General features: G+C 70.9%; 53 protein-coding genes and 1 pseudogene (2 of these 54 only partly in view). 23 read left to right on the top strand and 31 right to left on the bottom strand.

Going from position 1 to position 55,986, the window contains the following annotated elements; all coding sequences use genetic code 11:
- Positions 1-286: the 5' portion of an MMPL family transporter gene (locus tag BFN33_RS11065; protein WP_069760222.1), read on the bottom strand. Its footprint begins 1,952 nt before the window's first position; only the first 286 of its 2,238 coding nucleotides appear in the window; its start codon is at positions 284-286; the stop codon falls past the left edge of the window.
- Between the two features lie 216 nt (positions 287-502).
- Between BFN33_RS11065 and BFN33_RS11060 the strand changes: the two genes are divergently transcribed.
- Positions 503-709: a hypothetical protein gene (locus BFN33_RS11060; protein ID WP_069759779.1), complete on the top strand. Its 207-nt coding sequence runs from the start codon at positions 503-505 to the stop codon at positions 707-709.
- A gap of 74 nt (positions 710-783) precedes the next feature.
- On the opposite strand, the gene BFN33_RS11055 is transcribed toward BFN33_RS11060, so the two are convergent.
- Positions 784-1,914, bottom strand: coding sequence for a sulfite oxidase (locus BFN33_RS11055; RefSeq protein WP_069759778.1), 1,131 nt, complete (start codon positions 1,912-1,914; stop codon positions 784-786).
- Between the two features lie 136 nt (positions 1,915-2,050).
- Here BFN33_RS11055 and sthA point away from each other — a divergent pair, with 136 nt between their 5' ends.
- Positions 2,051-3,454, top strand: a complete 1,404-nt coding sequence (gene sthA, locus BFN33_RS11050) for a Si-specific NAD(P)(+) transhydrogenase (RefSeq protein ID WP_069759777.1) — start codon at positions 2,051-2,053, stop codon at positions 3,452-3,454.
- A gap of 7 nt (positions 3,455-3,461) precedes the next feature.
- On the opposite strand, the gene BFN33_RS11045 is transcribed toward sthA, so the two are convergent.
- Entirely contained in the window at positions 3,462-3,947 is a 486-nt protein-coding gene (locus BFN33_RS11045) for a DUF5709 domain-containing protein (protein ID WP_069759776.1), read from the bottom strand.
- Positions 3,948-4,306: 359 nt separating this feature from the next.
- On the opposite strand from BFN33_RS11045, the gene BFN33_RS11040 reads away from it, so the two are divergent.
- Both BFN33_RS11040 and BFN33_RS11035 read left to right on the top strand, forming a co-directional pair.
- Positions 4,307-5,779: an APC family permease gene (locus BFN33_RS11040; protein ID WP_069759775.1), complete on the top strand. Its 1,473-nt coding sequence runs from the start codon at positions 4,307-4,309 to the stop codon at positions 5,777-5,779.
- 11 nt (positions 5,780-5,790) lie between these two features.
- Entirely contained in the window at positions 5,791-6,750 is a 960-nt protein-coding gene (locus tag BFN33_RS11035) for a hypothetical protein (protein WP_069759774.1), read from the top strand.
- Positions 6,751-6,765: 15 nt separating this feature from the next.
- On the opposite strand, the gene BFN33_RS11030 is transcribed toward BFN33_RS11035, so the two are convergent.
- The 6 genes from BFN33_RS11030 to BFN33_RS11005 form a co-directional block, all read right to left on the bottom strand.
- Positions 6,766-7,923 (bottom strand): HoxN/HupN/NixA family nickel/cobalt transporter, encoded by a 1,158-nt coding sequence (locus BFN33_RS11030; protein ID WP_079140758.1) that lies wholly within the window; start codon positions 7,921-7,923, stop codon positions 6,766-6,768.
- A 125-nt stretch (positions 7,924-8,048) separates the two neighbouring features.
- A complete protein-coding gene (gene prcB, locus BFN33_RS11025; protein ID WP_069759773.1) occupies positions 8,049-8,903 on the bottom strand; it encodes a proteasome subunit beta in 855 nt (284 codons plus the stop codon).
- 108 nt (positions 8,904-9,011) lie between these two features.
- On the bottom strand, positions 9,012-10,499 hold the full coding sequence (locus BFN33_RS11020; RefSeq protein ID WP_256122718.1) for a hypothetical protein: 1,488 nt from the start codon (positions 10,497-10,499) through the stop codon (positions 9,012-9,014).
- A gap of 130 nt (positions 10,500-10,629) precedes the next feature.
- On the bottom strand, positions 10,630-12,984 hold the full coding sequence (locus tag BFN33_RS11015) for a glycoside hydrolase family 65 protein (RefSeq protein ID WP_069759772.1): 2,355 nt from the start codon (positions 12,982-12,984) through the stop codon (positions 10,630-10,632).
- The gene (locus BFN33_RS11010) at positions 12,981-13,718 is read right to left on the bottom strand and encodes a beta-phosphoglucomutase family hydrolase (protein WP_069759771.1); all 738 of its coding nucleotides are present in this window, start codon (positions 13,716-13,718) and stop codon (positions 12,981-12,983) included. The genes BFN33_RS11015 and BFN33_RS11010 overlap by 4 nt, the downstream gene beginning before the upstream one ends.
- 43 nt (positions 13,719-13,761) lie before the next feature.
- Positions 13,762-14,202, bottom strand: coding sequence for an SgcJ/EcaC family oxidoreductase (locus BFN33_RS11005; RefSeq protein WP_069759770.1), 441 nt, complete (start codon positions 14,200-14,202; stop codon positions 13,762-13,764).
- 77 nt (positions 14,203-14,279) lie between these two features.
- Here BFN33_RS11005 and BFN33_RS11000 point away from each other — a divergent pair, with 77 nt between their 5' ends.
- Positions 14,280-14,942: a nucleoside/nucleotide kinase family protein gene (locus BFN33_RS11000; protein ID WP_069759769.1), complete on the top strand. Its 663-nt coding sequence runs from the start codon at positions 14,280-14,282 to the stop codon at positions 14,940-14,942.
- 5 nt (positions 14,943-14,947) lie between these two features.
- On the opposite strand, the pseudogene BFN33_RS10995 reads toward BFN33_RS11000, so the two are convergent.
- From BFN33_RS10995 to BFN33_RS10970, 6 genes and pseudogenes are all read right to left on the bottom strand, one after another.
- Positions 14,948-15,565, bottom strand: a pseudogene (locus BFN33_RS10995) (hypothetical protein); the annotation flags it as partial.
- Positions 15,566-15,571: 6 nt separating this feature from the next.
- Entirely contained in the window at positions 15,572-17,290 is a 1,719-nt protein-coding gene (locus BFN33_RS10990; RefSeq protein ID WP_069759768.1) for a hypothetical protein, read from the bottom strand.
- A 2-nt stretch (positions 17,291-17,292) separates the two neighbouring features.
- Complete coding sequence (locus tag BFN33_RS10985) at positions 17,293-18,195, bottom strand: carbohydrate ABC transporter permease (RefSeq protein WP_069759767.1); 903 nt, start codon at positions 18,193-18,195, stop codon at positions 17,293-17,295.
- Positions 18,192-19,112, bottom strand: coding sequence for a carbohydrate ABC transporter permease (locus BFN33_RS10980; RefSeq protein WP_069759766.1), 921 nt, complete (start codon positions 19,110-19,112; stop codon positions 18,192-18,194). Before BFN33_RS10980 ends, BFN33_RS10985 begins: the two co-directional genes overlap by 4 nt.
- Before the next feature lie 125 nt (positions 19,113-19,237).
- Positions 19,238-20,560 (bottom strand): extracellular solute-binding protein, encoded by a 1,323-nt coding sequence (locus BFN33_RS10975; RefSeq protein ID WP_069759765.1) that lies wholly within the window; start codon positions 20,558-20,560, stop codon positions 19,238-19,240.
- A 277-nt stretch (positions 20,561-20,837) separates the two neighbouring features.
- The gene (locus BFN33_RS10970) at positions 20,838-21,968 is read right to left on the bottom strand and encodes an ROK family protein (RefSeq protein ID WP_256122717.1); all 1,131 of its coding nucleotides are present in this window, start codon (positions 21,966-21,968) and stop codon (positions 20,838-20,840) included.
- Between the two features lie 319 nt (positions 21,969-22,287).
- Between BFN33_RS10970 and BFN33_RS10965 the strand changes: the two genes are divergently transcribed.
- The 3 genes from BFN33_RS10965 to BFN33_RS10955 all read left to right on the top strand — a co-directional run bounded on the left by BFN33_RS10965 (position 22,288) and on the right by BFN33_RS10955 (position 27,059).
- Positions 22,288-23,187, top strand: a complete 900-nt coding sequence (locus BFN33_RS10965; protein WP_069759763.1) for an N-acetylglucosamine kinase — start codon at positions 22,288-22,290, stop codon at positions 23,185-23,187.
- Positions 23,188-23,352: 165 nt separating this feature from the next.
- On the top strand, positions 23,353-25,284 hold the full coding sequence (locus BFN33_RS10960; RefSeq protein WP_069759762.1) for a phosphatase PAP2 family protein: 1,932 nt from the start codon (positions 23,353-23,355) through the stop codon (positions 25,282-25,284).
- A gap of 95 nt (positions 25,285-25,379) precedes the next feature.
- The gene (locus BFN33_RS10955; RefSeq protein ID WP_256122716.1) at positions 25,380-27,059 is read left to right on the top strand and encodes a glycosyltransferase family 39 protein; all 1,680 of its coding nucleotides are present in this window, start codon (positions 25,380-25,382) and stop codon (positions 27,057-27,059) included.
- A gap of 29 nt (positions 27,060-27,088) precedes the next feature.
- Here the strand turns inward: BFN33_RS10955 and BFN33_RS10950 are convergent, their stop codons facing one another.
- Together BFN33_RS10950 and BFN33_RS53115 are read right to left on the bottom strand one after the other, a co-directional pair.
- A complete protein-coding gene (locus tag BFN33_RS10950; protein WP_069759760.1) occupies positions 27,089-27,490 on the bottom strand; it encodes a DUF3662 domain-containing protein in 402 nt (133 codons plus the stop codon).
- Between the two features lie 40 nt (positions 27,491-27,530).
- Complete coding sequence (locus BFN33_RS53115; protein ID WP_176742360.1) at positions 27,531-27,695, bottom strand: hypothetical protein; 165 nt, start codon at positions 27,693-27,695, stop codon at positions 27,531-27,533.
- A 169-nt stretch (positions 27,696-27,864) separates the two neighbouring features.
- On the opposite strand from BFN33_RS53115, the gene BFN33_RS10945 reads away from it, so the two are divergent.
- From BFN33_RS10945 to BFN33_RS10930, 4 genes are all read left to right on the top strand, one after another.
- Positions 27,865-28,788: a MurR/RpiR family transcriptional regulator gene (locus BFN33_RS10945; protein ID WP_069759759.1), complete on the top strand. Its 924-nt coding sequence runs from the start codon at positions 27,865-27,867 to the stop codon at positions 28,786-28,788.
- 354 nt (positions 28,789-29,142) lie between these two features.
- Positions 29,143-29,529 carry a hypothetical protein gene (locus tag BFN33_RS10940; RefSeq protein WP_069759758.1) on the top strand — a complete coding sequence of 129 codons (387 nt, stop codon included), beginning with the start codon at positions 29,143-29,145 and terminating at the stop codon, positions 29,527-29,529.
- Between the two features lie 48 nt (positions 29,530-29,577).
- Complete coding sequence (locus BFN33_RS10935) at positions 29,578-30,144, top strand: antibiotic biosynthesis monooxygenase (RefSeq protein WP_069760219.1); 567 nt, start codon at positions 29,578-29,580, stop codon at positions 30,142-30,144.
- Between the two features lie 206 nt (positions 30,145-30,350).
- Positions 30,351-32,699 (top strand): SpoIIE family protein phosphatase, encoded by a 2,349-nt coding sequence (locus tag BFN33_RS10930; protein WP_256122744.1) that lies wholly within the window; start codon positions 30,351-30,353, stop codon positions 32,697-32,699.
- Positions 32,700-32,733: 34 nt separating this feature from the next.
- Here BFN33_RS10930 and BFN33_RS10925 read toward each other — a convergent pair whose 3' ends face one another.
- The 3 genes from BFN33_RS10925 to BFN33_RS10915 all read right to left on the bottom strand — a co-directional run bounded on the left by BFN33_RS10925 (position 32,734) and on the right by BFN33_RS10915 (position 34,834).
- Positions 32,734-33,225: a flavin reductase family protein gene (locus BFN33_RS10925; RefSeq protein ID WP_069759756.1), complete on the bottom strand. Its 492-nt coding sequence runs from the start codon at positions 33,223-33,225 to the stop codon at positions 32,734-32,736.
- 9 nt (positions 33,226-33,234) lie between these two features.
- Entirely contained in the window at positions 33,235-33,903 is a 669-nt protein-coding gene (locus tag BFN33_RS10920; protein ID WP_069759755.1) for a peptidoglycan-binding protein, read from the bottom strand.
- A gap of 100 nt (positions 33,904-34,003) precedes the next feature.
- The gene (locus BFN33_RS10915) at positions 34,004-34,834 is read right to left on the bottom strand and encodes a hypothetical protein (protein ID WP_069759754.1); all 831 of its coding nucleotides are present in this window, start codon (positions 34,832-34,834) and stop codon (positions 34,004-34,006) included.
- Between the two features lie 135 nt (positions 34,835-34,969).
- On the opposite strand from BFN33_RS10915, the gene BFN33_RS10910 reads away from it, so the two are divergent.
- A complete protein-coding gene (locus BFN33_RS10910) occupies positions 34,970-35,659 on the top strand; it encodes a TetR family transcriptional regulator (RefSeq protein WP_256122715.1) in 690 nt (229 codons plus the stop codon).
- Between the two features lie 55 nt (positions 35,660-35,714).
- Here the strand turns inward: BFN33_RS10910 and BFN33_RS10905 are convergent, their stop codons facing one another.
- Entirely contained in the window at positions 35,715-36,167 is a 453-nt protein-coding gene (locus BFN33_RS10905; protein WP_069759753.1) for a hypothetical protein, read from the bottom strand.
- Positions 36,168-36,403: 236 nt separating this feature from the next.
- Between BFN33_RS10905 and BFN33_RS10900 the strand changes: the two genes are divergently transcribed.
- Positions 36,404-36,817, top strand: coding sequence for a Zn-ribbon domain-containing OB-fold protein (locus BFN33_RS10900; RefSeq protein WP_069759752.1), 414 nt, complete (start codon positions 36,404-36,406; stop codon positions 36,815-36,817).
- A gap of 40 nt (positions 36,818-36,857) precedes the next feature.
- Here BFN33_RS10900 and BFN33_RS10895 read toward each other — a convergent pair whose 3' ends face one another.
- Positions 36,858-38,210 (bottom strand): Gfo/Idh/MocA family protein, encoded by a 1,353-nt coding sequence (locus BFN33_RS10895; RefSeq protein WP_069759751.1) that lies wholly within the window; start codon positions 38,208-38,210, stop codon positions 36,858-36,860.
- Positions 38,211-38,420: 210 nt separating this feature from the next.
- Between BFN33_RS10895 and BFN33_RS10890 the strand changes: the two genes are divergently transcribed.
- Positions 38,421-41,165 (top strand): hypothetical protein, encoded by a 2,745-nt coding sequence (locus BFN33_RS10890; protein ID WP_176742358.1) that lies wholly within the window; start codon positions 38,421-38,423, stop codon positions 41,163-41,165.
- A gap of 65 nt (positions 41,166-41,230) precedes the next feature.
- On the opposite strand, the gene BFN33_RS10885 is transcribed toward BFN33_RS10890, so the two are convergent.
- Positions 41,231-41,611: a PPOX class F420-dependent oxidoreductase gene (locus BFN33_RS10885; RefSeq protein ID WP_069759749.1), complete on the bottom strand. Its 381-nt coding sequence runs from the start codon at positions 41,609-41,611 to the stop codon at positions 41,231-41,233.
- Between the two features lie 57 nt (positions 41,612-41,668).
- On the opposite strand from BFN33_RS10885, the gene BFN33_RS52615 reads away from it, so the two are divergent.
- The 3 genes from BFN33_RS52615 (at position 41,669) to BFN33_RS10875 (ending at position 43,557) form a co-directional block, all read left to right on the top strand.
- Positions 41,669-41,854 carry a hypothetical protein gene (locus BFN33_RS52615; RefSeq protein WP_141757961.1) on the top strand — a complete coding sequence of 62 codons (186 nt, stop codon included), beginning with the start codon at positions 41,669-41,671 and terminating at the stop codon, positions 41,852-41,854.
- Positions 41,851-42,045: a hypothetical protein gene (locus tag BFN33_RS10880; RefSeq protein ID WP_069759748.1), complete on the top strand. Its 195-nt coding sequence runs from the start codon at positions 41,851-41,853 to the stop codon at positions 42,043-42,045. The genes BFN33_RS52615 and BFN33_RS10880 overlap by 4 nt, the downstream gene beginning before the upstream one ends.
- Positions 42,046-42,186: 141 nt before the next feature.
- Positions 42,187-43,557 carry a S1 family peptidase gene (locus BFN33_RS10875; protein WP_069759747.1) on the top strand — a complete coding sequence of 457 codons (1,371 nt, stop codon included), beginning with the start codon at positions 42,187-42,189 and terminating at the stop codon, positions 43,555-43,557.
- Between the two features lie 14 nt (positions 43,558-43,571).
- Here BFN33_RS10875 and BFN33_RS10870 read toward each other — a convergent pair whose 3' ends face one another.
- The 3 genes from BFN33_RS10870 to BFN33_RS10860 all read right to left on the bottom strand — a co-directional run bounded on the left by BFN33_RS10870 (position 43,572) and on the right by BFN33_RS10860 (position 45,909).
- Positions 43,572-44,393 carry an EamA family transporter gene (locus tag BFN33_RS10870; RefSeq protein ID WP_069759746.1) on the bottom strand — a complete coding sequence of 274 codons (822 nt, stop codon included), beginning with the start codon at positions 44,391-44,393 and terminating at the stop codon, positions 43,572-43,574.
- Positions 44,394-44,447: 54 nt separating this feature from the next.
- Positions 44,448-44,633, bottom strand: coding sequence for a hypothetical protein (locus tag BFN33_RS10865; protein WP_007386663.1), 186 nt, complete (start codon positions 44,631-44,633; stop codon positions 44,448-44,450).
- Between the two features lie 115 nt (positions 44,634-44,748).
- On the bottom strand, positions 44,749-45,909 hold the full coding sequence (locus BFN33_RS10860; protein ID WP_069759745.1) for an ROK family transcriptional regulator: 1,161 nt from the start codon (positions 45,907-45,909) through the stop codon (positions 44,749-44,751).
- Positions 45,910-46,077: 168 nt separating this feature from the next.
- Between BFN33_RS10860 and BFN33_RS10855 the strand changes: the two genes are divergently transcribed.
- Genes BFN33_RS10855 through BFN33_RS10840 form a run of 4 tightly spaced genes read left to right on the top strand, consistent with a single transcriptional unit; the run spans position 46,078 to position 50,569 of the window.
- Complete coding sequence (locus tag BFN33_RS10855) at positions 46,078-47,043, top strand: carbohydrate ABC transporter permease (RefSeq protein WP_069759744.1); 966 nt, start codon at positions 46,078-46,080, stop codon at positions 47,041-47,043.
- 16 nt (positions 47,044-47,059) lie between these two features.
- The gene (locus tag BFN33_RS10850; protein ID WP_059204194.1) at positions 47,060-47,986 is read left to right on the top strand and encodes a carbohydrate ABC transporter permease; all 927 of its coding nucleotides are present in this window, start codon (positions 47,060-47,062) and stop codon (positions 47,984-47,986) included.
- A 10-nt stretch (positions 47,987-47,996) separates the two neighbouring features.
- A complete protein-coding gene (locus BFN33_RS10845) occupies positions 47,997-49,337 on the top strand; it encodes a sugar ABC transporter substrate-binding protein (protein ID WP_069759743.1) in 1,341 nt (446 codons plus the stop codon).
- A 29-nt stretch (positions 49,338-49,366) separates the two neighbouring features.
- Positions 49,367-50,569: a Gfo/Idh/MocA family protein gene (locus tag BFN33_RS10840; protein WP_069760217.1), complete on the top strand. Its 1,203-nt coding sequence runs from the start codon at positions 49,367-49,369 to the stop codon at positions 50,567-50,569.
- A 29-nt stretch (positions 50,570-50,598) separates the two neighbouring features.
- Here BFN33_RS10840 and BFN33_RS10835 read toward each other — a convergent pair whose 3' ends face one another.
- From BFN33_RS10835 to BFN33_RS10815, 5 genes are all read right to left on the bottom strand, one after another.
- On the bottom strand, positions 50,599-51,294 hold the full coding sequence (locus BFN33_RS10835; RefSeq protein WP_069760216.1) for a L,D-transpeptidase family protein: 696 nt from the start codon (positions 51,292-51,294) through the stop codon (positions 50,599-50,601).
- A 108-nt stretch (positions 51,295-51,402) separates the two neighbouring features.
- On the bottom strand, positions 51,403-52,203 hold the full coding sequence (locus BFN33_RS10830; RefSeq protein ID WP_069759742.1) for an SDR family NAD(P)-dependent oxidoreductase: 801 nt from the start codon (positions 52,201-52,203) through the stop codon (positions 51,403-51,405).
- A 57-nt stretch (positions 52,204-52,260) separates the two neighbouring features.
- Positions 52,261-53,175, bottom strand: coding sequence for an SDR family oxidoreductase (locus tag BFN33_RS10825; RefSeq protein WP_069759741.1), 915 nt, complete (start codon positions 53,173-53,175; stop codon positions 52,261-52,263).
- 94 nt (positions 53,176-53,269) lie between these two features.
- Positions 53,270-53,899, bottom strand: coding sequence for an MBL fold metallo-hydrolase (locus BFN33_RS10820; RefSeq protein ID WP_069759740.1), 630 nt, complete (start codon positions 53,897-53,899; stop codon positions 53,270-53,272).
- On the bottom strand, positions 53,899-54,984 hold the full coding sequence (locus BFN33_RS10815; RefSeq protein ID WP_069759739.1) for an S-(hydroxymethyl)mycothiol dehydrogenase: 1,086 nt from the start codon (positions 54,982-54,984) through the stop codon (positions 53,899-53,901). The genes BFN33_RS10820 and BFN33_RS10815 overlap by 1 nt, the downstream gene beginning before the upstream one ends.
- A gap of 174 nt (positions 54,985-55,158) precedes the next feature.
- Between BFN33_RS10815 and BFN33_RS10810 the strand changes: the two genes are divergently transcribed.
- On the top strand, positions 55,159-55,986 hold the 5' end (the start) of the coding sequence (locus tag BFN33_RS10810; protein ID WP_079140757.1) for an MBL fold metallo-hydrolase. It continues 948 nt past the right edge of the window; 828 of the gene's 1,776 nt are visible here — the first part of the coding sequence; the start codon lies at positions 55,159-55,161; its stop codon lies beyond the right edge, outside the window.

The following is a 55,986-nucleotide window of genomic DNA, read 5'->3' as shown; positions in this document are numbered from 1 at the left end:
CCTGCGAGCCGAACGAGGTGAGCGCCTTGTCACCGTCGTGGAGCACGATCTGGCTGCCGTAACCCCCGGCCGCCGGGTCGTGCTTCTTCAGGACGTCCAGGCCCTCCTGCGACTGGACGCCGGGCAGGGAGAAGTTGTCGGAGTAGTCCCCGCCGAAGGACCGGTTCAGGGTCTGCAGGGCGACCAGGGCCACGAGCCAGGCCACCAGGACGATCACGAAGTGCCGGGCGCACCACTCCCCCAGCCTGCGCAGGGCGCCCTTGGGCCTGTTACGGGTAGTGGACATGTTGCCGTCTTCCCTGCCGCCCCGAGCGATCAGTACTCCCATTACACGCCTGCGGGATCATCCGGGCATCCCGGCGTCCGTCCGGCCGACGGCCCGCGGACGGGGCCCGCTCCGGACGCTTCAGGATGCAAGGTCGGCCCGGGCGTTGAATGGTGATAGCGGACCCGTTGACACCACCGGGACCGCACAGCGATCCGGATCCGAGGAGCAGAGATCATGCCGACGTCACAGCCCGACGCGTCCCGGTCGTCCGAGGACCGCACCACCCCGGACCACCTGCTCCACACCCGTACCGGCACCGAGGTGTCGCCGGAGGACCTCGTCCTTGCCTCGGGCAAGGACATCACCCCGCACAGTCTCGAATGGGCCCGGCGCAAGCTGGCGGCGGAGGGCCCGGCAGCGCTCGACAAGCTGCTGCCCTGACTCGAACCCGGTTCCCGGAGGGCCGCGTGGATCCACGGCGACGGCGGCGTCGTGGATCCGGACGCGGCTGTACGTCAGCCCCCGGACTCCTCGTCCAGGCACAGCACTTGGACCCGCTGCACGAGGTTGTTGGCGAACCCGCCCCGGTTCCAGGGCTGTTCCAGCGGCTGGGTGTGCCCCTCGGCGTCGGTGGCCCGTGCGCTGAGCACGTACTCCCCGGGCTCCGCACGCCAGTTGAAGCGCCAGCGCCGCCACGCCCAGCGGTGACCGGCGTCCGGTTCGAGTTGCGCCTCGTGCCAGGACTGTCCCGCGTCGGTGCTGACCTCGGCCCGGGTCACCGGCGCCCGCCCCGACCAGGCGCGTCCCTCCAGCGTCACGGTCCCGGGCCGGACCACGCGGGCCCGGGACATGAAGTCCGGGAATCCGGGCGGGACGAGCAGGGCGCGCGGCGCGATCCGGGTGACGGGCTCGCCGTCGTCCCCGGGGTGCTGCCGGAGCCGGTAGGCGACGGTCTGCTGGAAACCGGTGAACGCCGTGTCGGTGACGGTGATCTCGCGCAGCCACTTCACATGGGCCATGCCGTACCAGCCGGGCACCACGAGCCGGAGCGGGTGGCCGTGCTGCGGGGGCAGCGGGGTGCCGTTCATCTCGTAGGCGACCAGAACTTCGGGCTCCGTTCCGGTGGCCACGCCGAGGGGCAGGGCCCGCTGGTAGTCCTGTTCGACGCCGCGCTCCACGCCGTGGTCGGCGCCGGTGCACACCACGTCGACGGCGTCGGCCTCCACTCCGGCCTCGGCAAGCAGCAGCCGCAGCGGTACGCCGGTCCACTCGGCGGTGCCGACGGCCTCGACCAGCCAGGGCTGGCTGACCGGGCGGGGCGTGAGCACGGCCCGGCCGTTGCCCGCGCACTCCATCGTCACCCTGGTGGTAACCCTCGGCAGGGAACGCAGCTCGGCCGGGGTGAGGGCGAGCGGGCGGCGGACCCTGCCTCCGATCCCGAGCTGCCAGGGGGTGTCCTCGGGGACGTACGGGATGTCGTAGTGCGTGAGGAGGTAGTGCAGCCCGGGCGGGGTGAGGTCGTGGCGCATCGCCTCGAGCGGCAGACCGTGGTTGCGGGTGGCGAGCGCCAGTTCGTCCCGGCCGATGCCCTCGTCGGGGGCGGCGAGCCGGGCCGGGGTGCTCGTGTCGGCGAGTCGGTGGCCCATGGCCGTATTGTCCCGCGGTCCGGCTGCGCTGTCGCGGTCCGCGCGCCGACTCCTACAGCCGCTGCGCCGGTTCAGTGGGTGACCGGTTTCCTGCTCACCCTTTCGAAAGGGCCCCTGCGGCTGACAGACTCCCGAGGTGCCCGACTTCGACATGCTCGTCATCGGATCCGGTCCGGGTGGCCAGAAGGCCGCCATCGCCGCGGCCAAGCTGGGCCACCGGGTGGCCGTCGTCGACCGCCCCGACATGGTCGGCGGGGTCTCCATCCACACCGGCACCATCCCCTCCAAGACCCTGCGCGAGGCGGTGCTGTACCTGACCGGCCTCACCCAGCGCGACCTGTACGGACAGAGCTACCGGCTCAAGGAGGACATCACCGTCTCCGATCTGACCGCGCGCACCCAGCACGTGGTCGGCCGCGAGGTCGACGTGATCCGCAGTCAGCTCTCCCGCAACCACGTCGCTCTCTACGCCGGCACCGGCCGCTTCGTCGACCCGCACACCGTCGCCCTGCGCGAGGTCACCGGTCACGAACGTCTGCTCAGCGCGGAGAACATCGTCATCGCCACGGGCACGCGCCCGGCGCGGCCGGACACCGTCGAGTTCGACGGCCGCACGATCATGGACTCCGACAACGTGCTCGCCCTCGAACGCGTCCCGCGGTCCATGGTCATCGTCGGCGCCGGGGTCATCGGGATGGAGTACGCCTCCATGTTCGCCGCGCTCGGCAGCAAGGTGACGGTCGTCGAGAAGCGGCCCGGAATGCTCGACATCTGCGACGTCGAGGTCATCGAGGCGCTGAAGTACCACCTGCGCGACCTGGCCGTGACGTTCCGCTTCGGTGAGACCGTCGCCGCGGTCGAGCGCCACCCCCGCGGCACGCTGACCATCCTGGAGAGCGGCAAGAAGATACCCGCCGACGCCGTGATGTACTCGGCCGGCCGACAGGGCCTGACCGACGAACTCGACCTGGGCAAGGCGGGGTTGGCCGCCGACCGGCGTGGCCGGATCACGGTCGACGAGCACTACCGCACCGAGGTGCCGCACATCTACGCCGTGGGAGACGTGATCGGCTTCCCGGCGCTGGCGGCGACCTCCATGGAACAGGGCAGGTCGGCCGCCTACCACGCCTTCGGCGAGCCGGTCGGACAGATGCACCATCTCCAGCCCATCGGCATCTACACGATCCCGGAGATCAGCTTCGTCGGACGTACCGAGGATCAACTCACCGAGGACAGCGTGCCCTTCGAGGTCGGTATCTCCCGGTACCGCGAGCTCGCCCGCGGTCAGATCATCGGGGACTCCCACGGCATGCTGAAACTGCTGGTCTCCCCGGAGGACCGGACCCTGCTGGGCGTGCACTGCTTCGGCACCGGGGCCACCGAGCTGATCCACATCGGGCAGACCGTGATGGGCTGTGGCGGCACGGTCGACTATCTGGTCGACGCGGTGTTCAACTATCCGACGCTCGCCGAGTCGTACAAGATCGCGGCCCTGGACGCCACGAACAAACTCCGCCAGATCGACCGGATCGGGGACTGAACTTCCGTCAGGGTTCCTCGGCGGGGTCCTCGACGATGTGCACGGCGGCCTCCTCCGCGCCCGCCGCGCCCGCGTCGATGCCCACGTCCGTGGCGACCTCGTCCTTCGTGGTCGTGGGGTGGGCGCCCTCGTCGGGGGCGACGAGGCGTCCGGCGCGGTCGGAACCGGCCTCCGGGTCGACCGGTTCGCCCTCGCCGCCGGGGAGGTCGCCGATCTCGTCGCCGAGGGGCTCGGTCGCCTCGGGGACCTCCTGGGCGAGGCGCTCGTCGAGGGTCTCCCCGTCGTGCTGTTCGGCCGCGGTGGTGCCGTGCCGGGTGACGCCGAGGGGCTTCTCCGGTGGCGAGTAGCCCTCGTCGAGGGTGTCGTCGTAGGTCCGTTCGTCGACGGCGTCCTGAAGGTCGAGCGGCGCCGCGTCCTCCTGCTCCTCGTTGGTTCCGGTGGGCTGGTAGGCGTCGTCGGCCAGCGGCTCGGCGGATGTCGGTTCGGTGCCCATGGGCTGCCTCCCTCGCGCGTCGCGTACGGTTCGGTGCGATGTCCTGATCCGCGTTTCCCCGTATGCGCTCTCCAACCTCAAAAGGCCGCCGGAGTAAGGCATTCCACGGCCGGAAGGTTACCCCCCAGTTAATCTTGAAGGATCAAGGAATGCGGCTATCATCACTCGCATACACGGAGTGACCGGCCGTCCACGCAGCGGCCGTACGGTCGTCCTCCGCCACCCCCTTCGTTCCCCTCTCCACCGCCCCTGCCCGAGGCCATCCCTCTCAGCGCCCGGGGCGGAGCCACTCCCCACCCCCTTTGCGCCGTACGGTCCCCCGCCGCCGTGCGTCGTGCCCTACCGAAAGCAGCGCAACCATGATCAACAGCAGGGGCAGAGGGCTGCAGGCCAATGCCCTCGGTACCTTCGACACCGTGGTGATGGCCGTCGCGGGCAGTGCGCCGGCGTACTCGATCGCCGCGACCACCGCGGTCCTGGTCGGCTCGGTGGGCCTGGCCAGTCCGGCTGCTCTGCTGTACTGCGCGATCCCCATGCTGGGCATCGCGCTCGCGTTCAGCTACCTCGGCCGGATCGACGTCAACGCGGGCGCCAGTTACTCCTGGGTGGGCCGCACGCTCCACCCCTTTCTGGGCTTCGTCAGCGGCTGGGCGCTGGTCATCTCGGCGACCATCTTCATGGTGGCCGGATCGCTGCCCGCCGGTTCGATGACGCTGTCCCTCTTCGACCAGGACCTCGCCGACAACACCGCGCTGTCCACCGTCGTGGGCGCGGCCTGGTTCGTGCTGATGCTGCTCGTGGTGCTCGGCGGTGCCCGGCTGACCGTGCGCGCCCAGCTCGTCATGTCCGGTGTGGAGCTCGCGATACTCGCCCTGTTCGCGGTGCTCGCGTTCTTCCACACGGGCAACGCGCTCGCCTTCGACTGGTCCTGGCTCGGCTTCGGCCACTTCGACGGCGTGCAGGGCTTCGCCTCGGGGGCGCTGATCGCCGCGTTCTACTACTGGGGCTGGGACGTCACCAGCAACCTGAGCGAGGAGACCCGCAACAGCCGCCGTACGACGGGACTCGCCGGGCTCATCGGGGTCGGCATCGTCTTCCTGCTGTTCGAGGTGTTCACCATCGCGGTGAACGTCATCCTCACCTCGAAGCAGATCGAGGACAACGACGCCAACGTGCTCGCCGTGCTCGGTGACGAGATCTGGCCGGGCTGGGGCGGCAAGCTGCTGATCGTCGCGGTGATGCTGTCGACCATCGCCACGCTGGAGACCACACTGATCCAGGTCACGCGCTCGCTGTTCGCGATGGGCCGGGACCGTACGATGCCGTCCGCGCTGGGCCGGGTGCACCGCCGCTGGAACACGCCGTGGGTGGCGATCGTGGTGGTCGGCGCGGTGGCGCTGATGATGTTCATCGCCTCCAACGCCCTGGGCTCGGTGGGCGACATCCTCTCCGACGCGATCTCGGCGATCGGGCTGCAGATCGCCGTCTACTACGGCCTCAGCGGCCTCGCGGTCGTCGTCGCGTACCGCAAGATGCTGCTGAAGTCCCCGGCCGACTTCCTGCTCGGCGGGCTGTGGCCGTTGCTGGGCGCCCTGTTCATGTTCTGGATATTCGTCGAGTCGCTCGGCGAGCTGAGCACGGCCGCGATCACCATCGGCGTCGGCGGGCTCGCCGTGGGCCTGATCCCGATGCTCTGGTACTGGAGGCGGGGCAGCGACTACTACCGGCCCGCGAGGCTTGACGCGAGCCGTACTGTCGAGGCGGACTACGTTCCCGACGGCGGGGCATCGGGGCCTTCGCTCGTCCACGACGGTCTCCCCACCGACTTCTGAGGGGTTGTGCGATGGCGAGAGACCGTTTCGCCCCCGAGTTCGACTCCGACTGCGGGGACGTCCCGCTCACCACCGCCCGCCAGGACATCGTCATCGGCCGCTGGCAGGGCCTGCGGGAGCTGTTGCGCGCCACCGGTCCCGACTGGCTCTCACGGGGGCACCGGGTGCGGACGCTCGCCCAGGCCTGCGCGGGCAGTTCGACGGTGGAGTCATGGCTGGCGGCCGAGCCGCACAACGGTGACGCGCTGGTGCTGAGGGCGGCCACGGAGACGGCCAGGGCGTTCAACCTGGCCATCGCCGCGGGCCGGGGTGTGCCGATCGACCAGCGTCGCATCGACGCCGCGGTGATGGCCTGTCTGCAGGCCGCCGAGGCTTTCTTGGACGACCCGACACCGTGGATCTCCCTGATCTCGGTGGCGCGGCTGTACCCGGCCGGGGTGCGGCGGCAGGAACTGGGCCGCTGGTGGGACGAACTGCACGGGCGTGATCCGTACAGCGTCGAGGGCCACCTCCAGGTGCTGCACTACTACTCGTCCCGCTGGCACGGCTCGCACGGCCTGATGTACGACTTCGCCCGCGACGCGGCCGGGGTGGCACCACCGGGATGCGCGCTGCCCGTGCTGGTGCAGTACGCGCGGGTCGAGGAGTACCGGGCCGCGGAGGACGCGGCCGAGGACAGGCGGACGTCCGTGGGGCTGGGGCAGCACTGGAAGAACGACGGGGCCGTCAGCGATGTGCGGCGCACCTGGCAGCGCTGGATCATGGGCCGCGCCGACCACCCGGTCGCCCCGGGTGAGCTGCGCGACTTCAACTATCTGGCCCACGCGGCCTGCCACGCGGGCCTCCACGAGATCGCCGTCCCCCTCCTGCAGATGCTGGACCGCCGGGGCACCCGTACTCCCTGGTCGTACACCGGGGATCCGGAGCGCGAGTTCACGAAATGGCGCAGGGACTTCAAGGTGCGGGCCTGAGCGTGTCCAGCGGGGTCAGCCTCCGGACCGCTCCCCCGCCAAGCCCGCCGTCCACTTCTCCTCGATCCGGCCGACCTTCCACACCACCAGCGCGACGACCCACGTGGCGAAGAACAGTCCCACGATGACGAAGCCGAGGAGGTTGAGGTCGAGGCCGCTGATCCAGTCCCAGAAAAGGCCGTGCAGGCCGAGTTTCTCGGCGAGCAGGCCCAGGAGCTCGACCGTGCCGATGAGAAGGGCCACCGCGACGGACAGGCCGGTGACCGTGAGGTTGTAGTAGACCTTGCGGACCGGCTTCGAGAACGCCCAGCCGTAGGCGAAGTTCATGAAGGAGCCGTCGATCGTGTCGAGGAGGGACATGCCGGCGGCGAAGAGGACCGGCAGGGTGAGGATCGCGTACCAGGGCAGTCCGGAGGCCGCGCCCGACCCGGCCAGGACCAGCAGGGCGATCTCCGTCGCCGTGTCGAAGCCCAGGCCGAACAGGAGGCCGAGGGGGTACATCTGCCAGGGCTTGGTGATCGACTTCATGACACGGCCGAGCAGGCGGTTCATGAAGCCGCGGTTGTTCAGCTGCTCCTCCAGCGCGGCCTCGTCGTAGCGGCCCGAGCGCATCCGCCGGAACACCTTCCAGATGCCCACGAGAACGACCAGGTTGACCGCCGCGATCAGATAGAGGAACACGCCCGAGACGGTCGTACCGATCAGCGCGGTCACGTCGTGGAGCCCGGAGCCGTCGTCGCGCACGGGTCCCGCGAGGGTCTTCACACCGAGCGAGAACAGCAGCGCCAGGACGAAGACGACACTGGAGTGGCCGAGCGAGAACCAGAAGCCGACCGACAGCGGCCGCTGTCCCTCCCCCATCAGCTTGCGGGTGGTGTTGTCGATGGCCGCGATGTGGTCGGCGTCGAAGGCGTGCCGCATCCCGAGCGTGTAGGCGGTCACGCCGATGCCGATACCGAAGGACTTCTCGCCGACGCTGTAGTGGTGCGGGGCGACGATCGCGACGAGGGTGAACCAGCCGATCACGTGCAGCGCCACCACGAACGCCGCCATGCCCGCCGCCCTGACCCACTCCTGTCGCGTCATGGAGCCACGGACGCGGTGCCATACCGAGCCTCTCGCGGGTCCGGCGGCGGGGAGGAGGGGCGGAGCGGAGTCAGGGGCGGCCGTCATCGGGCGGAGGATCCTTCTTTCGGGTACGGCCGCACTCAGCAGCCTTGTGCCATCCTCCGGTACCTGCAAGTCATGTGCAGTAAAGCCCGTGACAGGTCTTCCCCACGACTGGGGAAAGTGCCCTGTCAGGGCGTCGCGTTCGGCCCGTCCGGCCGGTTGCCGCGCTGCTCGACCATCTCGCGGCTGAGGGCCTCGGTCTCCGGCTCGGACAGTCGCTCGAAGCCGTCCTCGGTGATGACGGAGACGATGGGGAAGATCCGGCGGCTGATGTCGGGGCCACCGGTCGCGGAGTCGTCGTCGGCCGCGTCCCACAAGGCCTGGAGCGCGGCGAGGGCGGCGTCGCGGCGGTCGAGGCCCTTGCGGAACAGTTTCTTCAGGGCGCCTCTGGCGTACGGCGATCCGGAGCCCTCGGCGTGGAAGTCGGTCTTCTCGTAGAGTCCGCCGGCGATGTCGAAGCTGAAGATGCGGCCGCGTTCGCCCTCGGGCGCCGAGGGGTCGTAGCCGGTGAGGAGGGGGACCACGGCGAGGCCCTGCATGGCCTGGCCGAGGTTCTGCCGGATCATGCCGGCCAACCGCCTCGCCTTGCCGTCGAGGGTCATGGCGACGCCCTCGATCTTCTCGAAGTGCGTCAGTTCGACCTGGTACAGCTTGACCATGTCGAGGGCGAGGCCGACGGTGCCGGCGAAGGCGACCGCCGTGTGGTCGTCGGCGGGGTGCACCTTCTCCAGGTCGCGCTGGGCGATGAGGTTGCCCATGGTGGCCCTGCGGTCACCGGCGATGAGGACGCCATCGCGGTAGGAGAGGGCCAGCACGGTCGTGCCGTGCGGCACCTGGTCGGGAGCGGCCCGCACATCGTCGGGCAGGACGCGGCGGGTGCTGAGCAGCTCGGGGCGGTGGGCCGCCAGGAACTCGGTGAAGGACGAGGAGCCCGGGGTGAAGAACTCCTCCCCTAACCGTCCGCCGTTCTCGTTCCACGTCATGGCACTCCCCCTCGCCTCGGGCCGACACCCGAAGTCCTACCAGAGCGACAGGGTCCGGAAACGCCCGTCGCGCTCGGCGAGGTGGGGCGACGCCGATCCGCTCGGACGTCAGGCCGGCCCGCGCCCGCTCACGTTCGGCGCGACGTGGATGTCCATCCCTGCGGCGGACAGGGTGTGCCAGTCGCGGGCGTAGGCGGGTGGCGAACCGCCGGGCCTGGTGAGGACGGCGACCGGCATACGGCGGGACGCCGCGACGATCCCGGACTCGCTGCTGTTCGCGTTGTGGCCGAACGCCGCCGCCGAGGTGCACCCGGCGTAGTACGCCACGGGGACCGACAGATGGCCGGTGAGCAGACAGGGTGGGCGCACCCCGAGGCGGTTCAGCTCGGCCGCGGTACGGGCCCAGTCGCGGTGGTCGCGCGTGGTGCGGTGCACCGCGCGCTCCAGCACGGCGTACTGCACCGCCAGATGCCCCGCCAGTCCGATCCCGAGCAGCACCGCCGCCACCGGACGCCAACGGCCCGACGGGGTGGTCGCCAGGTGGAACAGGGCGTCGGCGACCGGGATCGCGAGCAGGGCGTAGGCGGGCAGCAGGAAGCGGGGAGCCGCGTATCCGATCAGGAAGAGGTAGGGCACGGCGGCCGTCGCGGCGCAGGCCAGCGGGACGAGGGAGCCTCGGGTGCGCCCGGCCCGGACCGCGACCGCGAGCCCGACGGCTGCCAGCAGCGGGAGCACGGCCCACCAGGCCATGACGGCGGGGTCCGGCAGCGGCCCGGTGCACGGGCGGCACAGGGCCCGGCCGCCCAGGCTGCGCAGTTGGTCGTCGACGGCGAACTGCGGGCCGAGGCCGCCCTGGATGCGGGAGCCTTCGTGCAGACGCTCGGCCAGGCCGCCGTAGCTGAGGTACGCCTCGATCACCCACTGCGCACCACCCGCCACCAGTCCGGCCACCAGGGCGAGGGCGGACCTCGGACGGCGGCCGAGGGCTGCGGCGACGAGCAGCGGCAGGGTGACCCACACGGCGTCGGTGGGCCGCATCCACGCCATGAGCGCGGCACCCGCCACGACACCCCACAGTGCCCTCGGGTCCTGACGGGCCCGCAGGAAGCAGCCCACCGCGCCCAGTGCGCCGACGGCGACCCAGTAGTTGGGCATGGCCTGCGGGCCGTAGAACAGTGTGATCCACAGGGAGGCGAACAGGGCGCCGCCGACGGCGAGGACGCGGGCCGGGAAGAGGCCGCGCCAGGCGCGCAGGGCCACGTAGAGGCCGAGGCCGGACAGCACTGCGAGATAGACGCGCAAAAGTTCGGTCGAGGTCGACCAGCTCGCGATCGGCGCCACCAGCAGCGAGACGCCACGGGCCCGCGGGGCGCTGAAGAAGGCGGCCGGGGCCTGCACGCCGACCTGGCTGACATAGACGGTCTCGTCCCAGCCGAGGCCCATGCCGGGGCGGACCAGGACGAGTTGGGCCAGGGTGAAGACGGCGGCCACCGCAGCGATCGGCCGGGTGCCCCCGGCCCGCGGAGAGGCCGCCGAGGCAACGGACGGCGTACGTCCTCGCGCGACGACGAGCAGGGCGCGGTCGCCGCGAGCCATCGTCCACCCCTCACCCCCGTGTGCCGCGGGGACTTGATCCACTGCAAAACATGGACAAAGTAACCCGCGGCAGCGGCGGGTGCAGGGTGGAGTTCGGCCAAGCGGTGTCTGTCCGGATCGCGTCCTCGGGTCAGCGGGCGTGGGGGCTGCGATGGGCGGGCTGGCCCGGGGCCGGGCGGTCCGGCGTTGGTGGGACGGGGCGGACGACCGGGCCGTCGCCGTTCACGGTCAGGGCGGCGCCGTGGTGGCGGATCGTCAAAGGAGCACCCGACATCAGGGTGTACGTCGCCTTGTCCGGGCCGATCTCCACCCGCAGACAGCGCCCGAGCAGCTGGAGGTTGAAGGCGAGGCGGCTGAGCCGCTCGGGCAGCCGGGGCGCGAAGCGGAGGGACTGGCCGTCACGGCGCAGACCGCCGAATCCGGCGACGAGGGCCGTCCAGGTGCCGGCGAGGGAGGCGATGTGGAGTCCGTCGCGGGTGTTGTTCTCCAGGTCGGCGAGATCCATCAGCGCCGCCTCGGTCGTGTAGGCGTACGCGAGGGACAGGTGTCCGGCGCGGGCGGCGACGACCGCCTGGACGCAGGCCGACAGGGAGGAGTCCCGTACGGTCAGGGGCTCGTAGTACGCGAAGTTGCGGGCGATCTGCTCCTCGCCGTGGAACTCCTCGAACCAGCCGCTGCACAGGTACATCGCCAGCACCAGGTCCGCCTGCTTGACGACCTGTTTGCGGTAGATGTCGAAGTAGGGGAAGTGCAGCATCAGCGGGTACTGGTCGGGGCGGGTGCCGTCGAAGTCCCACTGCTGGTACCGGGTGAAGCCCGCGTGCTGTTCGTGCACGCCGAGTTCGTCGTTGTAGGGGATGTGCACGGCCTCGGCCGCGTCCCGCCAGGCGGCGCTCTCCTCGTCGTCCACGCCGAGTGCGGCGGCCTGTTCCGGATGGCGGGCGCAGGCGTGGGCGGCGGCGAGGAGGTTCGCGCGGGCCATGAGGTTGGTGTACGTGTTGTCGTCGGCGATCGCGCTGTACTCGTCGGGGCCCGTGACGCCGTCGATGTGGAAGACGCCGTGGTGGTCGTGGTGGCCGAGCGAGCGCCACAACCGGGCCGTCTCCACGAGGAGTTCCACGCCGGTGTCGCGTTCGAAGTCGGTGTCCCCGGTGGCCTCGGTGTAGCGCACCACGGCGTCCGCGACGGCGGCGTTGACGTGGAAGGCGGCGGTACCGGCGGGCCAGTAGGCCGATCCCTCCGAGCCCTCGATGGTCCGCCAGGGGAACGCGGCGCCGTTCAGGCCGAGCTGGGCGGCGCGTTCGCGGGCGGCGGGCAGGGTGTGCTGCCGCCAGCGCAGGGCCTCGGAGACGGCGCCGGGCTCGGTGTAGGTGAGCAGGGGCAGGACGAAGGTCTCGGTGTCCCAGAAGGCGTGCCCGTCGTAGCCGGATCCGGTCAGACCCTTGGCGGGGATGGCCCGTTGCTCCGCGCGGGCGCCTGCCTGGAGCACATGGAAGAGCGCGAAGCGGACGGCCTGCTGGATCTCCTCGTCGCCGTCGACCTCGACGTCGGCGCGGGCCCAGAAGTCGTCGAGGTAGCCGCGCTGTTCCTCCAGGAGTCCGTCCCAGCCGCTGTGACCCGCGGCCGCGAGCGCCGCGTCGACCTGGTCGCTCATCGCGGGCCGGGAGCGGACCCCGGACCAGCCGTGGGCGACGAGCTTCTCCATCCGCAGCCGCTGTCCCGGCTCCAGTACGGAGGTGACGGTCAGCCGGGCCAGGTCCACCGTCTCCTCGCTGCTCGTGGTGGTGCGTTCGGGTCCTTCGACGACGTGGTCGGCGGCCACGGCGACCCTCAGTCCGCTGCGCCGGGTGCGGTGCACCAGCCGCAGACGCGTGCCGTCGGCGAAGCCCTCCTCGTGTTCCAGCGGCGACTTCAGGGCCTTGGAGGCGCGCGGGTCGCCGTTCGCCCCGGGCAGGCTCTCGTTGGTGACGAGTTCGGACTGGATCACCACGCGGGTGCGGCTGTCGACGGGCTCCACCTCGTAGGCCACGGCGGCGACCGCCCGCTGGGTGAGCGAGACGAGCCGGGTCGAGCGCAGCCGTATCCGCGATCCCGCCGGTGAGATCCACTCGCAGGACCGCTCCAGGACGCCCCGGCGCAGGTCGAGGGTGCGTTCGTGGGCGACGAGACGGCCATAGCGCAGGTCGAAGGGCTCGTCGTCGACGAGGAGCCGCACGATCTTGCCGTTGGTGACGTCGATGACGGTCTGGCCGGACTCCGGATAGCCGTATCCGGCCTCGGCGTACGGCAGCGGGTGCAGTTCGTGGACGCCGTTGAGGTAGGAGCCGGGCAGGCCGTGCGGTTCGCCCTCGTCGAGGTTGCCGCGCCAGCCGACGTGGCCGTTGGACAGGGCGAACACGGACTCGCTCTGGGCCAGGACATCGAGGTTGAGGGAGGTCTCGCGGACGGCCCAGGGCTCGACGGTGTAGGAGCGGTGGGTGATCACGCGTGTCCTCCCAGTTCGGCGAGGCCCTTCACGACCACGTCGGCGCCGTGCTCGTAGAGGGCGTCGGCCTGCCCGACGCGGTCGAGGCCGACAACGTATCCGAAGCGGCCCGCGCGGCCCGCGTCCATGCCGGCGAGGGCGTCCTCGAAGACGGCGGACCGGGGTGCGTCCAGGCCCAGGTCGTGGGCCGCGGCGAGGAAGGTGTCGGGGCGCGGCTTGCCGGGCAGGTGCCGCTCGGCCGCGACCACGCCGTCGACGCGTACGTCGAACAGGTCCTCGGCGTCGATCGCCCGCAGCACGTCACGGCAGTTGGCGCTGGAGGAGACGATCGCGGTGCGCAGACCCTGTGCGCGGGCCGCCCGGATGTAGGTCAGGGTGTCGTCGTAGGCCTCGACCCCGTCGGTGCGGATCTTCTCCAGGACGAGGGCGTTCTTGCGGTTGCCCAGGCCGTGCACCGTCTCCGCGCCCGGCGGATCGTCCGGATTCCCCTCCGGCAGTTCGATGCCGCGGGAGGCGAGGAAGGTGCGCACGCCGTCGGCCCGTGGCAGACCGTCGACGTACTCGTCGTAGTCGTGGTCGTCGAAAGGCCGGAAGTCCTCGCCCTCGCGTTCCCGCAGGAACGCGTCGAACATCTCCTTCCACGCGGCCGCGTGCACGACGGCCGTCCTGGTGACGACCCCGTCGAGGTCGAACAGGCAGGCCTTGATCTCTTCTGGCAGACCGAGCTCCGTCATACAGGACACGGTTCCCTGCTGAGCGCTGTGCCAACAGGCGGATTCAGTCGTGGGGGAAGGAGTGGTGCTCGTGGGCCACCAGCCAGCGGCCGCGCTCCTTGCGCAGACCGAAGGTGAGTCTGAGCCGGAAGCCGGGATGTTCGGCGAGTTCCTCCGGGGTGGCGCAGCGCACCAGGGCATGGGCGTACGCGACGTCGGAGCCGGCGGTGATGTCGAGGGACTCGATGTCGAAGCAGGCGCCCTGGGCCTGCCACGCGAAGAAGGGCGGCCAGGCCGCGCGGTAGGCGGCGAGGCCACGGATGCCCTGGTGGGGCGGCGGCACGTCGAACATCACGAGGTCCTGGGCGTGGTCGGCGATCACGCCGGCGAGGTCGCCGCGGTGGACGGCCGCGGCCCACCCGGTGATGAGGGCGCGGATCTGCGCCTCGTCGTCGGAGGCGTCGAAGTCGGCCGAGGCGTCGGAGGCGTCGAAGTCCTGGGGCACGGCTGGGGCTCCTTTCTCCCCTTCCGCCCTCCAGGGTGCCTGGCCGACCTGTGGTCGCCGAATGACACACTCGGCGTGTGCCGCTGACCTTCGACGACCTCCTGACCCGCGCCCGTTCCCTCGCCGGACCCGAGGGGCGGGCCGTCCTCGGTATCGCCGGTGCCCCCGGCTCGGGCAAGACGACCCTCGCCGAGCGTCTGGTGCGGGCGCTGAACGGCTCCGGGGAGCCCTGGGTGACGCACGTCCCCATGGACGGCTTCCACCTCGCCGACGTTGAGCTGGAGCGGCTCGGTCTGCGGGACCGCAAGGGCGCGCCCGAGACCTTCGACGCGGGCGGGTACGCGGCCCTGCTGCGGCGGCTCCGCGAGGAGACGGACAGCGACGTGGTGTACGCGCCGGGTTTCGAGCGGGTGCTGGAGCAGCCGGTCGCCGGGGCGATCCCGGTGCCGCCGACGGCCCGGCTGATCGTGACCGAGGGGAACTACCTGCTGCTCGGCACCGGTGCCTGGACGCGGGTACGGACCGCTCTGGACGAGGTGTGGTTCTGCGCGCTCGACGAGGACGAGCGGGTGCGCCGGCTGGTCGCCCGGCACGAGGAGTTCGGCAAGACCCACGAGGAGGCGTTGGCGTGGGTGCGGCGCTCGGACCAGCGCAACGCGGAGCTGGTGGCGACGACCCGGGACCGGGCCGACCTGGTGGTGCCGGTGGCGACGCTGCCGCGCGCCGGCAGCCGGGCGTAGGCCCTTCAGCAGGCGGACAGCGTCAGTTCCGGCTCACCGTGGGCGTCGCCCGCCGGGTCGCCGATGCGTGCGGTGAACGCCTCGGTGTGCACCGTGAGACCGGCGCCCTCGCGCTCGAAGGTGGCCGCGAGGGTGCCCTCGGGTCCGTAGCGCACGGCGAAGACGTGCAGGTCGTCCGGGGCATCCGGCACGGAGCCGGCCTCCAGCGCGGAGGAGCCGACCAGATGGCGCCAGCCCTCGTCGGGGTTGCCGTACCCGCGGGGGTCGGCGGCCAGCGCGAACGCCGCCTGCTCCTGGGTCGTCTCCGAGCAGGCATCGAAGTGGTCCACGCCCTGCGCCTCGGGGTGCGTCAGCCGCAGGGTGCCCGCGGAGGCCACCTGCGCCTCGGCCGTCCGGCGCACCCGGTCGCCGTCGTCCTCGGCGTACGGCAGACCGGCCAGCAGGTAGGGCGTGCCGGGGAGCCGTTCCACCGAAACCGTGGTCCACAGGCTCCTGCCGTCGGTGACGTACAGGGACTGGATGTGGCGCAGGACGTGGTCGCGGTCGACGACCGGCTTGGTGACCAGCTTCGCCGCGAGGCCGTCGGCGCGCACGTCACGCACCCGGACCTGACCCATGGTTCGTCGGGGTCACACGTCGGGTGCGAGGCGGCGGGCGTGCAGAGCGACGGTCAGGGTCTGAGGGCCGTGTCCCCCGATGTAGACATGGTTCCCGGTCGTCGCGTCGGTGCCGCCCACCACGGTGTAGTCCTGCCCCGGGTCGTAGCGCAGTACGTCGCTCAGGTCCGGCCCGGCGAGCGGTTCGCCCGCCTCCACGCCGGCCTCGACGCGGATCTCGTCGTCGCCGACCCGGTAGGTCATCGGCCCGGTCGTCAGGCACCAGCGTCCGTCACCGATCGGTACGGCGCCCTCGGTCACGCCGCCCGGCCGGAAGGTCAGTTCGAGGGCCCAGGGCACCCGTGGTCCGCTGATGTCGATCCGCAGGTCGGCGCCGTCCTCCCGCAGGTCGACCTCGACGCGGGTCGTGTGCGAGACCTCGTCCCGGGGCCGGTCGGGGAAGGCCATCGCGGCCGAGAAGCGGCCCTCGTCCGTCATCCGGTAGGCGCCGCCGTCCCGTCGCCGATCCGGTGGGAGCGGCTGGTAGTAGGCGGCCGTGAGGGTTTCGGTGAGCCGGTAGCGGCTGTCGGCGAGCTGTTCCATGTCGGCGGCGCGGAACGGGCCCAGGTCGAAGAACCCCCGCGAGAGACGCACCGCGTCGAGGACGGCGTCGCCGGCGAACAGCCGCAGGAAGGTGGGATTGCAGGCGAGGCCCGAGCGGATGCGCCGGTGCTCGGGCACGTCGGAGCCGCCGTACACCACCGTGTGCGCGGTGGCCGAGGCGCGAGCTGCGAGACGCGCGGTGGTGAGGTACCGGTCGCGCGGAAGAGTCTCGGCGGTCGGGGCCGGCAGGGCGCGGCACAGGTCCGGGGTGAGGAGGGTCTCGGCGAGCAGGTCGGGGTCGTCGATACCGCCGGCGGCCGCCAGCCGCGCCACCCGGGCGAAGTCGCCCCGGCCGGTGCGGATCGCGAGCAACCGGTAATGCGGCAGGTAGGGCGCCAGCGGGAACGGGTGGTTCTGGTCCTGCCGTCGCGAGTGGACGGTCTCCACCGTGCCGTCCGGCCTGATCAGGTCCAGGGTCGTGGCGAGATTGCGTTCGACCACGTACAGCAGGTCGGCGCGGCCGAGCACTTCGGCCAGCAGCAGCAGCGACGGGTTGGACACGTGGGCCGCGTAGTTGGCGCTCCGCTCCGAGTACAGGCCCTCCGCGTCGATGTCGACGCCCTCGGCGAGCCACTCCTCGATGCGGTCGAGCAGCCGGTCGTCGGGGAACGACCGGTGCAGCCGGGCCAGCGCCGCGCTCAGCTCCCAGCGGTGGTTCGGGGTGTGCGCCCCACCGGTCAGGAGACTGCCGGAGGCGGCGTCGGCGATCTCCGCGAGCGCGGCCGTGACCTCGCTCAGTTCCGGCCCCGCGTCGGCGGCGAGGACGTGCGCGTCGCACACGTCGTTGACGGTGAAGGCGGAGTCCGGCGGCGACTGCACGTTGTCGCCGCCGGCGAAGAGGCCGGTGGGTGTCTGTACGGCCCGCAGGGCACGCAGATGGGTCATCGCTGCGGCGACGGCCTGCCCGCTGCCGTGCAGTGCCGAGTCCGGGGAACGGTAGGCCGCGACCAGGGTCTTCACCCGCCGCGCCAGACCACGGTGCGGCACACCGGCGGGCTCCTCGTGGGGGGCGGCCGCCGGCGGGACGGCCGACCGGTCGGCGGCGGCGGCCGCCGCGCGGACGAACTCGTGGTCGAGCGGCGTAAGCACGGTCAGTCCTTCAGTCCGGCGTTGATGTCGGCGCTCATGACGTAGCGCTGGAAAACCAGGAAGATGGCGATCAGAGGGATCATCGAGATGACCGAGGCGCCGAGCAGCACCGACCAGTTGATGTTCTGGGCGCCGACGATGCTCTGGATGCCGATCTGCACGGTGAACTTGTTCGGGTCGTTGAGCATCAGGAGCGGCCAGATGTAGTCGTTCCAGCGCCACTGGAAGGACAGGATGGCGAGGGTCAGCATGATGGGCCGGGAGAGCGGCACCATGATCCGCAGGAAGATCGACAGTTCGCGGGCGCCGTCGATGCGTGCGGCTTCGACCAGTTCATCGGGAACCGTCAGGAAGAACTGGCGGAACATGAAGCATCCGGTCGCCGTGAGCACGGCCGGGAGGATGATGCCGGCGAACGAGTTGTAGAGGCCGAGGTTGCGGACCACCAGGAACTCCGGAGCGAGCATGACCTCGCCCGGCAGCATCGTGGTGGCCAGGATGCAGAGGAAGAACGCCTTGAGCCATCTGTTGTCGTACTTGGCCAGCGCGTACCCCGTGCAGCAGCTGACACCCACCGTGAGGATCGTCGTGATCACGCACACGATGGCCGTGTTGATGAAGTACTGGGAGAAGTTGGCGCTGTCCCACGCTGCCCTGAATCCCGACAGGGTGGGGTTGTGCGGGACCAGCGTCAGCGGATAGGAGAACAGGTCGCTGGCCGGCTTGAGGGAGCTGAGGACGAACCACAGCACCGGGAACCCGTACAGGCACGCCATGATCCACAGCAGTGTCGTCGCGGACACCGCCTGCCGGAGCCCACCGGTGGCCGTCTTGCGGGGCCGCTTCCTGGAGACCCGCCGGCCGGAGTCGACTTCGGCCGGGCGCGGGATGTCTGTGGTTGTCATCGGTTCTCCACCCGCCGGTTGACCATCAGCTGGACGACCGCGACGGCCATCAGGATGAGCATGAGCACGAACGACGCGGCGCTCGCGTAGCCGATCTGGCCTCGTTTGAAGCCGGTCTCGTAGATGTACTGGACGAGCAGGTTGTTCGACGTGCCGGGTCCGCCGTTGTTGAGGGCGACGAACACCGGGTACTCCTTCATCGCGTTGATCGTGTTGAGCAGGATCACGATGAACGAGGTGGGCGCGATGCTCGGCAGGGTGATGCTGAAGAACTGTCGCCAGGGGCCGGCGCCGTCGAGCGAGGCGGCCTCGTAGTACGACACCGGTACGTTCTTGATCGCCGCGATGAACAGCAGCATCGTGAAACCCGTCCAGGCCCAGGCCGCCGCCATCACCACCACGAGCAACGAGAGGTCCGCGTTCGACTGCCACGGAACGGCGTCTCCGCCGAACTTCTCGATGACGTAGTTGACCAGTCCGAAGTTCTCGCCGAACATCCACCGCCACAGGACACCCACGACGATGGGCGACAGCAGCCACGGGATGAAGAAGAGGACGCGGGCGACCGACCCGCCCTTGGCGTGCTTGCTCACCACCAGGTTGGCGGCGAGCAGCGAGACCACGAAGTTCAGCGGGACGAAGAGGACGGCGTACAGCAGAGTCCGGGACAGCGCGTCGTAGAACGTGGAGTCCCCGAACAGGTTGTGGTAGTTGTCCAGCCCGACCCACTGGAACACCCCCACGCCCGTGTAGTTCGTGAAGGAGTAGACGAGCCCGATCACCGCCGGCCAGACGAAGAACAGCGCGAAGAGCACGACGTTGGCCGCGATGAGGACGAGCGGCGCAAGGGTGTACTTGCTGCGTCTCCTGGGCGGGCTCGCGGACACGGCGGACACGTCCGAGGCGCGTTTTGTCATCTTCCTGACTCCGTGCTGGTGGAAGGGATTGCGAGGGGCTCAGGCCATGAGCCCGGCGTCACGTGGACGGCCGGGGCCGGGCGGCGGGGTCGGGACACCGCCGCCCGGGCGCTGGTGGCCTGCGATCAGCCGCCGACCTGCTGGTTGTAGCCGTCCACGATGTTCTGCAGGGCCTTGTCGGCCGACTGCTGGCCGTTGATCGCCTTGCCGAGCTCCGTCTTGGTCGGGTCCTCGGTGATGCTCTTGCCCTTCAGCACCCAGTTGGTCTGGGCGCTGTTGAAGTAGCCGGAGATCGGGGCGTAGAGCGGGATCTCCTGGTTGTAGAGCTTGAACGCCGCCTGCGCCGCATCGGACTTGAAGGGGTACGTCGGGTTCAGACCGCTCTCGACCGGCAGGAAGCCGGACGCCTCGCACAGGGCCTTGTAGTGGGCCGGCTCGTAGAGCCAGGACAGGAACTTCGTCGCGGCCTTGGACGCGTCGCCGTTGTTGTTGAAGCCCACCACCATGCCGCCGCTGTTGACGTCACTGGCCTGCACCGGCTGGGCGGGGGTCGGGACGCTCGCCCACTGGAACTTCTTGATGCTGTCCGCGAAGGAGGCGACCTGCCACACACCGGACCAGTAGGCGACCACGTCACCGCTCTGGAACATGGCGGACGGGTCGGCGCCGCTCGTCCACACCGACTTCGGCATGGTCTTGTCGTCGTTCCATCCGACGAAGGTGTTCACGGCCTTCTTGGTCGCCGCGTCCACGGAGAACTTGCCGGAGTCGTCGGCGTGGACGTACTTGCCGCCCATCTCGTACACCATGGCGCGCAGTCGGGAGGGCGACTGGTCGAAGGTCAGGGAGTACTTGGCGCCGGTCTTCTCGCGGACCTTGTTGGCCGCGGCGATGAAGTCGGTCCAGGTCCAGGTCTTCGACGGCTCGGTCGGGAAGGAGACGCCGGCCTTCTCGAAGAGCGACTTGTTGATGAACAGGCCGGACGCGGTGACGTCCGAGGGGATGGACAGCACCTTCCCGGACGAGTCCTTCGCGAGGAAGTTCTGGTTGATGTTGTTGCTCTTCTTGTTGGCGATGGAGCTGAGGTCGAGCAGCTTGCTCGACCAGATCGGGTCCAGCGCCGGCACGGCCGCCACGTCGGGCAGGGAGTTCGCCTGCGCGGCGTTGTGCAGCTTGGTGGTGTAGCCGTCGTAGGGAATGTTGACGAGCTTGAGGTTGACGCCGGTTTCCTTCTTGTACTGCGCCACCATCTTCTTCCAGCCCGCGTCCTGCCCCGGAACCGTGGAGATCCAGAACGTCAGGGACTTGGAGGTGCCGCCCGAGCCGGAACCCCCGCCGCAGGCGGAGAGCAGCATGACACCCGCCGTGGCTACGGCAGCGAGGGGAGCCAGACGGCGCATGCCGCCGCGGCCGAGTCGGCGGGAGCGCCGCACACCTACAGTGGTCATCTTCGTTCCCTTTTTCGTCGTACGGGACGGAGCACGGCGCCGACGGAAGCGGCACGGGTGCATTGTGCAGGAGGGTTCTGCTTTCCGAGGGCGCGGCCTCGCCCGGCCGCGTCATCCTGAAGGGCGAGGGTCCCCGGCCGTCATGGCCGCTGCCGCACAAGCACGCCCTGGTGCGGTTGCCGTACGTCGAGTACGGGCGGGACGCTCGCTCCAAGCCGGCGTCCCGGCCGACTTAGAAAGCGCTTGTCCGGACATTGGCAGACCGAGTCCGAACCCGTCAATCCTTCGTCCGCGACGCCTGGGTCACGGTTTGGACTCCTCGGGCGACCGCGAGCCGGGCGGCGCCCACGACGGTGCCGAGATCACCGACCTGGCTGCTGACCACCTCGGTGGGCCAGCTGAGCCGCTCCAGCTCGGCCCGCACACCGGGCAGGAGCTGCGGATACGCGCCGGTGCTGCCGCCCAGCACGAGCAGTCCCGGGTCCAGTACGGCGGTCACGGCGGCGGCCAGCCGGCCCACGTCCACGGCGTGTCTGTCGACGACCGCGCGGGCCGTGGCACTGCCCTGTCCGGCCAGGGCGAAGAGCCGCTCGGCCGTGCGGGGGCATGCGCCGTCGGATTCGGGCCAGGCCTCGGCGGCCCGGCGCAGCAGGGACCGGGACCCGATGTAGTCCTCCAGGGCCTCGTGGCGGGGCTCCAGGCCGTCGTCCCAGGGGTAGGGCAGCCGGGCGACCTCTCCGGCCGCGCCGTTGGCCCCGGCCAGCACGTGTCCTCCCACGACGATGCCCAGACCGATACCGACGCCGATCCGCAGATAGCCGAAGGTGTGACGGCCACGAGCCGCGCCCTCGTGCAGTTCCGCGAGCGCGGCGCAGTTCACGTTGTTCTCGAGGTGGACGGGCACTCCTGGCGGCAGCGCGACGGCCACCGCGTCGAAGACGGGGCCGGCCTTGGCGGTCGCCGGCCGCACCGTGCCCTCCTCGGCCCGTGCGGTGACGTCACCGACGGCCACGACGATGGCGCGCAGCGGGGCGTCGGCGCGCAGCGCGGACAGGGCGTCGCGCACCACGTCGGCCGCCTCCTCCCGGGGGCCGGTGGCCTCGGCGAGGAGGGTGCCGTCCAGGGCGCAGGCGCGGACCCGGGTGACGGCGGGGCCCAGGTCGACGGCGAGCACGGCACCCGCGGCAGGGCCGAGGCGGTAGACGGCGGCGCTGCGGCCCGTACCGCCGGAGGAGGTGCCGGAGTGGGCCGCGAGGTGGACGCCCTCCAGTTCGGCGACGGCGGAGGAGACCGTCGGCTTGGACAGCCGCGCGAGGCTCGCCAGCTGCGGCCGGGTCGCGGTGCCGGCCTGGGCCAGCACGGCGAATACGGCGCCGGCGCTTTCGGTCAGACGGGGGGCTCCAGCCACGTCGTGTTCCACACTTCCCCCAGGTCACAGGCCACTCTCCCGGGCCGAGCGGCTCGGCGGGAGGCGGCGATGGGTTGCTCCGGCGTCTTGCGTTCCCACCCGGGACAAAGGACCCGGGAATACGAGTGCGTGACGCCTATTGACACGCACTGTACTTCGTTAGTTAACTTCCTAACGAACGTCACGGTACTCGCCTGCCGTGGTCCGTCAGAGGCCCGTCCCGGGGCTTCCCTAGTTCTCCAGAGCCCTCCAACTGCCTTGCCCTCCGGTACGGTTCGCCCACCGTCGCAGCACACAGCGCAACGACGAAAGAGGTTCCGTGCAGGACACCGCACCCCTGGTTGTCGGCATCGACGTGGGCGGCACCAAGACACAGCTCCGCGCGTTCGCGGGCGACACCCTCGTCGCCGATCACGTCCGGTCCAGCAGCGGCTGGCGGCCCCACGACCCGGTGGCCGCCGCCGGGTGGCTGGCCGCACTGGCCGCGGACGCGCTTCCCGCGGGCGCCCGCCCGTCCGCCCTCGCCGTCGGCGGACACGCCTGTGAGACCCCGCGCCAGTGCGCACAGATCCGCACCGCTCTGCAACTGCACTTCGACGCGCCCGCGCTGGTCGTGGGCGACGCCGAACTGCTCGTTCCCGCGGCGGGACTGGACAAGGGCGTCGGCCTGGTCGCCGGCACCGGATCCGTGGCCGTGGGCCGGTTCGCCGACGGCACTCCGGTCCAGGTCGGCGGCTGGGGCGCGCTCCTGGGCGACGAGGGCGGAGCCGCGGGCCTGGTCCGCGAGGCCGTACGAGCCGTATGGGCGGCCCACGACCGTGGCGAGGAGCCCGACCCCCTGGCGCTCGGTCTGCTGTCCGGGTTCGACGTCCCCGAAGTACCCGCGCTCGGCGCCGCGCTGGAGCACGCCACGGCCGCCTCCGCCGAGTGGGGCCGGCACGCCCCGGCCGTCTTCGCCGCCGCCGAGGCCGGATCCCCGCTCGCCCGCACCGTGATCGCCGAGGCGGGCCGCGCCCTGGCCGGGCTCGTCGAACGGCTCGCCGCCCGCGGAGTGGCGGTCGACGATGTCGTGGTCGCGGGCAGTACCGTCCTCGCCCAGCCCTCGCTGTACGACGCCTTCGTGTCGGCGCTGGCCGACGGTGCGCCGTCGGCACGACCGCGACCCCTGCGGGCACCCCCGGTGGACGGCGCGGTGGCGATGGCCCGTTCACTTCTGTGACATCCACCGGACGCCGAGTCTCCTCCGGTCCGACATGACTCGCCCGTAGATGTTCGCTCGTACGACTTCAGAAAGCGCATTCGGCACTCCAGCTGCCTCACGCATCATGAGTCGCATCCGCACCACCCCGGCCGCACGGCCGCCGAACTCCAGAGAGGCAGACCCATGCCGTCATCCGCCGGGCAGCACTCCCCCGCGTCGCTCACCGAACGCGCCGTGAAGCGAAGGGGATTCCTCAAGACGTCCCTGGGCGCCTCGGCCGGCATCCTGGCCGCTCCCACGTTCGCCTCCTGGCTGGGCGCCGCGGACGCCAAGGCCGCCACCGCCCCCGCCGCCTTCGTGGACGACTACAAGTCCAACGTCATGGCGAACCTGACGCCCGAGACCAACGCGGTGGTGCGGATCCTCGGCGGTTTCGCCCAGGTGTGGAAGACCGGTGGCGCCTGGAACACCGGCACCCCGCTGCGGCCCGAGATACTGCGCGCCAACATGCGCTACTGCGCCCGCATCACCCAGGCGCGCACCGAGGCGCAGGCGAAGGAGGCCTTCCTCTACGACCGCCAGCACCAGAGCTACGCCATGATCGGCGGCCTCGGCCCGCTGGCCGGCCTCTACCGGTCCGGTGCCAAGGCGGTCACCTCGATCACCAGCGCGCCCGACACCACCCCGGCGACCACGATCAGCGACGCCGTGCCGGCCGACGCCCCCGCGGGTTCGGCGCTCGGCGCGGGCTCCTACGACTCCTCGCTCGGCCAGGTGGCCAAGCTCGTCGACACCGTGCGTGGCCCGTACGCCTCGGGCAACCCCGGCAAGTACGCCTTCCAGTACCCGCGCCCGTGGCGCATGAACGAGAGCAGCGAGGTCGTCGACACGGGCGCGAAGGACGCGCTCGGCTACCCGGTCTACGACTCGCAGGTGGTCGTCGCCACCCAGCTGCTGCGCCAGCGCAGCACCTCGCCGGTGGACGACGGCGGCTTCCCCAGCGGCCACACCAACGCCTTCCACCTGGCGGGCCTGGCCTTCGCGTACGCCGTACCGGAGCGCTTCCAGGAACTGGTCACCCGCGCCTTCGAGCTGAGCCACACCCGGATCATGTCCGGCATGCACTCGACGGTCGACGTCATGGGCGGTCGCATCATGGCCACCGCACTGGCCGCCGCCACGCTGGCCGACGCCGCCAACGCCGACCTCAAGGCCGCGGCGCGGGCGCAGGCGCTGAAGTACTTCACCGAGCAGACCGGCAGCACGGCCGACACGCTCTTCGCCTACGCCCACTCGGACGCCGCGGACGCGTACGCGGACCGGGACGCCAACGCCCGTTCCGTGGCCCCCCGGCTGACCTATGTGCTGAACCGGGACGGCGGCAACAAGCCGTTCACCGTGCCCAAGGGCGCCGAGGTGCTCCTGGAGACGCGGCTGCCCTACCTGGACGCGGCCCAGCGGCGCGAGGTGCTGCGGACCACCGGGCTGCCCTCGGGGTATGTCCTGCTGGACGGCTTCGAGCAGTGGGGCCGGCTCAACCTGTTCGCCGCGGCGGACGGATACGGCTCCTTCGACTCCGACGTGACCGTCACCCTGGACGCGGCCTCGGGCGGCTTCCACGCGGCGGACGCCTGGCGCAACGACATCGACGGCTGTGGCTCTCTGACCAAGCGGGGCAGCGGCACGCTCACCCTGACGGGCCACAACCGGTACACCGGCGGAACCGTGCTCAAGGAAGGCGCGCTGGTCGCCGGTTCTGCGCACGCGCTCGGCCACGGCGATGTGCGGGTGCAGGGCGGGAAGCTGACACTGGCCGGCAAGTCGCTGCAGGTCCACGGGACGTACAGCCAGGAGGGCGGCGCGCTGGAGCTGACCCTGCGGTCGGGCCAGGAGCCGGTCCTGGAGGTGACACGGCGCGCGGTGCTCGGTGCGGGCAGCGTCCTGTCGCTGAAGCTGGACGCGGACAGGCCGCCGACGGCCGGGCGCACGGTCCGTGTCCTCGGCTGCCAGGGACTGCGCGGCCAGTTCGACCGCGTCGAACTGAACTCCGACACCCTGCGAGCCGTACCCGTCTACACGACGGAAGGTCTGTCGGTACGACTCCTGAAGCGGTGACGCCCGCGCGGGGCGGGAGCTGATGCGAGAGTGGCCCTCATGAGGTGCCTCCGGATCGCTCCCGCCACCGCCCGGCCGGTCGCACCGCGGGGCGGATGATGGCGAGCGAGCAGCAGACGGTCCTGGACCCGGCCTCCGGGTCAGGGCACCGCGACGACGAGGTGCGGCAGCCGCGACCGGCCCGGCGGTGGCTGGTGCCGCTGCTCGTCGTGGTGCTGCTCGCGCAGATGGCCGCCGTCATGGTGACGACCGCCGTGCAGCAGACCCCGACGATCGACGAACCCGTCTACGTGGCCACGGCCGCCGAGTACCTGCACGGTCAGGGCATCCGCTACAACCCGGAGCACCCGCCCCTCGGCAAGCTGGTCGTCGCCGTCGGGGTGGCGATCGCCGACCCGCACGTGGACACGGCGTTCGACGGGCCCCAGATCGACCTGGGCCCCCACCTGCTGTACGAGTCGGGCAACGACCCCTGGCGGCTGATGTTCTGGGCCCGGCTCCCGGTGATCGTGCTGACACTGCTGTTCGGGCTGGTCGTGTTCGCCTTCGCCCGGGAACTCGCCGGAAGCGCGGCGGGCCTCACGGCGCTCGCCCTGTACGCCTTCTCCCCCGACGTCGTCGCGCACGGCTCGCTGGCCACGCTCGACGTGCCGACGGCCGGGTTCCTGCTCACCTCGGTGTGGCTGCTGTGGCGGGCCCGCCTGCGGCCACGGCGGTACGTGCCGCTCGCCGGTCTGGCGCTCGGCGCCGCACTGGCGACGAAGATGAGCGCGCTGCCGGCCGTACCGGTCCTGCTGGCACTGGCCGCCTTCTCGGTGTGGAGCGCGTCTCGCGGCGACGAGAGGCGCCGACGGCTGCTCCACGTGCTCGCGGGGGCCGCGGTCCTGACGCTGGCCGCCGTCGCCGTCGTATGGGCGTCGTACCTGGTGGTCGACCCGCGGCTGCGGTGGACATCCCAGGACCAGGTGCCGGTGGTGCACGGACTGCGGGGGACCCTCGCCGATCTGCTGCCGTTCCCCCAGGCCTACGCGGACGGGATGCGTCTGCAGTTCCGCTTCGAGAACCACCCCTGGGAAGGCTTCCTGTTCGGGCGGCTGTACACCGGGCACCTCTGGTACTACCTGCCGGCGGCGCTCCTGGTGAAGACCCCGCTGGGTCTTCTCGTGCTGTGGGCCGCCGGTGCCGTGGTGCTGGTGGCGGTACGGCGGCTGCGGCCGGCCGCGCCGTATCTGCTCGTGCCCGCCGGGGTGCTGCTCGCCTCGGCCATGACGGGGTCACGCGACTTCGGCACCCGGTACACGCTCTTCCTGCCGATGTTCCTGACGGTGGCCGCCGGGTGTGTGGTGGCGGTCCGCCGACGCCTGGCGCCACTGGTGACCGGGGCGCTGGTGCTGTTCGTCGCGGTCAGCTCGCTGCTGACTTTTCCCTACTATCTGCCGTACTCCAACGAGGCGTTCGGCGGACCGGCCCGCACCCATCTGCGGCTGCACGACTCCAACGTCGACTGGGGACAGGACCTCGGCCGACTCGCCGACCGGCTGCGCGAGCGCTACCCGGACGAACGGATCTGGCTCGTCTACAAGGGCAGCGGGCTGCCGTCCGCCTACGGCATCGAGGCGTCCGATCCGCGCGAGGTGCCCGTGGACGACGTGCGCGGACTGCTGGTCGTGTCGGACTCCTCGGTTGCCAAGGCGAAGGGGCGGCTGGCCGAACTGATCGACAGCAGCCGTCCGGTGGACGAGGTCGGTCACTCCATCACGATCTATCGCCGATGATCAGCACACCGGAGGTGCGACGCATCCGCTCAGCGCATCGCGTGGTGGAACCCGTCGGCGCTCACATGCGGCATCGCCCCGCTCGTCACGCGATAACGGCCGTTGGGCACCCGGCCCGACCTGGTGATGTGCACCGTGAGCGGACCCGCCCATTCATAGCCCTGCCGCTCGCCGTGCCGGGCCAGGCGGTCGGTGAGCTCCTGGCCCACGTCGGTGCCCCGGCGCACGAGTTCGTCGTAGGCGAAGTCCGCGAGCTCGACGTCGTAGGCGTTCGGGACCACCACCCGGTGCTCACTGCACACGACCACGTTGCTGTCGCACTCGCGCCGCAACGCGTCGATGAGTTCGACGGGCTCCCGGTCGACGACCCGCGCCCACAGCGCATCCCAGCCATGCTCCATTGCCTGTTCCAGCGCGCTCAGCGCACCCATTGCGTCTCCCCTGCCGAAAGATCCGGTGTCGCGTGCGGCGTCATTCCCGGGCGAAGTCGTCGGGCTCCACCCGCGCTTCCTCGAACGCCTCGCGCAGGGTGCGTCCACTGCCGCCGGGGGCGGGGGCCTCGCCCTCCTCGGTGGAGTTCTCCAGGAGCTCGTCGGTGGTGTCGGTCTTGGGCCGGTTCTCCTCGGGGACCGTCATGCGGGGCTGCTCCTCGGGTGTCGTCGAAGGTTGTGTCCAGCGGCGGGTTCCCGCTCGCGGGCGGCGTATCCGTCCCGATCGGCGGTCGCCGAAGGCTTTCGCACAAGCGCTGGTCACCGAGGGGTGTGGGCTATGTTGACTCCCCGTGGCAGACAAAGGAGGCGCCCCGGTGTCATCGCCGCAGCAGGCACGCGCACAGGCATCCGCGATCACCTCGGGCAAGACCGCACCGGAAGCGGAGGCCGCCCCGGCCTCCCAGCTCAGGACCCTCTTCGACAGGCCCCGGCTCTCCCCGGGGCAGCGGCGCATCGCGCAGTACCTGATCGAGCACATCACCGAAGCGGCGTTCCTCTCCATCACCGATCTCGCCGAGCGCGTCGGCGTGAGCCAGCCCTCGGTGACGCGGTTCGCCGCGGCCGTGGGCTTCAGCGGCTACCCCGCCCTGCGGGAGAAGCTCCAGTCGATCGCGCTCAGCACTCTCGCGGGCGGCCCGGTCGCGGACGACGAGTCGCGCGGCAACGAACTCCAGTCAGCGGTCGACGCGGAGATCGAGAACCTGGAGAACCTGCGCCGCGACTTCGCCGACCCCGACCGGATGATCGAGCTCGGCCGCAAGCTGTCCGAGTCGACCCCGCTGACCGTCCTGGGCCTGCGCATCTCGGCGTCCCTGGCCGAGTACTTCGCTTATGCGGCACGCCGTATCCATCCCGACGTACGGCTGGTCACCCGTGGCGGCAGCGTCGCCTACGACGCCCTCCTGCAGTCCCGGGAGGCGGGCGGCACCTGGGTGCTCGCGTTCTCGATGCCGCGGCACGCCCAGGAGACCCTCACCGCCCTGCGGGTCGCCCGCAGCGCCGGACTGAAGGTCGCCCTCGTCACGGATCTGGCGCTCGGACATCTCGCCGACGAGGCGGACGTGCTCTTCAGCACCGGCACCGGCTCCCGGCTGGTCTTCGACTCCTACGCGGCACCCGGTGTGATCGCCGCCGCCCTGCTCCAGGCCATGACCGACGCCGACCCCGAGCGCACCCAGGCACGGCTCGAGGAGTACGAACAGATCTCCGACCAGCACCAGTTCTTCCTCAGGGACTGACCCTTCCACCCCCGGCCATACGGCTTCACAAGGGGACCATCCGTAATAAATCGAGCATGAATGTTTTCATACTCCTTGCCAAGAAGACGGCATATATAAATACTGCTCACGGATCACCCCCGGGGTCACTCCGGGATCCGCCCGCACCCCTGTCCCGTCCACACCCCCCACATCCGCCCGAGAGGGCTCCTGTACGGACATCCCGAGCCGTCGTACCTACCCGCGTCGGCGCCCGGGATGTTCGATGGGCCTCGCCTGCACGCGAGCCCTTGGCGGCCCCGGTCATCCCCTGGACCGGGGCCGCACAACCCCTCGGACCACCCGCACGACGCCGTACACCCGGAAGCGATCACCATGCCCCTGACGACCACGCGGACCACCACTCGTCTCGGCCCGGACTGGCCGTGCCAGGTCAAGACGCCAGGCAGCTACGACTGGGAGCGCTCCGCGGCCAAGTGGCTGCGCGAACTGGTGCCGGCGCGGTACGCGAGCTACCCGGCCCTGATGCGGCACACCGTCCTGCTCGCCCGGCACGCGCAGATCCAGGTCCAGCACGAGATCCGGGTCGCCCGCACCGCACTGCAGACCGCCCGCGCGGACCTGCCGTCGCTGGGGCTGCCGGAGTCGGTCATCGAGCACACGATCAAGCTGTACGCCGCCGAGGTCCTGCAGCTCCAGCACATCGCCCGCAGCATCCGCGCGGTCACCCAGGCCCTGGTCGACCACCACCACGGGCGCTGACCCTCCCCGAGGGCATGACCCGCGCCAGGCGTGGCACCCGTGGTGACCATGAGCACCACCGAAGTACGGCGCGGGGATCCGGTCACCACGGTCCTCACCTGGGAGGTGCGCCCCGGCCGGGAGCAGGAGTTCGAGCGCTGGACGCGCGGGATCACCCGCTGCGCCAGACGGTTCCCGGGCAACGAGGGTGTCTCCTGGCTGCGTCCCGAGGACGGTCACCGCTTCCACGCGGTGCTGCGCTGGTCCGACGCGCACCGGCTCACCGCCTGGCTGGAGTCGGACGAGCGGGCCGACTGGCACGCGCGGATCGACGACATCGCCATCGAGCTCGGCAGCGAACGACAGTCGACCACCGGGCTCGAGACCTGGTTCAGTCTGCCCGGCACCACGGTGCGGCCCCCGGTCCGCTGGAAGATGGTGCTGACCACGTTCCTCGGCGCCTTCCCGTGCACGCTGCTGATCCAGTGGCTGGTGACGCCCCGCACGGCCGCCTGGCCCCTGCCGCTGCGGGCCGCGGTGTTCCCGGTGGTGCTGCTGCCGGTACTCACGTACCTGGTGATGCCGCTTCTGAGCCGGGTGCTGCGAAGGTGGCTGTACCCGCCGCCCGACCACTGACCCCACCGCGAACCGGGGCGCGTGGCCGGCTACGTCAACCGTCGGGCTCACCGATGTCCGGGAAGTCCGGCGACAAGAGAGCGAACGGCAGGTGGTGGATGTGCGATGCTCAACGCGTGACGAGTGAGTCCACCGACCCTTCACACGCCGGTACCGTGCCCGACATCGCCGCGCTGGCCAAGGTCGTGGCCAGACAACGCGCGGAAATGGACCGGTTGCGGGATCAGGTCGCCACCTCGGCGGTACTGGAGCGGACCAAGGGCACTCTCATGGCGCTGACCGGGTGCACTCCGGAAGCGGCCGGCGAGCAACTGCTCCAGCGCGCGAAGGCCGGCAACCGCACCCTGCTCGAGGAGTGCTGGATCACCCTCGGCGCTCTGATGCCTTCGGGGCCCGGCGCCGCTCAGGAACCCCGACCCGACCACGGCTTCCCCGGCCTGGCCGCGGTGCCCGGGCCGACCCCTCCGCGGGCCGTTCCGCCGGGCGCCGCCGTCCCCACCGGGCGGGACACCTCCGACCTGGACGACGGCTTCTCCGCGCTCGGCCGCCTCGGCAAGGCCCTCGTCCATGTCGCCACCCCCCAGGACCTGGCCGGCTGTCTCCTGGAGGAACTCGCGGCGGACGTCGACGCCGACGCTCTTCTGCTCTTCCGGTCGCTGCCGGGCGGAGGGCTGGAGATGATCGGCCATGCCGGCATCGAAGCCGCCCTGGCCACCCAGTGGTCCCAGATCCCCCCGCTGAGCGGCATCCCCGCGCTCGACGCGCTCCGGTCCCGGGAGCCGCGCTGGCTGGAGGACTTCGAGAGGGACCGGAGGCAGCACCTGCTCATAGGGGATCCGCCCGACCGCTGGCTGTCCCGCGCCTGGCTGCCGGTGCCGACCGGCGACGGGGCCGAGGTCTGCATCGGGGTCCTGCGCGCGCGAAACGGGCCGTTCTCACCGCAGGCCCGGCAGCTGCTGCGGGCGGTCGCCCGGCTGTGTGCCGGATGGCTGCGCTCCTTCGGCCCCCGGTCGGAGCACAGTGCCGCCGCCTCGGCCGCCGCAGCCCAGCCGGTATTCGACTCGCTGCCCGGCTCGGCGATGCTGCTCACGCCGCTGCGCGGCCCCTCCGGGGACGTCGAGGACTACCGCATCGACGCCGCCACCGAGGAGGCGGTCGACGTCGTGGGCCGCACCGGCAGGGAACTGCTCGGCCGACGGATCCTGGAGTGCTTCCCGAGCATGGCGGAGGAGGCGGTGTGGCACGGCTGCCTGCGCACGCTGACCACGGGTGAGCCGTTCGAGGGCGAGCCGTTCGCCTACCAGGAGGTCGTGGACGGCGCCGTCGCACTGTCCACGCACGCTATGCGCGCGGCCCGCCTCGGCGGCGCCCTGGTCGTCACCTGGGTCCGGCACGACTCCTCCGACCGGCAGGAACAGCGGCTGGCGGACGTGCAGCGGCTGGGGAACCTGGGCTGGGCCAACTGGAACCTGGTCACCGACGAGGGCAGCTGGTCCTCCCAGGCCTTCCTCGTCCTGAACCGGGATCCGGCGCTCGGACCGGTCCGGCTCGCCGACCTGCCGGAACTCGCGCTGCCCGAGGACGCCCCCCTGCTGGCCCGGGCCGTGCGCGACGTCGTGCGCACAGGGCAGCAGTTCGATGTCCCGTTCCGGATCCGGACCGGGGACGAGGTCCGCCATCTGCGGATGGTCGCCGAGGTGGTGGCGGACACCGACGACAAGCCCGCCGAGGTGCACGGCTTCGTCCAGGACCTCACCGCGCAGCGCAGCGCCGAGCTGGCCCTGGTCGAGAGCGAGCAGGCCATCGTGACGCAGCACGGCGTGCTGCGTGCCGAGCGGACCCTGGCCGCCCGCCTCCAGCACGCGCTGCTGCCGCTGCCGACCCGGCCGGTCCGCCTCGCCGGGCTGCGGGTCGAAGTGGCCTATCTGCCCGCCCAGTCGGGCATACACGTCGGCGGCGACTGGTTCAGCGCCATCGAACTGCCCGACGGCGACGCCCTGTTCGTCGTCGGTGACGTCGCCGGGCACGGCATCGACGCCGTGGCCACGATGGCCCAACTGCGCTTCACCGCCAAGGGCATGGTCATCACCGGCTCGTCGCTGACCGGAGCGCTCGCCCGTCTCAACACCCTGCTGCTGCACTCGCGCGACTCCCACGGCACCGCGACCATGGTCCTGGCCCGCTTCGACCCCGCCGAGCACTGCCTGATGTGGGCCCAGGCCGGCCATCCGCCACCGCTGCTGGTGCGCGACGGAGAGGTGCGCTATCTCCAACGTCCGCTCGGCATACTGCTGGGGGCGTGCTCCGATCCGCACTTCGAGGAGGCGCGCTGCGACCTGCGGCCGGGCGACCGGGTCCTCCTTTACACGGACGGCCTGGTCGAGCGTCCCCCGGAGGGCATCGACCACGGCCTGGACCGGCTCGCCGCGGCGGTCGCGGCACACCACACGGACGAGCCCGGCTCCCTGGTCCGGCTGCTGACCTCGGTGCTGGAGGGTGAGCGGCGCGACGACGTCTGCGTCCTGGACATACGGGTGCCGTCCGGGCCGGAGTGAGCCCCCGGGACGCGTGCGGTGTTCCGGTCCCGGCTCAGTCCGCCGGGTGGCCGGGCGAGATGGAGACCGTGTCGGAGAGCCGCAGCGGCTTCGCTCCCTGGGTGTCCTCGCGCTCGCCCCACACCTGGGGCTCCAGGACGAACCCGACGTGGTCACCGCCGTCGGCGCGCAGCACGACCGTGCCGACGAACCAGGCCGCCGCGTCCTCCAGTACGACGGCCCCGCCGGCCTCCTCCCGCCAGCGGACCCGGGCGAACTTGTCCGTCCGGTCCCCGGTCTCCCCGCCGAACAGCTCGGCGAGGCCGTGCTGTTCGCGGGTGAGGAGATGGACGGCGAGGCGGCTCGCGGTGCGGGCCACCCGATAGGTGCGGTTGGCCTTCGACAGCCACACCACGTACCGCACGGGCTCGATCGAGCACTGGGAGGCGAACCCGACGAGACAGCCCGCGCGGTCGCCGTCCGTCGCGGCGGTGACGACGCACATGTCGGGGTCGAGCCGGTCGATGAAGGCGTCCATGAACGCCATCCTCGTCGATCAGCCGCCGCCCGTGCGGGACTCCAGGTCGCGCCGTGTGTCATCGCCGTACACCCCGTCCTCGTCGCCGCGGATGCCGTACCAGAGCTGGAAGCGGGCCACGGCGGCGGCCAGGGTCGGGTCGTAGGTGCCGTCGGTGGAGCCGTTGGCGTAGACGTCCGGGATCCGCAGCAGGCGTTCCTGCAGGTCGGTGACCTCGGGCCCGTTGTCGCCCTCGCGGAGGGTGCCCGGACCGTCGGGATCGGTGGCTCCGGAGGCCGTCGGGGTGGGCGTGGGGGTCGCGGAGGCGGTCGCCGTGGGCTGCGGAGCCGCCTCAGCGGTGGTCTCCCCGCGATCGGCCAGCAGCAGGGCACCGCCGAAGCCGACCACCGCGGCCGCGGTCACGGCCGCCGCGATCGCCGTGCGGCGCAGTCCGGGCACTCGCCCGCGGGGGATGTCACGGGAGCGGCGGGCGCGGTCGTGGTCCCTGACGGGCGGCAGTTCCTGGGTGGAGTCCTCGGCCCCCGACGGCGGACCGGGCAGCGTGATGGACTCGTATCCGACGGCCGCCCGGGGCGGCAGGTCCTTGAGCAGTTCCGCGAGCGCGTCGGTGCGGCGCGGGCGCAGCACCCGGATGGGTTCGAGGGGCGTCCTGTCCGGCGGCGCCCCTCGGTCGGACGGTGTCGGCATCCTGGTCTCCTTCCGTCCCGTGCACACGGGTCTGGGCCGTCCCCCAGGGAGTGATACGGCGCCACGGGCCCGGGAGTTCAGCGGTTGCCCGGGCTTCCGCTCAGCTGGACGGGGAGCCGAGGAACCCGTGCAGGGATGCCTTCATCGCCGCGACGAAGGCGTCCCTGCCCTTGTCGTCGAGGGCGTCCAGGGACAAGTACGGGTTGAGGTCCTCCAGCTCGACCAGCAGGAGTGCGCCGTCCGGGGCCCGGCAGGCGTCCACGCGCTGGATGCCGTGGCCGAGGGCGTTCCAGTGGATGAAGCGCCGGGCGAACTCCAGGTCCTCGGGCGTGGGCCGGTACGGCTCCAGCGCCCAGCGCCGGTCGGTGTGCGGGGCGTACAGGGCGTACTGGAAGTCGTGGTCGACGAAGTAGAAGGACACCTCGTAGACGAAGTCGACGCACGGCTGGACGAGGACGTGCCCGTCGATGTGGTCGCGTACCTCGTCGGCGGGCACGATCCGCAGACCTATGGAGTCGGCGCCGAGCCTGGGCTTGACGACGTACCGGTCCGTCGCGGGCAGCCGGTGCAGGTCCTCGGCACGGTCGACGGTCGGGATGACGGGGTACCCCGCGGCCGTGAGATCGAGCAGGTACTGCTTGCCCGCCATGTCGGCCCTGCCGGAGAGGGGGTTGTACACGCGCGTGCCGTTTCGCAGCGCCCGCTCGCGGAAGGCGTCGTACGCCTCCTGGTACGCCAGGACCGGACCGCTGTTGCGGACGACGACGCCGGCGAAGCCGTCCGCCAGCGCGGCGGCGTCCCGGGGATGGCACAGGGCGAGATCGAAGTCCTCCCTGAGACGCGAGGTGAGGAAGATGTCCTCGTCGCAGTAGCGGCGCCCGCGGGCCTGGTAGGCCAGGTCGGTGACGTACAGGAGGGTGGGGCGGGGCATGCGGGGCTCCTCGGCGGGCGGAAGCCGATCGTATGCGGCGGCACTCCTACCGGACAACGCCGATGACAGCACTCAGTTCCCTCATCGGACTGCACCCAGTGCCATGGGACGGGTTCAGGTGCTACGTTCGCGACCATGAGCTCCACCAAGCCCGCCATGCGGGACGCGCTGGTCGCGGCCGCCTTCCAGCTGTTCCTGGAACGGGGTTACGAGCAGACCACCGTCGACGACATCGTCGCGCTCGCCGGAGTCGGCCGTCGCTCGTTCTTCCGGTACTTCCCGTCCAAGGAGGACGTGGTCTTCCCCGACCACGAGCGGTGTCTGACCGACATGACGGCCTTCCTGGCCGCCAGCGACCCCGGGTGCGACCCGCTCGAGCGGGTCTGCGAGGCGGTCCGGCTGGTCCTGCGCATGTACACCGAGAACCCGACCTTCTCCGTGCAGCGCTACCGCCTCACCAAGCAGGTGCCCGGCCTGCGCGCCTACGAGCTGTCCGTGGTGTGGCGCTACGAGCGTTCCTTCGCGGAGTATCTGCGCGGGCGCCTGAAGGGACTGCACGACGGCACGCTCCGGGCCGATGTGATCGCCGCCGCCGTGGCCGCGGCGCACAACAACGCCCTGCGCTCCTGGCTGCGCTCGGACGGGCACGGCGACGCCGAGCAGGAGGTGGAACACGCGCTCGGCTATGTGCAGGCCGCGTTCGGTGCGCCCGGCGCGCCGGCCGCCGACGAGCCGCCCGAGGACGTGGTGGTGATCGTCTCCCGCCGCGGCGCCCCTCTGTGGCGCGTGGTCCAGGAGATCGAGTCCACGCTCGAGCGGGACTGAGCCGGGCCGGGCGGACGGCACGGGCAACCGTGCCGTCCGCCCGGTCGGCGTCCGCTCAGGTCTGGCACTGCGCCGTGCCGGCGGTGGACCACCCGCTCCATACGCCCCCGTCGGCGCGGGCGTGTACGCGGATCTCGACCTTCACCGGCCCGCACACCCGGGTCGAACTTCCCACCTCCGTGGGCTCGACGGTCGCACCTGCCGCGACATAGGCACGACCACTGCCCAGCTTCACCCAGTGACCACCGTCGACGACACGGAAGAACGCCTCGTAGGCGACGTTCACCGCCCTCGGCCCCGTGTTGCGCGCCTTGACGTACGCCGTGATCTCCCGCGTGTAGACGCGGCCTTCCTTGCCGCGTTCGGCACTGATGCAGCCGTTGACGGCCACCCGGCCGGTGGACACACCACCGCCGCAGGCGACTGCCGCGGCGTGAGCGTTCGCCGGAACGGCCAGCACGGTGAGCGCGACCGCGCTCAGGATCGTTCCGATACGCCGGACATGCACAATCCTGCTCCCTTCAACCCTGATTGCCTCAGACGAACCCTGACGGGTCGAGGCGTGGAGAGCAGCGGATCTTGGAGTTCTTCACTCCAACGGAAGATGAGGGTACCGAGTACCTTTACGGCCGACACTCAGTGCCATACGCTGAGGCCGTGCACGGTGGCACAGGGAGCCGCGCACATCCGTGCACGGTTACCCGAGCACGTGGGATTCCGGCCGAGCGCAGGGAGTTGACCAGCGTGTACCACCCCTCAGGAAACATTGCTCGTCAGACAGCCGGTTCTGGGACGGGCGTACTCGAGCCCGCCGCCCCGGCCACGGACGCGATCCTCTTCCAGCGCTGCACCTGGTGCGGCACGGCGATGTACCACCGCCTGCTGTGTCCGGTCTGCCAGTGCGGCGACCTGCGCACGGAGCGCAGCGAGGGCGTGGGCACCGTCCGCCACGCCACGGTGGTGCACCGCAACACCCCCGTCGCGCGCAATGTCTCGCTGATCGAGCTGATCGAGGGCTTCGTCGTCCGGGGCCGGGTCATGGGTCCGCCCGCGGCGATCCACAGCGGTGACCGGGTGCGGATGTCGACGGTCAAGGACCCGGTCCGCGGCGAGCCGGTCTTCCAGCTGCTCGACGAGCCCTACCGCGCCTGGCACTGACGAGACGTCAGCCCAGCGCGGAACGGCGGTACTTCGGGCCTCACCAGGCCCCCGGGATCAGATCCCGCACCCGCACGGGCCGCCCCGTCTCGAAGCACCGGTTGGCGGCGAGCCCCACCCCCAGCGCCAGGGCGCCGTCCCGTTCGGTGGCCGTCGGGTGGGTCGCGGCACCGGCGTCCTCACGCACCGGACCCGTCCCGGGGTCCACGGGCCCGAAGAGCGCGTCGAGCATGCGTGGGTCTCCCCCGCCGTGCGCCTCGTGCGCGGTGACGAGCGGGACGTCGACCGGGGGCTGCCACAGGGGCCGCAGGGTCAGACGCGCGCCGCCCGCGTGCTCGGCCGCGGTGTCCCCGTGCACCGCGCCGCCGGCCGAGGCGATACCGGTCAGAGGTGCCTGCCAGCGGCTCTCCTCCACCTCCAGTTCCAGACGGCCCCCGCTGCCGTTGAACATGACCCGGTAGCCCTCCCACGGGGAGTAGGCGGTGAGGTGGTACGTCATCGTCGCGCCCCGGGCGTGGCGGACGAGGAGCGCCATGTCGTCCTCGATGGTGACGGGCCCGTCGAAGACGTTCCGGTCGCGGACGTATCCGTCGTCCCGCTCGGCGTCCAGGTACAGGGCCCGCAGGGTGTCGTCGGCGGCGAGATCGAGGGCGAAGGGGTCGTCGTCGGCCGGATCCGCCCCGTGGGCCCGGGTGTAGTCGCGGCGCAGGCCGTGGCGTTCGCCCGCCTCACGGCCGTAGAAGCCGAGCCGCCCGTAGCCGAAGACGTCCTGCGGCTCGTCGGCGAGCCACCAGTTGACCAGGTCGAAGTGGTGGCTCGACTTGTGCACCATGAGGCCGCCACTCAGGTGCTTCTCGCGGTGCCAGCGGCGGAAGTAGTCCGCGCCGTGCCGGGTGTCGAGAAGCCATTCGAAGTGCACCGAGAGGACCTCGCCGATCGCGCCGTCGGCGAGCAGGGCGCGGACCGTCTCGTGCACGGGGTTGAAGCGGTAGTTGAAGGCGACGGTGAGGGAGTTGCCGGTGGACCCGACCGTGTCCAGGATGCGGGCGCAGCGGTCCGCGTCGACCGTCATCGGCTTCTCGGTGACCACCCGGCAGCCCGCTTTCAGGGCCGGGACGATGTAGCGGTCGTGCTCGGCGTCGACGGTGGTGACGACGACCTCGTCGATGCCCTCCTTGGCGAGGAGGTCGGCGAAGTGTTCGGGTTCCCACTGGGCGGCGGCCGGTTCGCCGGCCTCGGCGAGCAGCCGGTTGTGGAAGGCCATACGGGTCGGGCTGGGATCGCACAGGGCGGCGACGCGGTGGCCGGGGCGGGCGGCGAGGGCCCGGGTGAACAGCTGTGCCCGGTGGCCGGTGCCGACGACGGCTGCGCGGAGATGGGGAGTTCGGCTCATGGAAAGCGCTTCCCCCGTGGAGTGATCCGCTAGTCCCCACGGCCGCGCTGGCTTGATCGCATCGCTCGTCCGCGATCACTGTCTCCGCACAGACAACCCACAGACGCCCCTCCCCCGTCCTAGGTGACGCGAGAGGCGCCCGGGACCGACGGGACGTCTGCGCACGGGGCCTTGAGGAGAGAACCATTGATCCGTACCCGGCGAATATGTGTGACCGCCGTGGCGGTGCTGGCGGCCCTGGCGGGCACGCCAGGACTGGCACAGGCTGAACAGCCGCCCGACTCACGGCTGTTGAGCGCGACGGACGACAACTCACTTCCGCCGGGATGGCGGATCGACGGGAAGAGCGGGGCGCGCCAACTGGTCTGGCGTGCGCCGAAGACCGTGCCCATGGGGGATGCCCGGGTCGAGTTCCGTACCGGGGACCGGCTGCTCGGGGTGCCGAAGCCGGCGAAGGACGGGCGGACCTTCCGCCTGGCCCTCGACGAGGCACGGCCCGCACAGCTGTCGGATCTTCAAGTGACGGCCGCGGGGCGCCGGTTGGACGCGGCGGCCGATGACACGCAGCAGTCCCGCTCGCGCGGGGCGCGGGTGCCCGCGCAGGCTCCGGCGAACGGCGTCGACCCGGGCAGACCCGGCTCGTACCGCACCGTCTCCGGTGAGTACGACCTCGACCCCGTGCGCCTTCCGGGGTTCGCCACACCGGTCGAGATGCGTGCCCAGGTGGTGGCGCCGAAGGGTGCCACCGGCAGCCGGCCGCTCGCGCTGTTCCTGCACGGCCGTCACTCCACCTGCTACAAGCCGGGCTCCGAGGACGACATCACCGGCGACTGGCCCTGCGCGGACGGCTACAAGCCGATCCCGAGCGACAAGGGCTACCTGGCCGACCAGCAACTGCTGGCCTCCCAGGGCTATGTGACGGTGTCCATCTCGGCGAACGGCATCAACGCCCAGGACTGGCAGGCCGAGGACGCCGGCGCGCAGGCGCGTTCCTCGCTGGTACGGCAGCACCTCGCCCGCTGGGCCGACTGGAGCGCCCACCGCTCCACCGCCCCGGCAGTGGTACGCGAGGCCGCGAAGGCCGACCTCTCCCGGGTTCTGCTCGTGGGTCACTCGCGCGGCGGCGAGGGCGTCAACCGGGCCACCATGGACAGCCTCTACCCGCCGCCCGCCGCCGAGGACGGCTACAAGGGCCCGGTGCGCTGGAAGGTGCGCGGGACCGTGCTCGTCGGACCGACGATCTTCGGCCAGAATCCGGTCGCCGACGTGCCGAACGTGACGCTCCTGCCGGGCTGCGACGGCGATGTGTCGGACCTCCAGGGCGAGGACTTCGTCGACGGCACGCGCGGCGTCAGCCGGGGCACCGCGCTGCACAGCGCGGTCTACATCGTCGGCGCCAACCACAACTTCTTCAACAGCGAGTGGACTCCGGGTGTGGCCGAGGCGCCGGCCTCGGACGACTTCTGGACCGACCCCGAGCAGCCGGACCCGGTGTGCTCGCCGGGTGCCGCGACCCGGTTGACCGCCGCCCAGCAGCACAAGGCGGGCTCCACGTACATCGCCGCCGCGGCCCGGCTCTTCCTCGCCGGGGACGACCGGGTACGTCCGCTGCTCGACGGTTCCGGCAAGCGGGCCCCGTCCGCGGATCCGGCCCGGGTGCTGACCCACGCGGTCGGCGGCCGCCGCAGCGGTGGCTTCCTGCCGGACGCCGGTGCGAAGGTGACCGGCGCCCGGGTGTGTTCGGCGATCGATCCGGATCCTGCCGTGGCCTGTCTGGACCCGGAGACCCCCGGCTCGTCACCGCACTTCGCGTGGTGGGAAACGACACAGGAGACCGGCCGCAGCGCGGTGGACCTGAAGTGGTCCGCGCCGGGTACGGCCGCCCGTATCACTCCGGCCAAGCCGCTCTCCCTGCGCGACTCCCAGAAGCTCGCCTTGCGGGTCTTCGTGCCGCCGAACACCACCGGCACCAAGTTCGACGTGTCCGTCACCGACTCCTCCGGCCGTCGGGTGACGCTCGGCTCGGTCCAGGTGGACGGGCTCCCGGGCTCCGAGAACACCGCCTCCTACTGGGCGCAGGAGCTGCGCGTCCCGCTGACGGCGGCGACCCGGGCCGGACTCGATCTCCGACACGTCAAGTCCCTTGAGCTGACGCCCCGTTCGCCGTCCGGGCGGGCCTGGCTGATGGACGCCTGGGGCTGGGCACCCGGCACTCCGGCGGTCAAGGCGGCCGCACTCCCCCGCGTCGACGTGGGCCGCACGATCGTCAAGGAGGGCGACTCGGGCACCCGCACCTACCGGATCCCGGTCGAGATCTCCGGGCACGGCAGCGGGCAGGTCCGCGTGTACGTCCTCGACCCGGACAGTGGCCGGGCCGAGAACCGCCTCGTGACCGTACGGCCCGGCAGCCACGCGATCGACGTGCCGGTCGAGGTGAAGGGCGACACGGTCTACGGCGACGACGTGGAGCACGACATCGCCGTCAAGGCGGTCCGGGGCGCCGTCGTCGGCAAGCACCGGGGCGGGCTCACCGTCGAGAACGACGACCCCGAGCCGGTGATCACCCTGTCACCGGTCGCGGACCGGGTGACCGAGGGCGAGACGCTGACCTGGCGGCTGTCCGTGGACGCGCCCACGGCGGTGGACATCTGGACGCCGGTGCGGGTGCTTCCGGTCACCGAGGGCGCCGAGCTGTCCACCAAGGACGTGGACCCGCAGTGGCTCCAGGACTGGTCCGGTGATGTGCCGGACCCGGAGCGGCCGCTGTCCGACGCGAACCTGTGGGTGTGGATGAACATCCCGGCCGGGAGCACCGGCGTGGACTTCGTCGTGCCGACCGTGCGGGACCAGGTGGCCGAGCCGGCCGAGTCGATGCGCCTCGCGCAGACCGACGACAACGCCAAGCCGCTGCCCGACAAGCCGGTGCTGACGGGGACGGTGCTCGACAAGCCGTAAGCACGAGGTACGAGGGTTCGTGAGCACCCTCCTGTGCGGGGTCCGGTCCTACCGGGCCCCGCACTTCACAAGGTCACGCGGATCCCGACCGTTCCGTCCGCTCCGCGGCGCAGCCTGCTGCCGAAGAGCGAGAGCCGGCCGACGATGCCGTACTTCCGGGCCAGGAGCTGCCGGTAGCGGGCGGTGGTCGACGCGTCGCAGATCTCCGCCGTGGCCGGGATCTGGTCGCCGGTGGGGTTGCCGCGCAGGTCGCAGGGGCCGACGAGGACGTCCGCGCGGGCCCGGATCCGCTTCACCTTCCAAGCGTCGGCGGCCGACCACACGCCGAGCGCGTCGCCGTCGCGGACCACCCACACGGGAGTGGCGACCGGGGTGCCGTTCTTGCGAAAGCTGGTGAGCAGCAGGTACTTGCCCGCGCCGAGCCGCTCCAGCTGCGTGTCGTCCATGACGGAAGTGTAGGCAAACGCGCCCGACCCGCACAGACGCGGTACGCGATGCTGGTCGTGGAGCACGAGACAGGCGGCCCGGGTGACCCGCAGCCGTGGCGACGAAGAGACCGCGAGCGACGAGTCCGGCTCGGACGGCGACTGCTGACGCCACCGCGTACGGCCTGGGTCGCGGAGTCGGCCTGGCCCGCCGGTGCGGGCCGTGTCGAGTTGCGGCTGGTGGAGGCCAGGCTGGACGTGTGAGTGCGGTCGGCCACATCCTCGCCGGAATCGCCCGCAAGGTCGCCTCCGACAAGCAGGGCGGCCGCGGCGACGCACGGCTCACCGCGCTGCCGCGCCCGTACATCGATACGGAATCCGTGTGGGGCGACGCTCCCAGCTGGGCCCGGTTGCGCGGGAACGCGTCCAACACGGGCCTGCGCGTGGCTGGTTGAGACGCCTCGGGAGGATCCCGCGGCACAGGATCACCTGCTGTCGTGAACGCGCCCGGCCCCGGCCACGTATGCAAGGAGGGCACTCAACGACCGGAGTGCCCTGCGGTGCACACACCGCTTTTTCGGGTTCGGGAGCCATGCATGAGGCACGCACGACGACGGGTCGTCCGGCGAGTGACACGGCTGGCGGCAGTCGGCGGACTCCTCCTGGGAGGTGCGATGGTCACGCGCGCCGTCGCGAGCGAGATTCCCGCCGTCCCCGCCGTGCCGCACACCTACGCCATGAAGGCCGGGCAGACGGGGGCGGATCTGGTGTCACGACTCGGCTCCTCCCGTACGGCCGGTACCTGGATCGGCACCGACGGCAAGCCGGTCGTCGCGGTCACCGACGAGCAGGCGGCCGCCGAGGTGCGCGAGGCCGGTGCCAGGGCGAAGGTCGTCGGACACAGCATGGACGAGCTCAAGTCGGCGACGAAGACGCTGCGTTCCGCGCCCCGGGTCGCCGGGACCGCCTGGTCCATGGACTACCGGACCAACGAGGTGGTGGTGCAGGGGGACAGCACGGTCTCGGCGTCCGACTGGTCCGACATGACCGAGGTCGCGGACGGTATCGGCGGCTTCGTCCGCATGGAGCGCACCGAGGGCACCTTCGCCCCCCGCCTGAACGGGGCGCAGCCGATCCTGTCGACCGGTGGACGCTGTTCGGCGGGCTTCAACGTGACCAACGGTCAGAGCGACTTCATCCTCACGGCCGGGCACTGCGGTCCCGCCGGTTCCATCTGGTTCGCGGACACCGGAGGCAACAACCAGCTCGGCAAGACGGTCACCCAGAGCTTCCCGGGCAACGACTTCTCGTTGGTGCAGTACGCCAACGGGAAGGCGGGCGACGGAGCCGGTGTCGTGTTCATCGGCAACGGCAAGGGCGTGCAGATCACCGGCGCGGGTGATCCGTCCATCGGGCAGCGGGTGTTCCGCAGCGGCAGCACCAGCGGCCTGCGCGACGGTCAGGTGACGGGGGTCAACTCGACGGTCAACTACCCGGAGGGCACGGTCACCGGGCTGATCGAGACGAACGTGTGCGCCGAGCCCGGGGACAGCGGCGGCCCGATGTTCTCCGAGGGGATCGCACTCGGCATCACCTCGGGCGGCAGCGGTGACTGCACCCAGGGCGGTACGACCTTCTTCCAGCCGGTGACGAAGGCGCTGACGGCGCTCGGCATGCGGCTGATCGTGTCGAACCCGGCCGCCGGCGGGGCGTCTCCCGCCCCGTCGGCCACCTCGACGCAGGCGCAGGGCTCGATCGCTCCCGGTGCGGCCTCTCCCGGCTCCTCGGCGGCGGTGGAAGGGGCACAGGGCACGCCCCTGCTGAGCCGGCTCACGGACACCCGGAACGTCGGGCCCGGTCTGCTGGTCGTCGGGGGAAGTCTGATCGCGCTGGTGGCAACGCGGTACATCCGCTCGGAACAGGACCGCAAGGCGTATCAGCGCTATTACTCGGCGACTTGGGGCTGAGTCCCCCCGCCTCCTCATCCCAGGCTGAGCAGGACGGTCGCGACCCCCGCCCCCAGGAGGCCCACCACCTGCTTCCGGCCCAGCCGCTCGTGCAGCAGGGCGAGTCCGAGGATCACGGGGAGGGCCGGATAGAGAGAGGCCAGGACGACGGCGACCGCCAGCAGCTGTCGCTGGGCGGCGAGCAGATACAGGATGAGCCCGAGGGCGGCGCCCGCTCCGACGAGCACCGCCTGAACGGCTCGTACGGGCGGCAGGCGCAGACGCCGAGGATGTCGTGCCGCCGCGGGCAGCAGGACGAGGACGGCGGCCATCCGTCCCGCGGCCACCGGCCACAGTCCGCTCGAGGCACCGGCCTGGGCGAGGGCGATGTACTGGAGCGCGACGCCGGCACTGGCCAGCAACCCGTCGGGGACTCCTCCGCCGTCGTCCGTGCCGCCGCCGCAGACCATCCAGAGGGCGGGCACCGACAGGACGATCCCCAGCCAGGCCACGGCGGTCGGCCGGTCGCCGAGCAGCACTCCGCACACGACGGAGAGGGCGACCCCGGTGACGGCGCTGACGGGCACGACCACGCTCATCGCGCCGTGGCTGAGGCCGCGGTTGAGGAAGTGCATGGCGGCGCCGCTTCCGACACCGGAGAGCGCGCCCCACAGAAGGTCGACGGGGCGTACGGCGTCGGCGGGGAGGAGGAGCGCTGCAGAGGTGGCCAGGAGCAGGCCGCCGACCTGCCCGAGGAAGGTGACGGCGGCGAAGTGGGCGCGGCGGGACAGCAGACCGCCGGTGAAGTCGACGATGCCGTAGCAGACCGCCGAGGCCAGTGCGAGGAGAGGGCCCATCCCGTCAGGGGTGCCCAGGGACGGGGCGGTGATGCCCCGCGTCGATCGTCGGGGTCAGGCCGCCCGGACCGGCTGCGGAGCGGCGGCGGCCCACTCCAGGACGAGGCGCTGGTATTCCTCACGCTGCTCGCCGCTCAGTGTCCCGCCCGCCCGGCGCCACAGGGCCCGGATCTCCTCGTTGACCTCGTCGGCCGATCGATCGGTCACGGGTTCAACAGTGGTGGACATGGTGTGAAGCATACGGCCGTCGAAGTGAAGGCGCCGTGAGTAATCACACCAGAAAAGGACATATCAGACCGTGTTGCTGATCACGTCCATGTGTCAAGGCGCGCGATGTCAAGGGCCGTGACCGGCTTCACACTTCGGCCACACCCAGGACGAGCACCTGGATCGCCAGCACGGCGGCTCCGCGGGCCCAGTCGTGAAAGTCGGACACCCTGGTCTCCAGGTCGACCGGGCCGGCCAGGGGGTGGCGGTGGGCGCGGATCGTGTCCTGCACGGTCCTGCCCGCCACGTCCATCAGACCGACACCCTCTCCGGCGAGCATGATCTTCTGCGGCATGGCGAAATTGGCGATCTGGGCGACCAGGACGCCGAGGGCGCGCCCGGCCTCGTCGATGACGCGGGCGGGCATGGGGTCGCCGGCCGCGGCGAGGGCGAGGATCTCCTCGTAGGTGTGGTCGTGGCCGGTGGCGGCCTGCACCTGGTAGCGGATGTTGGGGATGGTGAGCAGGGAGACGGCGCTGCCGCGGTTGCCGTCGGGCGTGAGGGGCCCGTTGGGGTCGATGATCCAGTGCCGCCCGAAGCCCCGGTCCTCCTCGGCGTAGGGGACGCGCCGGCCGCCCAGGACCAGGCCGTAGCCGATGCCGGCGCCGATGGTGAGGACGACGAAGCGGTCCAGGCCGCGGCCGGCACCGAACCAGGTCTCGGCCTCGACGAGGGCGGCGACGTCGTTCTCGACGACCACCGGCAACCCGGTGCGCTCCTCGACGAGTTCACCAAGGGGGACGTCCCGCCAGTGCAGGAACGGGGACTCGCCGACCACGGCACGCTCCTGGACGAAGCCACCGACCCCGATGCCGATGCCGGCGAGACGCGGGTACCCGCGGGCCAGTTCGACGGTCATCTCCGCGAGCAGGTCGGCGACTTCGGTGGGATCGTGGCTGTCCAGGGGCCGGTCGTGGCGGGCCACGATCTCGCTCCTGAGGGTGGTGACGACGCCGTAGACCATGTCCTCGGTGATCTTGAAACCGATGAAGGACCGGGACTCGGCGACCACGTCGAGGGGCTGCGAGGGGCGTCCCTGGCGCACTTCGGCCGGAGTGCCCGCCTCGGGGACCTCGATGAGCAGGCCCGACTCGATGAGCGGTTTGGTCAGCCGGGTGAGGCTGCCCGCGGAGAGGTCGAGACGGCGGGCGAGTTCGGTGCGCGACAGCGGGCCGTGGACGAGCACCTCGATCGCCACCGAGCGCTCACCGGTGCTCAGGGGTAGCCAGCTGGCGGCAACTGCGGTCATGAAGGTCAGACTCCCACAAGGATTTCTTTCGCCATAGAAGCAATGTGACCATGCTAGGGCGTCCTTGACGGCCCTGAAAAGATGTTCGCACGGCTCTTGACGCCTGGATTCTTCCGCGACAAAAGTAAGTGGCCGAGGACGAGCCACCGAAGACGAGGGAGTCTCCCGATGACCATCGCCTCCAGCAGCCCTCCGTCGCGGCTGCCGCTCAGCGGCGCCGAGGGGGCACGGACGGAACCGAGCACGAAGCGGGGCTCAGGCGGATCGAGCGGGGGCGACGGGCGCCTGGCCGCGGTGTTCATCGCCCCGGCGCTGGTGGGCTTCGTGGTCTTCCTGCTCTGGCCGACGCTGCGGGGCATCTATCTGAGCTTCACCCGCTTCAACCTGCTGACCCCGGCGGAGTGGGTGGGCCTCGCCAACTACGACCGGATGATCCACGACCCCATCTTCTGGGAGTCGCTGAAGGTCACCGTCGAGTACGTGGTCATCAACATCGGCGTCCAGACGGTGTCGGCCCTCGCCATAGCCGTCCTGTTGCAGCGGCTGACCCAGTCGGCGGTGCTGCGCGGCATCGTGCTCACGCCGTATCTGATGTCGAACGTCGTCGCGGGCCTGGTCTGGCTGTGGATCCTCGACAACCAGCTCGGCATCGGCAACGAGATCATCGCCGGGCTCGGCTTCGATCGCATCCCCTTCCTCGCCGACGAGACCTGGGCGATCCCGACGATCGCCCTGATCAACGTGTGGCGGCACGTCGGCTACACCGCGCTGCTGCTGTTCGCGGGGCTCATGGCCATCCCGAACGACATGTACGAGGCGGCGAAGGTGGACGGCGCGAGCGAGTGGCGGATGTTCTGGCGGATCACCATGCCGCTGCTGCGGCCGGTCCTGGCGGTCGTTCTGATCATGACGGTGATCGGTTCGTTCCAGGTGTTCGACACGGTCGCCGTGACGACCGCGGGCGGCCCGGCGAACGCCACCAACGTGCTCCAGTTCTACATCTACCAATCGGCCTTCGGGCGCTTCCAGTTCGGCTACGCGTCCGCGATGTCGGTCGCCCTCCTGGTCGTGCTGAGCGCGATCACCGTCCTGCAGTACCGGCTCACCCGGGCCGGCCAGACCGATCTCGGCTGACCCGGAAGGAGTCGACATGGCTGCCGTGACCACCACCACGACGACACGCGTACGGCCCACCGGGCGCCGTCCCCTCTCCCCCGGCCGGATCCTGGCCTGGACGGCGATGGGTGCGATCGTGCTCGTGACCCTGCTGCCGTTCTACTGGATCCTGCGCACCGCGCTGTCCACCAACTCCGGACTCGCCGCCCACGCCTCCGACCCGCTGCCGGTGAACCCGACCGGCACCGGGTTCGCCCGCGCCCTGGGCCTGGAGTCCACCAAGGACGCGATCGCGCAGGGCGGGGCGGGCGGCGGACTGAAGTTCTGGCGCTATCTGCTCAACTCGGTGATCGTCTCCACCTTGGTGACCGTCTGCCAGATCTTCTTCTCCGCGATGGCCGCGTACGCCTTCGCCCGGCTGCGCTGGCGGGGCCGCGACAAGGTGTTCGCGCTGTTCCTGGCCGGGCTGATGGTGCCGACCATCTTCACGCTGCTGCCGAACTTCGTGCTCATCAAGGAACTCGGCCTGATCGACAACCTGCTGGGCATCGCGCTGCCGACGATGTTCATGACGCCGTTCGCGGTGTTCTTCCTGAGGCAGTTCTTCATGAACGTGCCCCGCGAGGTCGAGGAGGCGGCCCTGCTGGACGGCGCCGGGAAGGTGCGGATCTTCTTCCGGGTGCTGCTCCCGATGGCCTCCACACCCGTCCTCACCCTGGCCGTGCTGACGTACATCACGTCCTGGAACGACTACTTCTGGCCGCTGATGGTGTCCTACAGCGACAACTCACGCGTGCTGACCGTCGCCCTGGCCATCTTCCGCGCACAGACACCGCAGTCCGGCGTCGACTGGTCGGGCCTCATGGCGGCGACGCTGATCGCCGCGCTGCCGATGCTGGTGCTGTTCGGCTTCTTCGCCCGCCGCATCGTGTCCACCATCAGCTTCACCGGGATCAAGTGAGGGACTCGTGATGCGACTTCGTACGCTGACCACACTGGCCGGCGCGCTTGCCCTGTGTCTGACGGGGTGCGCGGGGAGCGGCTCCGCCGGGTCCTCCTCGAAGACGGTGACGTACTGGCTGTGGGACTCCAACCAGCAGCCCGCCTACCAGGCCTGCGCCAAGGACTTCGAGCAGCGGAACCCCGGACTGCGCGTGAAGATCACCCAGTTGGGCTGGGACGACTACTGGACCAAGCTCACCGCGAGCTTCATCGCGGGCACCGAGCCGGACGTGTTCACCGACCACATCCAGAAGTTCGGCCAGTTCGCCGACCTGAAGGTCCTCGAACCGCTCGACGACCTGGGCATCGACGAGTCCGCCTACCAGCCCGGCCTCGCGGCCAACTGGATGGGCCAGGACGGCCACCGCTACGGCGCCCCCAAGGACTGGGACACCGTCGCCCTCTTCTACAACAAGAAGATGACCGACGCCGCCGGGCTCACGGCGGCCCAGCTGAACGATCTCGCCTGGAACCCCGAGGACGGCGGCACCTTCGAGAAGGCAGTCGCCCACCTCACCGTCGACAAGAACGGCAAGCGGGGCGACGAGCCGGGCTTCGACAAGAACAACGTCAAGGTGTACGGCCTCGCCACCAACGGCGGCGGGGACGGCGACGGCCAGACCCAGTGGAGCAACTTCACCGCCTCCGCCGGCTGGAACTACACCGACAAGAAGCGGTGGGGTACGAAGTACCGGTACGACAGCCCCGCCTTCCAGTCCGCCGTCAAGTGGTACTTCGGACTGGCGCAGAAGGGCTACATGGCGCCCTTCACCGACTACAACTCCCAGTCCAACCAGGCCAACACCCAGGTCGCGGCGGGAAAGGCGGCCACCGCCTTCGACGGGGCCTGGATGATCTCGACGTACGCCGGCTTCAAGGGCCTCGACATGCGCACGGCCGTCACACCCGAGGGCCCCACCGGCAAGCGCGCGACCATGATGAACGGTCTCGCCGACTCCATCACCAAGAACGCCCGCAACAAGGAGGGCGCCCGCAAGTGGGTGAAGTACCTGTCCTCGGACGAGTGCCAGAAGACGGTGGGCGGTTACGGCATCGTGTTCCCCGCCACCCCTGACGGCACCGCGGCCGCCGTGGCCGCATACAAGAAGAAGGGGATCGACGTCACGGCCTTCACGAAGCCGGTCGCCGACAAGAAGGACTTCACGACCTTCTCCTACCCGATCACCAACTACGCCGCGGACGTGTTCGCGTTGATGCATCCCGCCATGCAGGACATCTTCGGCAACGGCAGGTCCGTGACCAGCCTCGACCAGACCAACGACCAGATCAATCTGATCCTCTCGCAGTGATACCGCGACCATTGAAGGGCACGCACTTCATGACGTTCTCCCTCGGCATCGTCGGCGCCGGCCAGTTCTCCGGCCAGTTCGCCACGCTGTTCCAGGCCCACCCCGGTGTCGGCGACGTCTACGTCACCGATCTGCTGCCCGAACGGGCCGAGCAACTCGCAGCGGCTCAGGGACTGGCCGGCACCTTCCCCACGTACGAGGCCATGCTGGAGTCGAAGGAGGTCGACGCGGTCGCGATCTTCACCCAGCGCTGGACGCACGGCCCCCTGGTGCTCCAGGGCCTGAACGCCGGCAAGCACGTGTACTCCGCGGTGCCCATGGCCATCACGACCGACGAGATAGCGGCGATCATCGACGCGGTCCGGGCGACCGGGCTGACGTACATGATGGGTGAGACGAGCCAGTACAACCCGGCGACCGTGCACGCCCGCAACCAGATCGCCGAGGGCGCCTTCGGGCGGCTCTTCTACGCCGAGGGCGACTACGTCCACGACATGGACCTCGGGTTCTACGAGGCGTACCAGTACTCCGGCGGCGAGACGTGGAAGGAGACCGCCAGCTATCCCCCGCTGCTCTACCCCACGCACGCGGTGGGCGGGGTGCTCGGCGCCTGGCAGACGCACGCAGTGAGCGTGTCGGCGATCGGTGTCGTCGACGACCGCGGGGACGGCGTGTTCGACAAGGAGGTCAGCCAGTTCGGCAACGACTTCTCCAACGCGACCGCGCTGTTCGAGGTCGCGGGCGGCGGATCGTTCCGTACGAACGAGTTCCGGCGGGTCGGCTACCCCTCCCACATCCGGGAGTCGCGTTTCCGGTTCTTCGGGACCGAGGCGAGCATGGAGCAGCTCGCCACGGTCGCCCTGTGGCAGGACAAGAAGGGCGTCAAGGACATCAGCGAGCTCCTGGAGCCCAAGCCGACCATGGCTCCTGACGACCCGTCACTCCAGCACATCGCGCCGGACCTGCGGGCCGCGTTCACGTCCGGGTCGGCGCCGGTGCACGACCGGGCGCGCCTGCCGCGGGAGTTCGACAACCTGCACAACGGCCACGAAGGCAGCCACCACTTCCTGGTGGACGACTTCGTGACCGCGGTCAACACCCGCACCCTGCCGTCGGTGAACGCCTGGGTGGCGGCCCGCTACACCCTGCCGGGCGTCATCGCGCACGACTCCGCGCGGCAGGGCGGGGCAAGGCTGGAGATCCCGGACTTCGGGGACGCGCCCGACGCGTGACGCTGTCGTCGCGCCGGGCGCCTGGTGTCTCAGGTGCCCGGCTTGCGGCCGTACACGAAGACGTCGTCGCCCTTCTTCAGCAGCGACCAGTACTTCTTGGCGTCCTTGGGGGTCATGTTGGTGCAGCCGTGCGAGCCCGGCGGGTTCCACATGCTGAGGTTCACCGAGTGGAAGGCCTGGCCGCCGTCGAAGAACTGGCTGTACGGCATGGGGACGTTGTAGATGTTCGACACGTGATCGATGTCGCGCCAGTAGATCTTCTTCAGGCCCGTGCGGGTCTCGTAACCGTCGCGGCCGGTGCGAACCGGGACGGGGCCGTAGACGAGCCGGTTGCCGTCCTGGATCCAGCTCAGCTGGAGGGTGAGGTTGACGCAGGCGATGCGGCCCTTGTTCGTCGGGCACTTGCCGTCCCTGTTGGGATTCGAGCCGACGGCCTTCTGCTTGTTCATCAGGTCCATCACGCCCCAGGTGACGGATCCGGCGTAGCCGATGTTCGGTGTGATGCCGTGCTTGGTCTGGAAGGCCTTGATCGCCTTGCAGTCGGCGGTGGACTGCCTGCCGTCGACCGGGCGGCCCAGGAACTTCTCCACCTTCTTCTGGTACGGCCCCGCCTGTGTGGTACAGCTCGCCGCCTGCGCGGGCGCGGCGCCCAGCGCGATGGTCAGCGGCGCGACGAGTCCGGTGATCCCCAGCACGACGGCACCCCGTCTGCGTATGTCCCCCATGGTCCTGTCCCCCTTCATAAGGTCCTGCGATCTCTACCAGCTAGACGGGTGTGCCTGCCCGTTCGTTGTACCGCCAGGCGCGCTGGGACGGAACGGTGACAATGCTCACTACGGAGCGCCCCGGTCCGGATGGACGGCCGCGTGGAATCCGGTGTTGACCGCGGTGAGGCCGCCGTCGACGACCAGCGTGGTGCCGGTGATCCACGCCGCGTCGCGGGAGGCGAGGAAGGCGACGGCTGCCGCGATGTCCTCGGGTTCACCGACCCGGCCGAGGGGATACAGCCGCTGCATCTCGGTGAGCTCGGCCTCGCGCCCCTCCCAGGCGGAGGTGCGGACCGTGCCCGGGACGACCATGTTGACCCGTACCCCGCGGCCCGCCGCGTGCCCGGCGAGGGTGCGGGTCAGGGAGCCGAGGCCCGCCTTGGCTGCGCTGTACGCGTGGTTGCCGAAGTCCTGGAGGCCGTTGACGGAGCCGATGTTGACGATCGCACCGCGCCCGGAGGCGACCAGGTACGGCAGCGCGGCGCGCGAGCAGCGGTAGGGACCGCTCAGGGTGATGTCCAGGTCACGCGCCCACTCGTCGTCGGAGTCGTCCTCGAAGAGCGGGGTCTCCGGGGTGCACCGGGCGGCGCAGTTGACCAGGACGTCGAGCGAGCCGAACGCGTCGACGGCGTGGGCGACGGCCGCCTCGACGGCCGATCGGTCCGCCACGTCGCACTCCAGGGCCTGTGCGCGAAGACCCTGATCACGCAGGCGTGCGGCCGTCCTCTCCACGACCGTCCCGTCCCGGTCGGTCAGCAGGACCGCGGCTCCCTCCTCGGCGAGGCGGCGGGCCGCCGCCGCACCGATGCCGCGGGCGGCGCCCGTGACGAGAACTCCGTGTCCTTCGAAGCGGTTGGTGTGCGTCATGGGGCAGAAGGTAGTCCCTCACCACGCGTTTCCTGCCGCCGGTGCATCCCTCTTGATCTAGCGGTAACCCGTCGTGTCGGCCGGCTTGTCCGCGTCCTGGACCTCGACCAGATAGCGCCAGGCGTCGGGGCGGCTGCCGTCGAGGTCCGTGAAGCCGTACGTCCGGGCGAGCGAGCCGCTGTCAAGGGACTCGCCGTTCCAGCGGGCCACGTCGGGGTCGGCTGCCAGCGCGGCGACGGCGCGGCCGACGTAGTGCGGGGTCTCCGAGATGGCGAAATGGGGGACGTTGTCGAGGGCGTCGCGCCAGTTGTCCTCCCGCACCCCGAAGTGGTCGAGCATCATCTCCGAGCGCAGCCAGCCGGGGGTGAGCGCGACGGCGGTGGCGCCGCGCGGGCCGAGTTCGTGGCCGAGGGAGAACGCCATGCGCAGGACGGACGTCTTGGCGAGGTCGTAGAAGAAGGAGACGCGGTAGTTCTCCCGGTTGTAGGCGTCGTTTCCGTCGGTCATCTCGACGACCAGGCCGCCTGGCCGGCGCAGCAGCAGGGGCAGTGCGTGGTGGCTGGTGATCGCGTGGGTGTCGATCGCGAGCCTGAGCAGGCGCAGGCCGTTGTCGAGGTCGTGCTCCCACACCGGGCTGTCCCACGCGAAGAGGTGTTCGCCGCCCCAGATGTCGTTGACGAGGATGTCGAGACGGCCCTGCTCGTCGGCGATCCGGTCGACGAGCGTGCGGACCTGCGCCGGGTCCAGATGGTCGGTGGGTACGGCGACGCCGTGGCCCCCGGCCGCGGTGACGAGGTCGGCGGTGTCCTCGACGGTCTCCGGGCGGTCGTACTCGGAGCGGCGGGCGCGGGTGCTGCGTCCGGTGACGTAGACGGTCGCACCCGCCGTCCCGAGTTCCACGGCGATCCCGCGCCCGGCCCCACGTGTGGCCCCGGCTACCAGCGCGACCTTGCCTTCCAGCGGTTGTGACATGTCCGACCTCTCGTTGTGCCCGATGTCTCTTCGAGCATGACCGGGAAGCCGGACAACCCCTGTCGTGATTTACGGGCGGGTCACCCGGTCGGCGTCAGTGGCCGCGGTCGATCCACTCCTGGAGGTGCGGGGCCTCGGCGCCGATCGTCGTCGGGTCTCCGTGGCCGGTGAGGACCTTCGTCTCGGGTGGCAGGGCCAGCAGGCGGTCGCGGATCGAGTCGATGATCGTCGGGAAGTGGGAATAGGAGCGGCCGGTGGCGCCGGGGCCGCCCTGGAAGAGGGTGTCGCCGGTGAAGACGGTGGCGAGACCCGGGTCGTAGAGGCAGACCGCGCCCGGTGCGTGCCCCGGGGTGTGCAGCACCCGGAGGTCGGCGCCCGCGGCCTCGATGACCTGGCCGTCGCGCAGGTGGGCGTCGGGGTCGCGGTCGGGGTGGGTCTGCTTCCACAGCGGCAGGTCGTCGGGGTGGAGCCAGATCGTGGCGCCGGTGCGGTCGGCGAGGGCCGGCGCGGCGTCGATGTGGTCGTTGTGGGCGTGGGTGCAGACGATCGCCGTCAGCCTGCGGTCGCCCACGGCTTCGGCGATGGCGTCGGCGTCGTGGGCGGCGTCGATGACGATCGCCTCGTGGTCGTCGCCGACGATCCAGACGTTGTTGTCGACGTCCCAGGTGCCGCCGTCGAGGCTGAACTGCCCGGAGGTGACGAGGCGTTCGATGCGGACGGCCATCAGAACACCACCACCGAGCGCAGGACGTCGCCGTGGTGCATGCGCTCGAACGCCTTCTCCACCTCGTCGAGTTGGATGGACTCGGTCACGAACGCCTCCAGGTCCAGGCGACCCTGCAGATGCAGGTCGATCAGCATGGGGAAGTCCCGGGAGGGCAGGCAGTCGCCGTACCAGGACGACTTGAGCGAGCCGCCGCGGCCGAAGACGTCGAGGAGCGGCAGCTCCAGCTTCATCTCGGGGGTGGGCACGCCGACGAGCACGACGGTGCCGGCGAGGTCGCGGGCGTAGAAGGCCTGTTTGTACGTCTCGGGGCGGCCGACCGCCTCGATGACGACGTCGGCGCCGAAGCCGCCGGTCAGTTCGCGGATCGCCTCGACCGGGTCCGTGTCCTTGGAGTTGACGGTGTGGGTGGCGCCCATCGTGCGGGCCTTCTCCAGCTTGCGGTCGTCGATGTCGACGGCGATGATCTTCGCCGCGCCCGCGAGGTTCGATCCGGCGATCGCCGCGTCACCGACGCCGCCGCAGCCGATGACGGCGACGGTGTCGCCCCGGCCGACCTGCCCGGTGTTGATCGCGGCACCGATGCCGGCCATCACTCCGCAGCCCAGCAGCCCCGCGACCGCCGCCGAGACGGAGGGGTCGACCTTGGTGCACTGTCCCGCGGCGACCAGCGTCTTCTCGGCGAAGGCGCCGATGCCGAGGGCGGGCGAGAGCTCGGTGCCGTCGGTGAGGGTCATCTTCTGCTGCGCGTTGTGGGTGTTGAAGCAGTACCAGGGCCGCCCGCGCCGGCAGGCGCGGCAGTTGCCGCACACGGCACGCCAGTTGAGGATCACGAAGTCGCCGGGCGCGACATCGGTCACCCCCTCGCCGACCGACTCCACCACGCCGGCGGCCTCGTGGCCCAGCAGGAAGGGGAAGTCGTCGTTGATCCCGCCCTGCTTGTAGTGCAGGTCGGTGTGACAGACCCCGCAGGCCTGCACCTGGACGACGGCCTCGCCCGGTCCCGGGTCTGGCACCACGATCGTCTCCACCCGCACCGGCTCGTCCTTGCCGGGTGCGATCACTCCTCGTACCTCCTGCGCCATGGCCCTGACCCCTTCTGTCGCCCGGTGTACGTCCCTCCGACCCTACGCGTGACTGATCAGTAACGGCACCGATCCCGGAGGTGAAAATACCCCCTGGGGTACCTCTGCTACGGTGGACAACATACCCCCGGGGGTAATTGAGTCCGGGGTTGTCGCGAGGAGAGGAGCGCTGTCGTGTACTTCGTCGACACCATCGAGGTGGCCGGTCCGGGCAACCGCGGCTACCTTGCGGGCGGCGCCGGCAGTGCCGTGGTGGTGGATCCGCCGCGGGACGTGGACCGGGTGATCGGGGCAGCCGCCGGGCGCGGGGTCCGGATCACCCACGTCGTCGAGACACACATCCACAACGACTACGTGAGCGGCGGCCTGGAGCTGGCCCGGATCACGGGGGCCGCCTATCTGGTGCCGGCCGGCGCGCGGGTCGCGTTCGAGCGGACGCCGGTCGCCGACGGGGACGTGGCGGAGATCGAGGACGGGCTGGCGCTGCGGGCGCTGGCCACGCCCGGGCACACCCCGCACCACATGGCGTACGTCCTGGAAGCGGCCGGGCGCGCGGTGGCCGTCTTCACCGGCGGCTCGCTGCTGATCGGCACGGTGGGGCGGCCCGACCTCGTGGAGCCGGCACTGACCGGGCGGCTGGCCCGGGCACAGTACGACTCGGCCCATCGGCTGGCGGCGGAGCTGCCGGACGAGACGGCGGTGCTGCCCACGCACGGGTTCGGCAGCTTCTGCGCGGCCACGCAGGCGGCCGGCGGGGCGTCGACGACCATCGGGCGGGAGCGCGGCTCCAACGAGGCTCTGGTCAAGGACGTCGACACGTTCGTCGCCGAGCTGCTCGCGGGGCTGGACGACGTGCCCGCGTACTACGCGCACATGGGGCCGCTCAACGCGCGGGGGCCCGCCGCCGTGGATCTGACCCCGGCCCGCCCGGCGGACGCCGAGGAGATCGCGGCGCGGCTGGCGGCCGGTGAGTGGGTGGTGGATCTGCGGGACCGGCGCGCG

The sequence above is a fragment of the Streptomyces sp. LUP47B genome, from assembly GCF_001746295.1.
GTDB lineage: Bacteria > Actinomycetota > Actinomycetes > Streptomycetales > Streptomycetaceae > Streptomyces.
This window is presented reverse-complemented; position numbering and strand designations above follow the sequence as displayed.

Excerpts from the sequence above, each read along its gene's own strand:
- BFN33_RS11040 (WP_069759775.1), top strand. The coding sequence starts at position 4,307 with ATGATCAACAGCAGGGGCAGAGGGCTGCAGGCCAATGCCCTCGGTACC.
- BFN33_RS10920 (WP_069759755.1), bottom strand. The coding sequence starts at position 33,903 with ATGCCGACACCGTCCGACCGAGGGGCGCCGCCGGACAGGACGCCCCTC.
- BFN33_RS10955 (WP_256122716.1), top strand. The coding sequence starts at position 25,380 with ATGATGGCGAGCGAGCAGCAGACGGTCCTGGACCCGGCCTCCGGGTCA.
- BFN33_RS10870 (WP_069759746.1), bottom strand. The coding sequence starts at position 44,393 with ATGGGCCCTCTCCTCGCACTGGCCTCGGCGGTCTGCTACGGCATCGTC.
- BFN33_RS10960 (WP_069759762.1), top strand. The coding sequence starts at position 23,353 with ATGCCGTCATCCGCCGGGCAGCACTCCCCCGCGTCGCTCACCGAACGC.
- BFN33_RS10980 (WP_069759766.1), bottom strand. The coding sequence starts at position 19,112 with ATGACAAAACGCGCCTCGGACGTGTCCGCCGTGTCCGCGAGCCCGCCC.
- BFN33_RS53115 (WP_176742360.1), bottom strand. The coding sequence starts at position 27,695 with ATGACGGTCCCCGAGGAGAACCGGCCCAAGACCGACACCACCGACGAG.
- BFN33_RS10930 (WP_256122744.1), top strand. The coding sequence starts at position 30,351 with ATGGACCGGTTGCGGGATCAGGTCGCCACCTCGGCGGTACTGGAGCGG.
- BFN33_RS10845 (WP_069759743.1), top strand. The coding sequence starts at position 47,997 with ATGCGACTTCGTACGCTGACCACACTGGCCGGCGCGCTTGCCCTGTGT.
- BFN33_RS11035 (WP_069759774.1), top strand. The coding sequence starts at position 5,791 with ATGGCGAGAGACCGTTTCGCCCCCGAGTTCGACTCCGACTGCGGGGAC.
- BFN33_RS11055 (WP_069759778.1), bottom strand. The coding sequence starts at position 1,914 with ATGGGCCACCGACTCGCCGACACGAGCACCCCGGCCCGGCTCGCCGCC.
- BFN33_RS10910 (WP_256122715.1), top strand. The coding sequence starts at position 34,970 with ATGAGCTCCACCAAGCCCGCCATGCGGGACGCGCTGGTCGCGGCCGCC.
- BFN33_RS10895 (WP_069759751.1), bottom strand. The coding sequence starts at position 38,210 with ATGAGCCGAACTCCCCATCTCCGCGCAGCCGTCGTCGGCACCGGCCAC.
- BFN33_RS10835 (WP_069760216.1), bottom strand. The coding sequence starts at position 51,294 with ATGGGGGACATACGCAGACGGGGTGCCGTCGTGCTGGGGATCACCGGA.
- BFN33_RS10815 (WP_069759739.1), bottom strand. The coding sequence starts at position 54,984 with ATGGCGCAGGAGGTACGAGGAGTGATCGCACCCGGCAAGGACGAGCCG.
- BFN33_RS10830 (WP_069759742.1), bottom strand. The coding sequence starts at position 52,203 with ATGACGCACACCAACCGCTTCGAAGGACACGGAGTTCTCGTCACGGGC.
- BFN33_RS10820 (WP_069759740.1), bottom strand. The coding sequence starts at position 53,899 with ATGGCCGTCCGCATCGAACGCCTCGTCACCTCCGGGCAGTTCAGCCTC.
- BFN33_RS10975 (WP_069759765.1), bottom strand. The coding sequence starts at position 20,560 with ATGACCACTGTAGGTGTGCGGCGCTCCCGCCGACTCGGCCGCGGCGGC.
- BFN33_RS10915 (WP_069759754.1), bottom strand. The coding sequence starts at position 34,834 with ATGCCCCGCCCCACCCTCCTGTACGTCACCGACCTGGCCTACCAGGCC.
- prcB (WP_069759773.1), bottom strand. The coding sequence starts at position 8,903 with ATGACGTGGAACGAGAACGGCGGACGGTTAGGGGAGGAGTTCTTCACC.
- BFN33_RS11020 (WP_256122718.1), bottom strand. The coding sequence starts at position 10,499 with ATGGCTCGCGGCGACCGCGCCCTGCTCGTCGTCGCGCGAGGACGTACG.
- BFN33_RS10935 (WP_069760219.1), top strand. The coding sequence starts at position 29,578 with ATGAGCACCACCGAAGTACGGCGCGGGGATCCGGTCACCACGGTCCTC.
- BFN33_RS10860 (WP_069759745.1), bottom strand. The coding sequence starts at position 45,909 with ATGACCGCAGTTGCCGCCAGCTGGCTACCCCTGAGCACCGGTGAGCGC.
- BFN33_RS11060 (WP_069759779.1), top strand. The coding sequence starts at position 503 with ATGCCGACGTCACAGCCCGACGCGTCCCGGTCGTCCGAGGACCGCACC.
- BFN33_RS11030 (WP_079140758.1), bottom strand. The coding sequence starts at position 7,923 with ATGACGGCCGCCCCTGACTCCGCTCCGCCCCTCCTCCCCGCCGCCGGA.
- BFN33_RS10825 (WP_069759741.1), bottom strand. The coding sequence starts at position 53,175 with ATGTCACAACCGCTGGAAGGCAAGGTCGCGCTGGTAGCCGGGGCCACA.
- BFN33_RS10875 (WP_069759747.1), top strand. The coding sequence starts at position 42,187 with ATGAGGCACGCACGACGACGGGTCGTCCGGCGAGTGACACGGCTGGCG.
- BFN33_RS10865 (WP_007386663.1), bottom strand. The coding sequence starts at position 44,633 with ATGCTTCACACCATGTCCACCACTGTTGAACCCGTGACCGATCGATCG.
- BFN33_RS10950 (WP_069759760.1), bottom strand. The coding sequence starts at position 27,490 with ATGGGTGCGCTGAGCGCGCTGGAACAGGCAATGGAGCATGGCTGGGAT.
- BFN33_RS10885 (WP_069759749.1), bottom strand. The coding sequence starts at position 41,611 with ATGGACGACACGCAGCTGGAGCGGCTCGGCGCGGGCAAGTACCTGCTG.
- BFN33_RS10925 (WP_069759756.1), bottom strand. The coding sequence starts at position 33,225 with ATGGCGTTCATGGACGCCTTCATCGACCGGCTCGACCCCGACATGTGC.
- BFN33_RS11010 (WP_069759771.1), bottom strand. The coding sequence starts at position 13,718 with ATGACGGAGCTCGGTCTGCCAGAAGAGATCAAGGCCTGCCTGTTCGAC.
- BFN33_RS11045 (WP_069759776.1), bottom strand. The coding sequence starts at position 3,947 with ATGGGCACCGAACCGACATCCGCCGAGCCGCTGGCCGACGACGCCTAC.
- BFN33_RS10940 (WP_069759758.1), top strand. The coding sequence starts at position 29,143 with ATGCCCCTGACGACCACGCGGACCACCACTCGTCTCGGCCCGGACTGG.
- BFN33_RS10850 (WP_059204194.1), top strand. The coding sequence starts at position 47,060 with ATGGCTGCCGTGACCACCACCACGACGACACGCGTACGGCCCACCGGG.
- BFN33_RS10855 (WP_069759744.1), top strand. The coding sequence starts at position 46,078 with ATGACCATCGCCTCCAGCAGCCCTCCGTCGCGGCTGCCGCTCAGCGGC.
- BFN33_RS10985 (WP_069759767.1), bottom strand. The coding sequence starts at position 18,195 with ATGACAACCACAGACATCCCGCGCCCGGCCGAAGTCGACTCCGGCCGG.
- BFN33_RS10840 (WP_069760217.1), top strand. The coding sequence starts at position 49,367 with ATGACGTTCTCCCTCGGCATCGTCGGCGCCGGCCAGTTCTCCGGCCAG.